At 73.3% G+C, this 56,218-nt stretch carries 52 protein-coding genes, 1 tRNA gene, 1 rRNA gene and 1 riboswitch (1 of these 55 cut by a window edge); of the genes, 17 read left to right on the top strand and 37 right to left on the bottom strand.

Annotated features, from left to right (window positions below; all coding sequences use genetic code 11):
* Positions 1-440 carry the 3' portion of a hypothetical protein gene (locus tag APR03_RS18635; RefSeq protein WP_253838019.1) on the top strand. 37 nt of this gene lie to the left of the window's left edge, so only the last 440 of its 477 coding nucleotides appear in the window; its start codon lies off the left edge, out of view; the stop codon is at positions 438-440.
* Between the two features lie 93 nt (positions 441-533).
* Here APR03_RS18635 and APR03_RS18630 read toward each other — a convergent pair.
* Positions 534-620: transfer RNA gene (locus APR03_RS18630), tRNA-Ser, on the bottom strand.
* 175 nt (positions 621-795) lie between these two features.
* On the opposite strand from APR03_RS18630, the gene APR03_RS18625 reads away from it, so the two are divergent.
* A complete protein-coding gene (locus APR03_RS18625) occupies positions 796-1,530 on the top strand; it encodes a GntR family transcriptional regulator (protein WP_253838017.1) in 735 nt (244 codons plus the stop codon).
* 36 nt (positions 1,531-1,566) lie between these two features.
* Here APR03_RS18625 and APR03_RS18620 read toward each other — a convergent pair whose 3' ends face one another.
* Together APR03_RS18620 and APR03_RS18615 are read right to left on the bottom strand one after the other, a co-directional pair.
* Positions 1,567-2,169, bottom strand: coding sequence for a hypothetical protein (locus APR03_RS18620; protein WP_253838015.1), 603 nt, complete (start codon positions 2,167-2,169; stop codon positions 1,567-1,569).
* Between the two features lie 2 nt (positions 2,170-2,171).
* Complete coding sequence (locus APR03_RS18615) at positions 2,172-2,375, bottom strand: hypothetical protein (protein ID WP_253838014.1); 204 nt, start codon at positions 2,373-2,375, stop codon at positions 2,172-2,174.
* Between the two features lie 170 nt (positions 2,376-2,545).
* On the opposite strand from APR03_RS18615, the gene APR03_RS18610 reads away from it, so the two are divergent.
* Entirely contained in the window at positions 2,546-3,502 is a 957-nt protein-coding gene (locus APR03_RS18610) for a transglutaminase-like domain-containing protein (RefSeq protein WP_253838012.1), read from the top strand.
* Here APR03_RS18610 and APR03_RS18605 read toward each other — a convergent pair.
* Positions 3,499-4,311: a Sir2 family NAD-dependent protein deacetylase gene (locus tag APR03_RS18605; RefSeq protein WP_253838380.1), complete on the bottom strand. Its 813-nt coding sequence runs from the start codon at positions 4,309-4,311 to the stop codon at positions 3,499-3,501. The two genes, APR03_RS18610 and APR03_RS18605, sit on opposite strands and share 4 nt — an antisense overlap.
* A 175-nt stretch (positions 4,312-4,486) precedes the next feature.
* Here APR03_RS18605 and APR03_RS18600 point away from each other — a divergent pair, with 175 nt between their 5' ends.
* Positions 4,487-5,623, top strand: coding sequence for an L-histidine N(alpha)-methyltransferase (locus tag APR03_RS18600; RefSeq protein WP_253838010.1), 1,137 nt, complete (start codon positions 4,487-4,489; stop codon positions 5,621-5,623).
* Positions 5,614-6,258 (top strand): hypothetical protein, encoded by a 645-nt coding sequence (locus APR03_RS18595; protein WP_253838008.1) that lies wholly within the window; start codon positions 5,614-5,616, stop codon positions 6,256-6,258. Before APR03_RS18600 ends, APR03_RS18595 begins: the two co-directional genes overlap by 10 nt.
* Here the strand turns inward: APR03_RS18595 and APR03_RS18590 are convergent.
* Positions 6,255-6,689, bottom strand: a complete 435-nt coding sequence (locus APR03_RS18590; protein ID WP_253838379.1) for a nucleoside deaminase — start codon at positions 6,687-6,689, stop codon at positions 6,255-6,257. The genes APR03_RS18595 and APR03_RS18590 overlap by 4 nt on opposite strands.
* Positions 6,690-6,857: 168 nt before the next feature.
* On the opposite strand from APR03_RS18590, the gene upp reads away from it, so the two are divergent.
* Positions 6,858-7,493 (top strand): uracil phosphoribosyltransferase, encoded by a 636-nt coding sequence (upp, locus tag APR03_RS18585; protein WP_253838007.1) that lies wholly within the window; start codon positions 6,858-6,860, stop codon positions 7,491-7,493.
* A gap of 37 nt (positions 7,494-7,530) precedes the next feature.
* Here the strand turns inward: upp and APR03_RS18580 are convergent, their stop codons facing one another.
* A complete protein-coding gene (locus APR03_RS18580; protein WP_253838005.1) occupies positions 7,531-10,971 on the bottom strand; it encodes a sigma-70 family RNA polymerase sigma factor in 3,441 nt (1,146 codons plus the stop codon).
* Positions 10,972-11,220: 249 nt separating this feature from the next.
* Between APR03_RS18580 and APR03_RS18575 the strand changes: the two genes are divergently transcribed.
* Positions 11,221-11,988 (top strand): nucleotidyl cyclase domain-containing protein, encoded by a 768-nt coding sequence (locus APR03_RS18575; protein WP_253838003.1) that lies wholly within the window; start codon positions 11,221-11,223, stop codon positions 11,986-11,988.
* A 119-nt stretch (positions 11,989-12,107) separates the two neighbouring features.
* Here APR03_RS18575 and APR03_RS18570 read toward each other — a convergent pair whose 3' ends face one another.
* From APR03_RS18570 to dnaK, 5 genes are all read right to left on the bottom strand, one after another.
* Complete coding sequence (locus APR03_RS18570; RefSeq protein WP_253837995.1) at positions 12,108-12,416, bottom strand: DUF1540 domain-containing protein; 309 nt, start codon at positions 12,414-12,416, stop codon at positions 12,108-12,110.
* A 152-nt stretch (positions 12,417-12,568) separates the two neighbouring features.
* Positions 12,569-13,021: a heat shock protein transcriptional repressor HspR gene (locus tag APR03_RS18565; protein WP_308216519.1), complete on the bottom strand. Its 453-nt coding sequence runs from the start codon at positions 13,019-13,021 to the stop codon at positions 12,569-12,571.
* Positions 13,022-13,121: 100 nt separating this feature from the next.
* Entirely contained in the window at positions 13,122-14,120 is a 999-nt protein-coding gene (locus tag APR03_RS18560; RefSeq protein WP_253837993.1) for a DnaJ C-terminal domain-containing protein, read from the bottom strand.
* A 76-nt stretch (positions 14,121-14,196) separates the two neighbouring features.
* Positions 14,197-14,856: a nucleotide exchange factor GrpE gene (gene grpE, locus APR03_RS18555; RefSeq protein WP_253837991.1), complete on the bottom strand. Its 660-nt coding sequence runs from the start codon at positions 14,854-14,856 to the stop codon at positions 14,197-14,199.
* Positions 14,853-16,709 (bottom strand): molecular chaperone DnaK, encoded by a 1,857-nt coding sequence (gene dnaK, locus APR03_RS18550; protein ID WP_253837989.1) that lies wholly within the window; start codon positions 16,707-16,709, stop codon positions 14,853-14,855. Before dnaK ends, grpE begins: the two co-directional genes overlap by 4 nt.
* 171 nt (positions 16,710-16,880) lie before the next feature.
* Between dnaK and APR03_RS18545 the strand changes: the two genes are divergently transcribed.
* Both APR03_RS18545 and APR03_RS18540 read left to right on the top strand, forming a co-directional pair.
* The gene (locus APR03_RS18545) at positions 16,881-17,426 is read left to right on the top strand and encodes a GNAT family N-acetyltransferase (protein WP_253837988.1); all 546 of its coding nucleotides are present in this window, start codon (positions 16,881-16,883) and stop codon (positions 17,424-17,426) included.
* Positions 17,427-17,601: 175 nt separating this feature from the next.
* Positions 17,602-17,874: a hypothetical protein gene (locus APR03_RS18540; protein ID WP_253837987.1), complete on the top strand. Its 273-nt coding sequence runs from the start codon at positions 17,602-17,604 to the stop codon at positions 17,872-17,874.
* Positions 17,875-17,889: 15 nt separating this feature from the next.
* On the opposite strand, the gene APR03_RS18535 is transcribed toward APR03_RS18540, so the two are convergent.
* From APR03_RS18535 to APR03_RS18500, 8 genes are all read right to left on the bottom strand, one after another.
* The gene (locus APR03_RS18535; RefSeq protein ID WP_253837986.1) at positions 17,890-18,942 is read right to left on the bottom strand and encodes a dipeptidase; all 1,053 of its coding nucleotides are present in this window, start codon (positions 18,940-18,942) and stop codon (positions 17,890-17,892) included.
* Positions 18,943-19,021: 79 nt separating this feature from the next.
* Entirely contained in the window at positions 19,022-22,081 is a 3,060-nt protein-coding gene (locus tag APR03_RS18530) for a S8 family serine peptidase (protein WP_253837985.1), read from the bottom strand.
* Positions 22,082-22,211: 130 nt separating this feature from the next.
* Positions 22,212-22,574: an RNA-binding S4 domain-containing protein gene (locus APR03_RS18525; RefSeq protein ID WP_253837979.1), complete on the bottom strand. Its 363-nt coding sequence runs from the start codon at positions 22,572-22,574 to the stop codon at positions 22,212-22,214.
* A gap of 26 nt (positions 22,575-22,600) precedes the next feature.
* Complete coding sequence (locus tag APR03_RS18520) at positions 22,601-24,163, bottom strand: glycoside hydrolase family 43 protein (protein ID WP_253837977.1); 1,563 nt, start codon at positions 24,161-24,163, stop codon at positions 22,601-22,603.
* Positions 24,160-26,586 carry a beta-xylosidase/alpha-l-arabinosidase gene (locus tag APR03_RS18515; protein ID WP_253837975.1) on the bottom strand — a complete coding sequence of 809 codons (2,427 nt, stop codon included), beginning with the start codon at positions 26,584-26,586 and terminating at the stop codon, positions 24,160-24,162. Before APR03_RS18515 ends, APR03_RS18520 begins: the two co-directional genes overlap by 4 nt.
* A gap of 89 nt (positions 26,587-26,675) precedes the next feature.
* Positions 26,676-27,551: a carbohydrate ABC transporter permease gene (locus APR03_RS18510; protein ID WP_253837974.1), complete on the bottom strand. Its 876-nt coding sequence runs from the start codon at positions 27,549-27,551 to the stop codon at positions 26,676-26,678.
* Entirely contained in the window at positions 27,551-28,573 is a 1,023-nt protein-coding gene (locus APR03_RS18505) for a carbohydrate ABC transporter permease (protein ID WP_253837971.1), read from the bottom strand. The genes APR03_RS18510 and APR03_RS18505 overlap by 1 nt, the downstream gene beginning before the upstream one ends.
* Before the next feature lie 8 nt (positions 28,574-28,581).
* Positions 28,582-29,868, bottom strand: a complete 1,287-nt coding sequence (locus tag APR03_RS18500; protein WP_253837969.1) for an extracellular solute-binding protein — start codon at positions 29,866-29,868, stop codon at positions 28,582-28,584.
* A 180-nt stretch (positions 29,869-30,048) separates the two neighbouring features.
* On the opposite strand from APR03_RS18500, the gene APR03_RS18495 reads away from it, so the two are divergent.
* Positions 30,049-31,158: a LacI family DNA-binding transcriptional regulator gene (locus tag APR03_RS18495; RefSeq protein WP_253837967.1), complete on the top strand. Its 1,110-nt coding sequence runs from the start codon at positions 30,049-30,051 to the stop codon at positions 31,156-31,158.
* A 41-nt stretch (positions 31,159-31,199) separates the two neighbouring features.
* Complete coding sequence (locus APR03_RS18490) at positions 31,200-32,339, top strand: GNAT family N-acetyltransferase (protein WP_253837965.1); 1,140 nt, start codon at positions 31,200-31,202, stop codon at positions 32,337-32,339.
* On the opposite strand, the gene APR03_RS18485 is transcribed toward APR03_RS18490, so the two are convergent.
* The gene (locus APR03_RS18485; protein WP_253837963.1) at positions 32,275-34,644 is read right to left on the bottom strand and encodes a glycoside hydrolase family 3 C-terminal domain-containing protein; all 2,370 of its coding nucleotides are present in this window, start codon (positions 34,642-34,644) and stop codon (positions 32,275-32,277) included. The genes APR03_RS18490 and APR03_RS18485 overlap by 65 nt on opposite strands.
* Before the next feature lie 70 nt (positions 34,645-34,714).
* Between APR03_RS18485 and APR03_RS18480 the strand changes: the two genes are divergently transcribed.
* Complete coding sequence (locus APR03_RS18480) at positions 34,715-35,839, top strand: GNAT family N-acetyltransferase (protein ID WP_253837961.1); 1,125 nt, start codon at positions 34,715-34,717, stop codon at positions 35,837-35,839.
* Here the strand turns inward: APR03_RS18480 and APR03_RS18475 are convergent, their stop codons facing one another.
* From APR03_RS18475 to APR03_RS18455, 5 genes are all read right to left on the bottom strand, one after another.
* Entirely contained in the window at positions 35,840-37,321 is a 1,482-nt protein-coding gene (locus APR03_RS18475) for a M81 family metallopeptidase (protein ID WP_308216518.1), read from the bottom strand.
* A gap of 99 nt (positions 37,322-37,420) precedes the next feature.
* Positions 37,421-37,870: a hypothetical protein gene (locus APR03_RS18470; protein WP_253837959.1), complete on the bottom strand. Its 450-nt coding sequence runs from the start codon at positions 37,868-37,870 to the stop codon at positions 37,421-37,423.
* Between the two features lie 105 nt (positions 37,871-37,975).
* Positions 37,976-38,641 (bottom strand): response regulator transcription factor, encoded by a 666-nt coding sequence (locus APR03_RS18465; protein ID WP_253837957.1) that lies wholly within the window; start codon positions 38,639-38,641, stop codon positions 37,976-37,978.
* Positions 38,638-40,059 carry a sensor histidine kinase gene (locus tag APR03_RS18460; protein ID WP_253837955.1) on the bottom strand — a complete coding sequence of 474 codons (1,422 nt, stop codon included), beginning with the start codon at positions 40,057-40,059 and terminating at the stop codon, positions 38,638-38,640. Before APR03_RS18460 ends, APR03_RS18465 begins: the two co-directional genes overlap by 4 nt.
* Before the next feature lie 13 nt (positions 40,060-40,072).
* On the bottom strand, positions 40,073-41,323 hold the full coding sequence (locus APR03_RS18455) for a phosphotransferase (protein ID WP_253837953.1): 1,251 nt from the start codon (positions 41,321-41,323) through the stop codon (positions 40,073-40,075).
* 116 nt (positions 41,324-41,439) lie between these two features.
* Here APR03_RS18455 and APR03_RS18450 point away from each other — a divergent pair, with 116 nt between their 5' ends.
* Entirely contained in the window at positions 41,440-42,552 is a 1,113-nt protein-coding gene (locus APR03_RS18450) for a M20 family metallopeptidase (protein ID WP_253837945.1), read from the top strand.
* 55 nt (positions 42,553-42,607) lie between these two features.
* Here the strand turns inward: APR03_RS18450 and pgi are convergent, their stop codons facing one another.
* Positions 42,608-44,323 (bottom strand): glucose-6-phosphate isomerase, encoded by a 1,716-nt coding sequence (gene pgi / locus APR03_RS18445; RefSeq protein WP_253837943.1) that lies wholly within the window; start codon positions 44,321-44,323, stop codon positions 42,608-42,610.
* Positions 44,320-45,084 carry a copper homeostasis protein CutC gene (locus tag APR03_RS18440; RefSeq protein ID WP_253837941.1) on the bottom strand — a complete coding sequence of 255 codons (765 nt, stop codon included), beginning with the start codon at positions 45,082-45,084 and terminating at the stop codon, positions 44,320-44,322. The genes pgi and APR03_RS18440 overlap by 4 nt, the downstream gene beginning before the upstream one ends.
* 69 nt (positions 45,085-45,153) lie before the next feature.
* On the opposite strand from APR03_RS18440, the gene APR03_RS18435 reads away from it, so the two are divergent.
* Positions 45,154-46,335, top strand: coding sequence for a PrsW family intramembrane metalloprotease (locus tag APR03_RS18435; protein WP_253837939.1), 1,182 nt, complete (start codon positions 45,154-45,156; stop codon positions 46,333-46,335).
* A gap of 9 nt (positions 46,336-46,344) precedes the next feature.
* On the opposite strand, the gene APR03_RS18430 is transcribed toward APR03_RS18435, so the two are convergent.
* From APR03_RS18430 to APR03_RS18415, 4 genes are all read right to left on the bottom strand, one after another.
* Positions 46,345-46,770, bottom strand: a complete 426-nt coding sequence (locus APR03_RS18430; protein ID WP_253837937.1) for a DUF6069 family protein — start codon at positions 46,768-46,770, stop codon at positions 46,345-46,347.
* A gap of 126 nt (positions 46,771-46,896) precedes the next feature.
* A complete protein-coding gene (locus tag APR03_RS18425) occupies positions 46,897-47,613 on the bottom strand; it encodes an ABC transporter ATP-binding protein (RefSeq protein ID WP_253837934.1) in 717 nt (238 codons plus the stop codon).
* Positions 47,613-49,307: an ABC transporter permease gene (locus APR03_RS18420; protein ID WP_253837932.1), complete on the bottom strand. Its 1,695-nt coding sequence runs from the start codon at positions 49,305-49,307 to the stop codon at positions 47,613-47,615. The genes APR03_RS18425 and APR03_RS18420 overlap by 1 nt, the downstream gene beginning before the upstream one ends.
* A complete protein-coding gene (locus APR03_RS18415; protein WP_253837930.1) occupies positions 49,283-50,374 on the bottom strand; it encodes a thiamine ABC transporter substrate-binding protein in 1,092 nt (363 codons plus the stop codon). The genes APR03_RS18420 and APR03_RS18415 overlap by 25 nt, the downstream gene beginning before the upstream one ends.
* A riboswitch (TPP riboswitch) is annotated at positions 50,369-50,474 on the bottom strand. (Overlaps the previous gene by 6 nt.)
* A gap of 38 nt (positions 50,475-50,512) precedes the next feature.
* Here APR03_RS18415 and APR03_RS18410 point away from each other — a divergent pair.
* Positions 50,513-50,794: a DUF4235 domain-containing protein gene (locus tag APR03_RS18410; protein ID WP_253837928.1), complete on the top strand. Its 282-nt coding sequence runs from the start codon at positions 50,513-50,515 to the stop codon at positions 50,792-50,794.
* Between the two features lie 5 nt (positions 50,795-50,799).
* On the opposite strand, the gene APR03_RS18405 is transcribed toward APR03_RS18410, so the two are convergent.
* Positions 50,800-51,576, bottom strand: a complete 777-nt coding sequence (locus APR03_RS18405; RefSeq protein ID WP_253837926.1) for a PAS and ANTAR domain-containing protein — start codon at positions 51,574-51,576, stop codon at positions 50,800-50,802.
* 115 nt (positions 51,577-51,691) lie between these two features.
* Between APR03_RS18405 and moaC the strand changes: the two genes are divergently transcribed.
* Both moaC and APR03_RS18395 read left to right on the top strand, forming a co-directional pair.
* Positions 51,692-52,162 carry a cyclic pyranopterin monophosphate synthase MoaC gene (gene moaC / locus APR03_RS18400; protein WP_253837923.1) on the top strand — a complete coding sequence of 157 codons (471 nt, stop codon included), beginning with the start codon at positions 51,692-51,694 and terminating at the stop codon, positions 52,160-52,162.
* Positions 52,159-52,398 carry a MoaD/ThiS family protein gene (locus APR03_RS18395; RefSeq protein ID WP_253837921.1) on the top strand — a complete coding sequence of 80 codons (240 nt, stop codon included), beginning with the start codon at positions 52,159-52,161 and terminating at the stop codon, positions 52,396-52,398. The genes moaC and APR03_RS18395 overlap by 4 nt, the downstream gene beginning before the upstream one ends.
* Positions 52,399-52,412: 14 nt before the next feature.
* On the opposite strand, the gene APR03_RS18390 is transcribed toward APR03_RS18395, so the two are convergent.
* From APR03_RS18390 to rrf, 5 genes are all read right to left on the bottom strand, one after another.
* Positions 52,413-52,910 (bottom strand): MogA/MoaB family molybdenum cofactor biosynthesis protein, encoded by a 498-nt coding sequence (locus APR03_RS18390; RefSeq protein ID WP_253837919.1) that lies wholly within the window; start codon positions 52,908-52,910, stop codon positions 52,413-52,415.
* Complete coding sequence (locus APR03_RS18385; protein ID WP_253837918.1) at positions 52,907-53,821, bottom strand: sulfite exporter TauE/SafE family protein; 915 nt, start codon at positions 53,819-53,821, stop codon at positions 52,907-52,909. Before APR03_RS18385 ends, APR03_RS18390 begins: the two co-directional genes overlap by 4 nt.
* Positions 53,822-54,050: 229 nt before the next feature.
* Positions 54,051-54,509, bottom strand: a complete 459-nt coding sequence (locus tag APR03_RS18380) for an RrF2 family transcriptional regulator (protein ID WP_253837916.1) — start codon at positions 54,507-54,509, stop codon at positions 54,051-54,053.
* Between the two features lie 82 nt (positions 54,510-54,591).
* Positions 54,592-55,851: an AGE family epimerase/isomerase gene (locus tag APR03_RS18375; protein WP_253837914.1), complete on the bottom strand. Its 1,260-nt coding sequence runs from the start codon at positions 55,849-55,851 to the stop codon at positions 54,592-54,594.
* Positions 55,852-55,977: 126 nt separating this feature from the next.
* A 5S ribosomal RNA gene (gene rrf, locus APR03_RS18370) occupies positions 55,978-56,094 on the bottom strand.
* Positions 56,095-56,218: the final 124 nt, after the last annotated feature.

Genomic DNA, 56,218 nt, shown 5'->3' with positions numbered 1-56,218 from the left:
TCCCCGCGGTGCTGGTCGGGCTGCAGACAGCGCTGGGGTCCTTCTTCGACTTCACGCCCGGCCGCGAGCGACGGCTGCGTCGCCTCCTGCACCTTCACTCGACCATGCCCGACGGACGCGGCCGAGCGGCCCTGGAAGAGGCTGCCAACGGCCTGGCCGTGAAGGTCGCCCGGCGGGCGAACCCGGAGGTCGGCGCGCCGCGACGGCGCCGCAAGGTCGACCCCGGCAACCTCATCGCGATGGTCTTCGTCTCCGCGGTGGGCGGCGGCATCACCTGGGGCGTGTGGCAGCTCGGCGTCATCGCACCGTGGGCGTGGCTCCAGTGGACGCTGTGGGTCATCGCCGGTCTCGTGCTCTTGTTCGTGACGCTGCTGGTGACCGTCGGTGGACTTGCCGATGTCTTCGTCGACGAGGAGAAGGCGAAGACCTCGGAGGAGTGACGCTTGCGACTGCGGGCCAGGGTGAGGCTGCGTATCCGGCATGACGAAGGCCCCCAGATCCGCAGGGTGACGCGGTTGGGGGCCTTCAGGGTGCGGTAGCGGTGGGATTTGAACCCACGGTGGACTTTCACCCACACACGCTTTCGAGGCGTGCTCCTTAGGCCGCTCGGACACGCTACCTTCGCCCACCGCAGCAGCAGCGGGCCGTAGCAGGATACCCGGTCGGAGGCCCGTTCCACGAATCGGTTGCCGGGACGTGGCGCAGGTCTCCTCCGGAGCGGGTTCGTCCCACGACACGAGAGGCCATGTCCCGCGTACCGCACCGGACCGTAGAGCACGACCGTAGAGTGGGCCCATGGCGACGACCGCTGACGCAGAACCCCTCCGCCAGGCGGGGGAGGACGGGCACGAGGACGGCGACGCGGCCACCGAAGGCAGGGCCGGCGACCTCGTCGAGCGCACCGCCGCCACGATCCGCTCGTGGATCATCACCGGCACCACCCGGCCCGGCGAGCGGCTCTCGGAGAAGTCCGTCGCGGAGGCCCTCGACGTCTCCCGGAACACGCTGCGCGAGGCGTTCCGGGTGCTCACGCACGAGAACCTGCTGGTGCGGCGTCCGCACGCGGGTGTCATGGTCGCCGTCCCGACGCTCGCGTCCATCCTTGACATCTACCGCGTGCGCCGCATGGTCGAGGGACAGGCCCTGCGCGGCGCGCTGCCCGGGCATCCCGCGACGGACATCATGCGCGACGCCGTGGCCACCGCCGAGCGGGCCCGCGACGCGCAGGACTGGCGCGCGGCCGGCACGGCGAACATGGAGTTCCACCGCGGCATCGTCGCCCTCTGCGACAGCGAGCACCTGGACCGCCTCTACGCCACGGTCTCGGCCGAGCTGCGCCTCGCGTTCGGGCTGCTCGCCAACCCTGAGTACCTGCACGCGCCGTACGTGGCCCGCAACGCGCGGATCCTGGAGCTGACGCTCGGCGGGGACAGCGCGGCCGCCGCCGCCGAGCTGGACGACTACCTCGTGCAGTCGGAGCGGACCGTCGCGGCCGCCTACTCCCGGCGGACGGCGCCCGAGGCCACCTGAGCCTGCAGCGGCAGCCGGCAGCGGACAGGAGCCCGGTCACCGCACGGGCAGCGCCCGCAGCAGGTCCTCGAGCTGCTCGCGCGTCGTGGCCACGTACCCGCCCCGCAGCCGCATCGCCGCGTCCCAGACCTCACGCTCCCGCGCGGACTGCCGTTCCAGCACGGTCATGTTCTCGGTCAGATCGAGACGCCGGTTGAACCCCTGGACGGTGTCGCGCCAGCGGTGCAGCCCGGTCACGAGCGCGGTGTCCCGCCGCCGGTCGAGCACGCCCGAGACGAGTGCGGCGTCGACCGCTGACACGGCGAGCCGTGCGAACACGGCCCGCGGCCGGCCGTGCGCGGTGCGGGCGAACTCGTTGTCCGCGAGCACCGCACGGTTCCGTTCCAGCTCCCGGCGGACGGCGGCGAGCACCTGCGCGTGCCGCTCCGCCTCGCTGCTCAGCCGCTCGACGACGAGCCCGGTCACCCCCGCGACCAGGGTCAGTGAGTTGACCGCGGGTTCCCACCGCGGCTCCCCCGGCAGCGCGAACCACAGCACGCCGAGCACGAGGGCCACGGCCAGCAGCCCGTAGGTCACCGTGGCGACGGCGGCCCGTGCCGCGGTCGCGTGGCGCTCGACGAGCGGGCCCAGGCCGGGCACGGTCAGGCCCAGATGGTGAACGGCCGGTCGTCCGGCCGGGGCTCCCCGATGGCGGCCGGGTCCACGAGGTAGACCCGGTCGTCGGCCCGCAGGGCGCCGAGCACCCGCTCCAGCGCGGCCGCGGCGTCGTCCGCGTCGCCGACCGCGAGGTCGAGGCGCAGGGAGAGCCGGCGTCGCACGGGCTGCTGCGCTGTCGTTTCGGCCATGTCGGTACCTCCGGCGCGGGCGGGCAGGCATTCGCTGCACAACCAGAGTACCGACGCCCAACAGAACTATCTAGATTGTTCAACATTTTGGTCATCGTCAGGCCGAGAACGGGCTGTCATTTCACGGTCCCGGCGAGGTACTGTTCCGACACCGCCGAGGGAGGACATCGATGCCCGCACCCACGCTCTTCGACTACTCGGACCACAGCCCGTACTCGAACCCCGGCAACCACGCCGGCTTCTTCACCGAGCTGAGCACCGACCCGACCGACCTGCACCGCTTCGTCTGCTCCACCGTCGTGCACTACCGGGCGGGCGGCCGCGAGCTCACCGAGGCGCAGAAGGCCGACCCCGACCGCCGCTGGCTGACCTCGATCCTCGACGCCGCCGAGCTGCGCGCCCCGCTCGACGGACCGCGCACGTCGTCGCAGCAGGTGGCCGGCTGCTGCCGCGACCACACCCTGTTGGCGCTGGGCGTGCTGCGCTCCCACGGCGTCCCCGCACGGTCCCGCATCGGGTTCGCCACCTACTTCGACGAGGGCTGGCACGCGGACCACGTGGTGGGCGAGCGCTGGGACGGCTCCCGCTGGGTGCGCTTCGACGCCGAGCTGGACCAGGAGGACTTCGACTTCGACGTGCACGACATGCCGACGGGACCGGACTCCCCGTTCCCGACGGCCGCCGAGGCGTGGCTCGCTATCCGCTCCGGTGCCGCCGACCCGGCCACCTTCGGCGTCTCCAAGGACCACCCGGACCTGTACGGCCGGGAGTTCGTGCGCGACTACGTGCTCCTCGAGGTGGCGCACCGGCACCGCGACGAGCTGCTGCTCTGGGACCTGTGGGGCGCCCGGCTGGCGAACCCCGGCCTGCGCGACGTGCTGCCCGGCGGGCCCGGGCCCTGGATCGAGGAGGCGGGCCTGATCGGCACCGACGTGCCGGGCGCCGAGCTCGACGCCGTCGCCGACGAGCTGGCCTACCTGCTCGTCGCCGCCGACGCGGGTGACTCCGAGGCCGCCGACCAGCTCGCCGAGCTCTACCGCGAGGACGTGCGGCTGCACCCCGGCGAGCGCGTCGTCACCCTGTCGCCGACCGGCCACCACGCGGTGACGGACCTGGCCGAGCGCTAGCCCAGCCGGTCGGCGAGCTCCGCCAGCACGTCGGTCGTGCCGGCGTCGATCTTCACCGTCGCGTACCTGTCGCCCCGCGTGATGCCGCGGTTCACGATCACCACGGGCTTCCCGGCGTCGGACACGCGGCGCACGAACCGGAGGCCGCTCATCACGGTCAGCGACGAGCCGGCCACGAGCAGCGCGTCGGCGTCGTCGACCATGGCGTACGCGCGGTCGACGCGCTCGCGCGGCACGTTCTCGCCGAAGTAGACGATCTCCGGCTTGAGCACCCCGCCGCAGAACTCGCACGGCGCGGGCCGGAAGTGCGCGGTGGACTCGATCACGGCGTCGGCGTCGGGCGCGATCTCGATGTCGGCGACGTCGCCCACCGACTCCAGGAAGCCGGGGTTGAGCGCGTCGAGGCGCTCGGCGAGGTGGGTGCGCGAGATGACGCGTCCGCAGCTCAGGCAGATCACCCGGTCGTAGCGTCCGTGCAGGTCGATGACGTTGCGCGAGCCCGCGTCCTCGTGCAGGAGGTCGACGTTCTGCGTGATGATCCCCGTCAGCACGCCGCGCTCCTCGAGCCGGACGAGCGCGCGGTGACCGGCGTTGGGTACCGACCGGTTGACGTGCGTCCAGCCCACGTGGTTGCGGGCCCAGTAGTGCCGGCGGAACTCCTCGTCGCCCACGAACTGCTGGTACGTCATGGGGTTGCGGGGCGGGGAGTCGGGGCCGCGGTAGTCGGGGATCCCGGAGTCGGTCGAGACCCCGGCGCCCGTGAGCGCGGCGACGCGGAGGCCGGTCAGCACCTCCACGGCGTCGTCCACGGTGGTGCGGGCCACCTCGACGGCCTCGGGTTGCCAGGTGGTGGGTCGAGCGCGAGGGAACACCCTCCGAGGGTATGCCCCCCGCGGCCCGCGGGCGCCGCCGTGTGTTCCATTTCGCACCGGGCGGAGGGCCGCTAGCCTGGGGCACCGGTGCACAGCGGCATGAGGGGACGGCGTGGGCGACTCAGCGATCTCGAGGATCGACGGCACGTTGGCCGGGGACGACTTCGGGTGGTCGGTGACCCTCGTCGGTGAGGACCAGTCGGACAAGCTCGCCACCCTCGCGCAGCACCTCGACGACGGCCACTCCACGACCGGCGACGGCAAGCGGGTCCCCTCGGGCTACGCCTACTGGGGCATCGGGCCCACCATCGCGTGGTTCAACGCGTCGAACGACCCCACCTACATGGTCATCAAGGTGGGCACCGAGATGTTCCGCCGGCAGTGGCGCAGCCTCTCCCCGCTCGTCACCGACGAGTGCGTGCACCTGGTGAGCCTCGGCGTGGGCACCGGGGCCAAGGACGGCATGTTCCTGGAGACCATGCGCAGGGCCCACCCGACGATGCTCTACGTGCCCGTGGACATGAGCGCCGAGATGCTGCGCACCGGCTCCCGCACCGCGGTCCGGGACGCGCACTTCCCGCTGGACCGTTCGCTCGGCCTGCAGATCGACCTGTCCCTGGACGGCAACCTCGAGGAGCTCAAGCAGTTCCTCGACCGGCTGGTGGGCGACGAGGCGATCCTCTACTCGCTGGTCGGCAACACGGTGGCCAACTTCGACGACGACCAGGAGTTCCTCGCCGGCGTCGCGCGCGTGCTCCGCCCGCAGGACCGGATGCTCGTCGAGTTCGCCACCACGGAGAACCTGTCCGCGGCCGCGGTGCGCGCGGCGGAGGCCGAGTACCGGCAGACCCGCGGGTTCGTGGAGTTCGTGGCGAGCGCCGTGCGCTACAACACCGACCTGCGCATCGACCTGGACCAGATCCGGTTCGCGGGATCGGTCCAGGACGAGAGCATCCTGCTCAAGGTCTACTGGCAGAACGCCAGCGGCGACGACCTCCGGATGCAGATCCCGGGCAGCCGCCCGATCCACCTCCTGCCGGAGGACACCATCAGGCTGTACACCACCCGCAAGTACACGACCGACCGCATCGACCGGCTCGTCGCGGGTGCCGGCCTGCGCACGACGCACGTGCAGCGGGAACGCTTCCGGCACACGCAGCGGCCCAGCCCGTTCGGCCTGGAGCTGCGTCTCTTGGCCCACGACGACACCGTGCGGTCGCCGCTGCCGGCCTTCGACGTGTGGAAGTGACCCGCGAGCGGCTGCGCCTGCTCCGGCGCCGGGTCGCGGCCACGTGGTCGAGCCGCCGCTGGGCCCGCCGACGCCGGGTCACGGTCGCCGTCGTCACCTACGCCCTGCTCGGCGTCGCGTTCGTGCTGGGCATCCTGTGGATACTGGGCATCGGCCCGGAGTGGGAGCCGTGGGTCAACTCCCTGACGCTGCTGGCAGGCGTGACCGGGCTCGTCGTCGAGCGGCAGAACGCCGAGACGGAGCGCCGTTCGGAGGTGGTCGGGTCCGTCGGGTTCGAGCTGCAGCAGAACCGGGCCATCGTGGAGCGCCGGCTCGCCGGGCTGCGGACCGGCGGCGAGCAGGTCCTGTCGGTCAGCCCCCGCCTGGCGCTGTCCGCCGTCGACGCCGCGCTGGCCTCGGGCGTGCTGTCCCGGTCACCCGACCGGGCGCTCGTGGAGCGGCTGCACCGCTGGCGGGAGCGGGTGCAGGGGTACAACTGGCGGCGCGACCTCACCGAGTTCGAGCTCATGCTGATCAAGTACCAGGACGGCGACGACGTCGGCGCCAACCTGTCCAGCCTGGCCAACGAACGGCTCTACCTCCTGCGCCTGCGCACCCTGCTCGACCAGCTGCACGCCGCGCTGCCCCAGGTCTAGGTGCGGCGCTCCGCGAAGAACTCGCGGAGCAGCAGCCCGCACTCGTGCTCGCGGACGCCCCCGAGCACCTCGACCTCGTGCAGCGCGCGCTGGTCGCGCACCAGGTCCCAGACCGAGCCCGTCGCGCCCGCCTTGGGGTCCCACGCGCCGAGCACGAGGCGGCGCACCCGGGACTGCACGAGCGCCCCGGCGCACATCGGGCAGGGTTCCAGCGTCACCACCAGGGTGCAGCCGGTCAGGCGCCACTCGCCGCGCGCGGCGGCGGCCGCCCGCATCGCGAGCACCTCGGCGTGCGCGGTCGGGTCCCCGGTCGCCTCCCGCTCGTTGTGCCCGACGCCGATGGTGCGCCCCGCCTCGTCGAGCACCAGGGCGCCGACGGGCACGTCGCCGGTGTCGAGGGCGCGCCGGGCCTCGTCGAGGGCCACGCCCATCCACCGCTCCCAGTACGCCCGCCGCTCGGCGACGGTCAGGCTCCCTGTGTCAGACACACGGGTCACCCTAGTGACCTCAGCGCCTGACACCCGTTGGTGGGTGTGGAACTCGCTACGTTCCGGGGTTTCGGGCCGTCCTGGCGGCACGCCGCCGGTAGCGTTGGCCCCATGCGCCTCCACGTCGTCGATCATCCCCTGGTCGCCCACAAGCTGACCGTCCTGCGGGACGAGACCACGGCCTCGCCCACCTTCCGCCTGCTCGTGGACGAGCTCGTCACGCTGCTGGCCTACGAGGCCACGCGCGAGATCGCCACCGAGCCGCACGAGGTGAAGACGCCGATCACCACCATGACGGGCACCCGGCTCGCGTCGCCGCCCCCGCTGGTGGTGCCGATCCTGCGCGCCGGCCTGGGCATGCTCGACGGCATGAGCCGCCTGCTGCCGACCGCCGAGGTCGGATTCCTGGGCCTGGTCCGGGACGAGGAGACGTTCAAGGCGGTCACGTACGCCAACCGCCTGCCGGACGACCTGACGGGCCGTCACGTCTTCCTCATCGACCCGATGCTGGCCACGGGCGGCACCCTGGTGGCGGCGATCGACTACGTGCTGGAGCGCGGTGCCCGCGAGGTGACGGCCGTCTGCCTGCTCGCCGCGCCGGAGGGCATCCAGCTGCTGGAGGAGCACGTGGGCGACCGGGCCAACCTGACGGTGGTGGTCGCCGCCGTGGACGAGCGCCTCAACGAGAAGGCCTACATCGTGCCCGGCCTGGGCGACGCCGGCGACCGGCTCTACGGGATCGTCTGATCCTCACGAGCGGCTGCCCACGGGCGTCCGCCGCGGGTCAGTCGCAGTAACCGCCCCACGGCCAGCTGCGGCCGGAACGCATCGGGGACGGCGAGGCGCTGGGCGTCACGCCCTGGTCCGGCGGCGGGGTCGACGTGCACACGTCGCCCCCGTCGCTGCCGAGGCAGGCCGCGCCCTTGGCCCAGAAGGTCCGCTCCACGGTGCGCTTGTCGCCCTCGAGCTCGCGGGTGAGGCGCACGGTCACGTTGCCGCCGTTGCTCATCAGCACGTGACGGTCGATCACGAGCGGGGTGGTCTGCCCCGCGGCCACCTCGGCCTCGGCGCCCACGTCGCCGGTGCTCTCGCGCACCAGCACGCCGAGCCAGCCGCGGCCGGTGCGGTTCTCGACCAGGGCCGTGTGCCGCACCTGCTGGTCGACGCACTCCGTGGTGACGGTGACCCCGAGGTCGTCCGCGGGCCACGTGAGCTCGGCGCACGACTCGAACTCGACCGGCAGGGTGGCCAGCACCGTGCCGCCCGCCCTCAGGTCGACGGTCCCGGTGCCCCAGGCCACGGCGTACTCGATCTTCGCCGTCTCGCCGCCCTGCACCGTCCGGGACACGTCGCCGACGTGGAACTGCACGGGCAGCGTCGACTCCTTGTTGCTGACGATGACCGAGAACATCTGCACCGACCGGTCCTCGGCGGGGTCGAACTCGCACACCCCCGTGGTGGACGCGGTCTGGGACACCACCGCCGGAGCGATCCGCGCGGCGCCGAACGGCGCCGTGGGGTTGGCCCGGGGCACGACCCGCTCGGCCGGGGCGTCGCCGTCCGCGTCCAGACCCTCGCGCGAGAGCCGGAACGTCACGTTGCCCCCGGCGAGCTGGTCACGCTTGGTGTCCACCGTGAACGGCACGGTGCCACCTGCAGCCACGGGCAGACGCGGAGACTCCATCATGGTGTCCCCGACCGGGACCACCATGACGACGGACATCGTCTCGTCGGTGCGGTTCGTGACCGTGCCCTGCACCGCCACGGTGCCGCCCTGGTTGATGGTCCGCACCGACGTCTCCGTGTCCCACTTCGGCACGTAGCAGTCCTGCCGCTGGTGCTCGCCCGCCGGGACGCGGGTGCTGTAGCTGCTGCCCTCGACGTCGGTCGACAGCACGTAGGTGGCCTGGCCGGCGGGAACCCGCAGGCCGTCGGGCACCGTGAGCCGCGCGGTGGCGCCCGGGGCAAGCGCCTCCGGGTGCGTGGCCTTCTCGCCGGCCGCCTCCAGCGCCACCCACACGGCCCGCTTGGTCGTGTTCGTGTAGCTGCCGGTGACGACCGCCTTGGCGACGCCCGCGCCGCCCGTGGCCTCACAGGTCGCGGCGACCGGGCCGGCGCCCTTCGCGGCGTCCGCCCACGCGGACGTCGCCCCGAGCGTCGCCGATGCCGAGTGGGCGTTGCCGTTCAGCACCGGACGGATGTTGGCGACCCCGAGCTCCGTGTAGGCGGCGGTCGACGGCGTCACGGTCGCGATGTTCAGCGCGACGTCGGCGACGGCGCCGGGCGAGAGGTCGGCCGCCGCCGCGAGGGTGCCGGCGATCGGGATGCAGCGCCAGGCGTTCGGCAGCTCGCCCGCGGCACAGGTCAGCTCGGACTGCGCGGAGGCCGGCGTGACGCCGTTCGGCAGCGTGACATCGACCGCCCAGCCGCCGCCCACCACCGAACGGTCGCCCGTGCTGGTCAGGCGGACGGGCAACGCGGCGGTGCCCGGGCTCGCGAGCGACACGCTCTCGGTCGAGGCGGTCAGCTCCGGCCCGAAGGGCGAGACGGTGCGGCCGGGCAGGTCGACCGCGACCGGCTCCATACCGTCGGCCCAGACCTCGGCGCCCACGGGGTAGTCGCCGCCGGCAGCGGCGCGCACCGGCACGACGACCCGCAGCTCCTGCCCGGCCGGGATCTCACCGAGCGTGCAGTGCAGCACGCCGGTGAGCTCCGTCGGCAGGCACGCCGCCGGGGCGTCGGTGTCGACGAGGCCGATGGTGTCGGGCGTCGAGGGCGAGGAGTCGGGCATGGCCTGGGTCTCGCCCTCGGCGTCCGCCGAGTCGCCCGCCGCAGTACCGGAACCGGCGGCCGTGCCGGAACCGGCGGCCGTGGTGGCGCCCGGCGTGGGCGTCGCGGCGGGGTAGGCACCCTGCGCCGGCTCCTGCAGCGCGGCCTGGACCAGGCGCGCGCCAACGCCCGTGCCGAACGGTCCGTCGGGCCGCGCGACCGTGAGCCCCTGGGGCAGCGTGATCTCGAGCTGCGTGCCCGTGGCCGCGGCCTCGCCCGTGTTCTCGATGGTGAACGACAGCTCCTGCTGCTGGCGGGGCAGCAGCGGCGTCGCGGCGTCGGTGTAGCCCACGACCAGGTACGCGCGCGTGACCGTGTCGCCGGGCTCGACGTCGGTGGGCAGCACGGGGCTGCTGCCGCCGTCGACCGTCTCGGTCGCGGGCCCCTGCTGGTTCTCCGGCGTGGTGACCACCGTGTCGGCCACGGGTACGGGCCCGACCTCGGCGGGGGCCGCGATCTGCAGTGCCGCGACCACGCCGACCGCCGCGACGGCGATGGCCCCGGCCGCGACGCTGCCGCCGGTGGCGGCCGCCGCGGCGGAGGCGACCGCGCCGGCGGTCGCGGAGACCGCGGAGGAGACCCCGCCGGAGAACGTGCCGGCGGCGCTCACGCCCGCCGAGGCCGCAGGGGCCCCGCCCGCCGCCGCGCCCGCACCGGCCTTGGCCGCGACCGCGAACCCGCCGATCTGCGCGCCCGCGCCGACCAGGGCCAGGCCGCCGGCGCCGAGCACCAGCGGGGCGATGACGGTCTTCATGCCGTGCGCCACGTCGTGCAGCTCCAGCACGAGCGCGCTGCAGGTTCCGCACGTCGTGAGGTGCTCGGAGATCTTGGCGGTCTCGCGCTTGGACAGGCTCTCCCGCACGTAGCCGCCGAGCAGCGGGTTCACGCTGCGGCAGGTGTCGGACGGGGCGTGCGTGAGGTGCTGCTGCAGGTAGCCCGCGCGCAGCGCCTCCTTGGCACGGTAGAGCAGGGCGGAGACACCGTTGGGGCTGAGGCCGAGCAGCGGCGCCACCTGCGCCGGCTTGACCTCGTCCACCAGCACGTACCAGAGCACCTCGCGCCAGCGCTCGGGGAGGTCGGCGTACGCCCGGTAGATCACGCTGCGCTCGAACCCGGCGAGCGCCGGGTCCTCCTCGGAGGCGACGCGGCCGAGCACCGACTCGATCTCGTCGTCGGTGGACGGGCGGGTGCGGGCCGCGCCGCGTGACACGTCGAACGCCCGGTGCCGCACCACGGTGTAGAGGTAGGGACGGAACCCGGCGTCGGGTCCCGCGCCCCGGCGGAGCATCTCGAACAGCTTGCTGAAGGCGTCGGCCACGACGTCCTCGGCGTCGGTGGGCGAGACGTACTGCCGGGCGAGGGCCCGGGCGGCGGCGGCGTGGCGCTCGTAGAGCACGCCGAAAGCGTCGCGGTTACCCGACCTGACCTGCAGGATCAGTTCCGCGTCGCTCGGGGTCTCCCCTGTGCTGCTCTCCGCTTGCTTCACGTCTACCCAGACTCTCGGCCGTGTCCTGCCCATGACTATAGAGCCACAAGGCGAATCTCAGGGGCTGAAAAATACAAATCGCCCACTGCCTCCGGGTGAAGTGTGCTACTCCGACCTCGAAGGTGCGTCATGATGTATCCCCGTGAGGGTCCCTTCATCATGAGCGAGTCACAGCAGGAGGCGCGGGTGCGTGTACAAGACCTGCGTGAGCGGTGGCGCGCTACGAGTCTGGCCTCGGTCTGGATCAGACCGAACGACTGGGACCATCCCGCCGCCGAAGCGCTGGCAGAGGCCTTGGCCGAGGGCCGGGGCGTGATCGCGCCCGCGGAACGCCTCGGTGCGGCCCGGGCCGAGGTCGGCGCCGGTATCACCGAGGCCTTGGACGACGTGGCCTGCCTCTACGCCGCCTTCGGCCGGCCCACGGACGTGGGTGCGCTGCGCGCCGCGGCGATCGGCTGGGTCGGCGAGCGCGAGCGGGTGCCGTACCAGATCGCCACGCGCGACCCGTCGACAGGGCTGCCGACCGGGGAGTACCTGGGCGAGCGGCTGCGCGAGACCTACGGCACGGCGCAGCGGTCTGGCGCCTCCGCGGGGACCACGCACTGCCTGCTCGTGCTCGACGTCGGCCTGGACAGCCTGGACACGTGGCAGCGGCTCGCGCGCTCCGCCGCCATCGGCAGGACGTTGCACCAGGTCTTCGGCGAGGGGCATCCGATGGCCGCGGTCGGTGACGGCACCTTCGTGGTGCTGTGCGAGCGCGGCCCGTCCACCGCCGAGCTGGGTCAGTCGCTCCGCCGCGTCGTGGAGCGCAACGCCGAGGTGCTGGGCCTCACCACCGAGGTGCGGCGGCCCACCCGGGTGTGGGTCGAGCGCCTGCCCGGCACGCACGACGACGCCCTGCTCCTGCTCGACCACCTCGCTCGCTGAACCCCGCCGCGACCACGCCGCGCCCCTGACCACGCCGCGACCCGGACAGCCCGTCCGGACACGCGCAGAGCGCCTGCTCGACGTCGAGCAGGCGCTCTCTCGTCTCCCGGGTGGCCCGGTCAGCGCTCCTGGAAGGTGAGGCAGTCGGCGTGGCCCGGGTCGGCGGGGCCGGCACCCACGCGGATCGACGGGGCGTTGCACTCCAGGTTGTCGTTGTGCAGGCACTCGCCGCGCTGGCAGGCGCCCACGTGGGCGATGACCTTCTCGAGGCCGCCCTTGGTGCTCAGCGGGATGAACGTGGCGCACGACGCGTCCCCCACGTGGCCGGCGATGGTGACGGCGCCCGCGTGGCAGCCGTGGTCGTGGTTGTAGCCGCAGCCGTCGATCGAGCACTCGGCGACCTCGGGCATCTCCATCAGCGTGCTCATGAGCTCTCTCCTCGCAGACGGTTCCTGACCTCCGGAATACCTCGATCGTATTCCAGAATGGCAGATCCGGGAGAGCAAGGAATGCCTTACCTACACTTCGGCATGCGCTTTATCAATAAGGAAAGAATTGCGTCGCCGAAATGCGCGCGGCACTACTCTCCGCGGCGCGGCGTCGGCCGCCAGAGCACGACGGCACCTCCGCTCACGGCCCGGTGCTCCAGGTCGACCCGCATCGCCGCGCTGCGTACCCGCTGACCGCGCTGCACCACGACGACGTCGCCCGCGTCCGGGCCCGCGGCGAACACGCGCCCCTCCTCCTGCACGCGCATGATGAGGTCGCTCAGCCGCTCCTCCAGGACCGAGACGTGCGCCTCGAGGTCGAGGATGCGCTTGATCCCGGCGAGGTTGATTCCTTCCACCTGCGCGAGCCGCTGCACCTGCAGCAGCCGGGCCACGTCGCGGCGCGAGTAGCGCCGACCTCGGCCCCTGGTCCGGCGGGGCACCACCAGGCCGAGACGGTCGTACTGGCGCAGCGTCTGCGGGTGCATCCCGGCGAGCTCCGCGGCCTTGGACACGGTGAGCACCGGTGCGTCGTCGTCGATCACGTGCCCTCCCGTCCGTGTGCCGAACCTGCGGGCGCTCCCGCAGGTCCGGGCAGATTAACCGAGTCGGGCGCGGCAGGGCACCCGCCCCACCGCGCCGTCGTCATTCCGCCGCGCGCTGGGCCAGCCCGGCGCGCACGTCCTCGCCGTCGCTCTCGGCGGCGAAGGTCTCCAGGGCCTGCCTGGCCTTCTTGCTGAGCTTCTGCGGCACGGCCACCTGCACGGTCACGAGCAGGTCGCCGGACCCGCCCGAGGCCTGGACCCCACGGCCCTTGAGCCGGAGCACCCGGCCCGACGGCGTGCCCGACGGCACCTTGAGGCGCACGGTCGACCCGTCGAGGATCGGCACCTCCAGGGTCGTGCCGAGCGCGGCCTCCACGAACGTGACCGGCACGGTCATGCGCAGGTCGCGCCCGTCCAGGGCGAACACGGGGTGCGGGGCCACGCGCACCGTGACCACGAGGTCACCGGCCGCACCGCCCCCGCTGCCGGGCCGCCCCTTGCCCCGCAGACGGATCTTCTTGCCGTCGTTGATGCCCGCCGGGATCCGGGCGTGGATGGTGCGCCCGTCGACCTCCAGGTCGGCGGTCGTGCCCTCCACCGCCGCTCGGAACGGCAGCGTCACCTGCGCGGTGACGTCGGCTCCCGGGCTCGGGGCCGTGAACCCGGTGGGCCCGTAGCCCGTCCGGCCCGCGCCACCGCCGAACATCGAGCCGAGGATGTCCTCGAAGCCCGCGCCGCCCGGAGCGCCCTGCGAGTAGCGGACCCGGGGTCCGCCCCGGCCACCGCCACCGAACATGGCGCCCATGATGTCCTCGAAGCCGCCGGCCCCGGCACCGCCCGGCCCCGCCGAGAAGCGCGCGCCCCCGGCCATGGCGCGCACGGCGTCGTACTGCCGGCGCTGCTCCGGGTCGGACAGGACCGCGTAGGCCTCGCCGATCTCCTTGAACCGTGACTCGGCCGCCGCGTTCCCCTGGTTCTGGTCGGGGTGGTGCTGGCGAGCGAGCTTGCGGTAGGCCTTCTTGATGGTCGCGTCGTCGGCGTCCTTGGGGACGCCCAGCACGGCGTAGAAGTCCTTCTCCATCCAGTCCTGACCGGTCATGGCACCTCCTTCCGCACTGTGCTCCCGGTGGCCGGGGCCGCCCCGCGGGACGGCCCCGGCCACCGGGAGAAGGGGACTACTCCGGCCCGACGACGCCCACGCGCGCCGCCCGGACCACCTTGTCGCCGATCCGGTAGCCCGGTTCGACCACGAGGTTCACCGTGGCGGTCGTCGCGTCCGCGTCCGTCGAGTGCATGAGCGCCTCGTGCACCGTGGGGTCGAACTCCTCGCCCACCGTGCCGAACCGCTCGACGCCGAACTTCTGCAGGCTCTGGTCGATCTTCTCCGCGATCGCGGCCATCGGACCGTCGAGCTCGCCGTGCTGCTTGGCCCGCTCGATGTCGTCGAGCACCGGCAGCAGCGCGCTCAGCACGTCCTGCACGCCCCGGTCCCGCGCGGCCTCCTGGTCGCGCAGCGCACGGTTGCGGTAGTTCGTGAAGCTCGCCCGCTCCCGCTGGAGGGCGTCCAGGTGCTGGGCGGCCTCCGCCTTGGCCTTGAGCACCTCGGCGTCCTCCGCCGCGTCGCCGGTGGGCTCGAAGTCGAGCCCGGCCAGCGGGTCGGCCGACGCGTCCTGCTCGGCCGCACCCTCGTCCGGCGTGCTCTCGCTCGCCGGTGCGGGCTCGGTGGGCCGCGCCTGCTCCCCGGAGCTGTTCACCTTGCGCTTGTCCGTGAACTGGAAGGGGTGCTCCCCCGAGCCCTCGGGCTCGGGGGTCCCCTGCGGGTTCTCCTCGGTCACTTGCGCTCGTCCTCGTCGTCGACGATCTCGGCGTCCACGACGTCCTCCTCGGGCGCGGACTGCGCGTTCGCCGTCTGCGGGCCGCCCTGCGCCCCGGCCTGCTCGGCCGAGTACAGCGCCTCGCCGATCTTCTGCGAGGACGCGCCGAGCTTCTCGTAGGAGGTCTTCACGGCATCGGCGTCCTCGCCCTCGAGCGCGGACTTCACGGCGGCGATGTCGGCCTCGACCTCGGTGACGACCTCGGCCGGGAGCTTGTCGCGGTTGTCCGAGATCTGCTTCTCCATGGAGTACGCGAAGGCCTCGGCCTGGTTGCGGGTGTCCGCCTCCTCGCGCCGCTTCTTGTCCTCCTCGGCGTGCGCCTCGGCGTCCTTGACCATGCGGTCGATGTCCTCCTTGGGGAGGGCCGAGCCGCCGGTGATCTTCATCGACTGCTCCATGCCCGTGCCGCGGTCCTTGGCGGACACGTGCACGATGCCGTTCGCGTCGATGTCGAAGGTGACCTCGATCTGCGGCACGCCGCGCGGGGCCGGCGCGATGCCGGTGAGCTCGAACACGCCCAGCGGCTTGTTGTCCCGGGTGAACTCGCGCTCGCCCTGGAACACCTGGATCGCCACGGACGGCTGGTTGTCGTCGGCCGTCGAGAAGACCTCGCTGCGCTTGGTCGGGATGGCCGTGTTGCGCTCGATGAGCTTGGTCATCACGCCACCCTTGGTCTCGATGCCGAGGGACAGCGGGGTGACGTCGATCAGGAGGACGTCCTTGCGGTCACCGGAGATGACGCCGGCCTGCAGCGCGGCACCCACGGCCACGACCTCGTCCGGGTTCACGCCCTTGTTGGGCTCGCGGCCGCCGGTGAGCTCCTTGACGACGTCGGTCACGGCCGGCATGCGGGTGGAACCACCCACGAGCACGACGTGGTCGATGTCGGACACCGAGATGCCGGCGTCGCGGATGACCGCGTGGAACGGCGCCTTGGTGCGGTCGATGAGGTCCTGCGTCATCTGCTGGAACTGGGCCCGGGTGAGCTTCTCGTCCAGGTGGATGGGGCCGTTCTCGCTCATCGAGAGGTACTGCATCGAGATGTTGGTGCTCGTCGCGGACGAGAGCTCCTTCTTGGCCTGCTCGGCCGCCTCACGGAGGCGCTGCAGCGCGATCTTGTCCTTCGACAGGTCCACGCCCGCGGAGTTCTTCACCTGCTTGATCAGGTGGTCCACGATCCGCGCGTCCCAGTCGTCACCACCGAGGCGGTTGTCACCGGAGGTGGCACGCACCTGGATGGTCGAGAAGTCGTCCTCGTCCTTGCCCACCTCGAGCAGGGAGACGTCGAACGTACCGCCACCGAGGTCGAAGACGAGGATGAGCTCGTCCTCCTTGCCCTTGTCCAGGCCGTACGCGAGCGCGGCGGCCGTGGGCTCGTTGACGATGCGCTGCACGTTGAGGCCGGCGATCTGGCCGGCGTCCTTCGTGGCCTGGCGCTCGGCGTCGTTGAAGTACGCCGGCACCGTGATGACGGCGTCGGTGACGGGCTCGCCCAGGTACTCCTCGGCGTCGCGCTTGAGCTTGCCCAGGATGCGGGCCGAGATCTCCTGCGGCGTGTAGTCCTTGCCGTCGATGTCCACGGTCCAGTCGGTGCCCATGTGGCGCTTGACCGACGAGATGGTGCGGTCCACGTTGGTGACCGCCTGACGCTTGGCGACCTCGCCCACCAGGACCTCGCCGGTCTTGGAGAACGCGACCACCGACGGGGTGGTCCGCGAGCCCTCCGCGTTGGCGATGACGGTGGGCTCGCCACCCTCGAGCACCGACACCACGGAGTTCGTGGTGCCGAGGTCGATACCTACTGCGCGTGCCATGTTGCCTGCTTTCCTCGACAGTTCCATCGACAGATTGAGCCTTCTGCACTCAACTTTAGGTCGGGGTCCGACGCGAAGCAAGCTCGCGGGCGCCAAGTTGAGTCCATCTCACTCAACTCCGGGACGGGCCGAGAAGTTCCCGGTGCCGGACGCCGTCACTATCGTGGCGGCATGCCCTTCGAGACCCCCCTCGCCGGCGGCGTCGTGCTGCGCGAGCTGACCAAGGACGACGCCGTCGCGGTCGCCCACGCCTACATCCGCAACCGGGAGCACCTCGCGCCGTGGGACCCGGCCCGCCCCGACGAGTTCTGGACGGAGCAGTGGCACAAGGACCGCCTCTGGGTCCAGGTGCTGGCCAACACGAACGGCTCGGCGCTGCACACGGTGCTCGAGGCGCCGGACGGCGAGATCGTGGGCCGTCTCAACCTCACCGACATCGTGCGCGGCGCCTTCGAGAACGGGCACGTCGGCTACTGGATCGACGCGCGGTACACCGGCCGCGGCCTGATGTCCGCGGCGCTGGAGGCCCTGGTGGCGCACGCCCGGGACGAGCTCGGCCTGCACCGCCTGCAGGCCGCGACGCTGCCGCACAACGCGGCGTCGCAGGCGGTGCTCCGGCGGGTCGGCTTCGAGAAGATCGGCTACGCCCCGAGCTACCTGAAGATCGCCGGCGAGTGGCAGGACCACATCGTCTTCCAGCGCATCCTGCACGGCTGAGCGGACTCCGCACCGCGGAATCTCACCCCCGCCAACAGGCGCGACACCCCGACCTGCGGTACACAAGGGTGCACGACCGGGGCCGCGGGGGTGGGGCGTCGGAGGAGTACCCCGCGGGCCTGCCCGCGGGTGGCTGAAGCCCGGGGAGCCGGGCCCCGACCGGGGGGAGACCACCATGGCAAGCATCCACGGAAGCTCGTTGTCGATCGCGCTCCTGACCGCTCTGCTCGATCCCGAGGAGGACGGGCTGCGCTCACCGCACGTGCAGGACCTGCTGCAGGAGGCCCTCGAGACCCGCGAGGACGCCCGCGACGTGATCGTCGCACTGCTCGCCTCGTCCGGGTCGATGCTCCGGCAGATCAGCCACCACAACGACCAGGACCCGCTGGAGTCCCTGCAGCGGGTCGCGCTGGGCTTCCAGCGCAAGGTGGTGCAGCTCCCGGGCTGAGCCGGGAGGCCGCGCTCAGGCGGCCGCCACCGCCTCGGCGTCGCGCAGCACCCGCAGGATGTTGCCGCTGGTCAGCTTGCCGAGGTCGGCGTCGGACCAGCCGTTGTCCGCGAGCGCCGCGAGCAGCCGGGGGTAGCCCGTCACGTCCTCGAGGCCCTCGGGCAGGGTGGGCGTGCCGTCGTAGTCACCGCCGAGGCCCACGTGGTCGACGCCGGCGACCTCGCGGACGTGCTCGACGTGCGCGACGACCTCCGCGAGGGTGCTGCGCGGCTGCGGCCCGTCCTCGCCCGCGTCGCGCCAGGCCGCGACGGCGGGCGAGACGAACTGCGGCACGAAGGTGACCATGCAGACGCCGCCGTTGGTGGCGAGGGTGCCCAGCACGTCGTCCGGCACGTTGCGGGGCACGTCGCAGACGGCGCGGGCGCTGGAGTGGCTGAAGATCGCCGGGGCGGCGGTGACGCGCAGCGCGTGCCGCATGGTGCCGGGCGAGGTGTGCGAGAGGTCGACGAGCATGCCGATCCGGTTCATCTCCCGTACGACGTCCTCGCCGAACGGGGAGAGCCCGCCGAGCACCTCGTCGTCGGTGGCGGAGTCGGCCCAGGGCGTGTTGTCGTTGTGCGTGAGCGTCATGTAGCGCACGCCGAGCGCGTGGAGCATGCGCAGCGCGGGGAGGGAGCCGTCGATGGAGTGGCCGCCCTCGGCGCCCATGAGGGAGGCGATGCGTCCCTCGCTCCAGGCTTGTTCGACGTCGGCGGCGGTGCGGGCGAGGCGCAGCGTGTCCGGGTAGCGCTCGACGAGGCGGTGCACGCAGTCGATCTGCTCGAGCGTGGCGGTGACGGCGGCCCCGCCCTGGAGGGTGGAGGGCACGTAGACGGACCAGAACTGGGCGCCCACGCCGCCGTCGCGCAGGCGGGGCAGGTCGGTGTGGGTGGTGGTGAGCCGCTGGGCGACGTCGAGCTTCTCGAGGTCGTAGGCGACCTGCTCGCGCAGCTCCCACGGGAGGTCGTTGTGCCCGTCCCAGACGGGGTGCTTCTCGAGGAGTGCGGCGATGCGGTCGGCGGTCGTCATGCGGCTGACGCTACCGCCCGCACCACGTGTCGGACGTGCAGGTCCCTCGGGGGACCTGTACGTCCGACACGTCAGGGGGTCAGCTGACGCGGTACCAGCGGCAGCCGCCGGTCTCGAAGCCCTTGGCGGTCGAGGGCATCGTGATCGTGGTGGGCTCGTCCACCATGCGCTGGCTCACCAGGTGGGCACGGCTCTCCAGGCCCGTGAACTCCTTGATGAAGGCGTAGTAGCACATCTCGCCCGCCGCCACCGGACCGGAGGTCACGTAGGTGCCGCGCTCGAGCTGGTCGCCCAGGATGTACACCCCGTCGGCCGGCACGGTCGTGCGCGGGGTGACCATGCCCGGGTAGTGCCGCACCCAGGTGCCGCAGTCCACCGACCGGAACGAGTCGTCGGTCGACTTCGCGGTGGCGATGCGCTGACCGGAGCCGATGTCACCGCCCAGCACGTTCTCCGCCGCGCTCACGCGCTCCCAGATGCAGTCGTTGCTCCCGGCCTGCGCCACGTACGTGGCCGCGGGCACGCTGTCGGCACCCACGTACCACCAGCCGGCGGGCATGGTGTCGTACGGCCGGTACACGGTGACGGCGTCGCTGCTGGTGTCGGTGGTCGCGCGGCCGGAGGCGCGGCCGGTCACCACCACGGTGATCTTCTTGCCGAGGTGCGCGCCCGCGATCTTGTAGGTGGTGCCGGTGGCGCCCGCGATCGGCCGCCCGTTCGAGTACCACTGGTAGGTGCGGTACGCGCCGGGCCGCCACGTGCCGGGGTTGACCCGCAGCGTCGAGCCCACGCGGGTGATCCCGGTGATCTTCGGCTTCGGGATCGAGGTGAACCGGGCGCCGATGGTGCGGCCGGTCGAGGCCACCGTCTTGGTGGTGTACCCGGTGCCCTTGCGGGTCACGGACACCGAGATCGCCCGGCCCTTCCACGAGGACGGGATCCGGTAGGAGCTCTTCGTGGCACCCGAGATCGCCCTGCCGTCGACCATCCACCGGTACGTAGTGGTCGCGGCCGAGGGCAGCGACGGCGGTGCGACGATCTTCACCGTCGCGCCCGGCGCGGGCGACCCGACGACGCGGGGCCGGCCCTGCGTGTACACGCCGTAGCCGACAGTCTTGGCGGCGCTCGTGCGGGTCGCGCCGTCGTACCCGCGGCGGGTACCGGTGACGGTCACCGTGAGCTTCTTGCCGCGGTCGGACGGCCGGGGCGTGAAGGTGAACGCCGTGGCCCCCGAGATCGCGGCGCCGTTGACCTTCCACTGGTAGGTGAACCGGGTGCCCGAGGTCCACGAGTTCGACAGCGCGCGCAGCGAGCTGCCCACGCGCACGGTGCCGCTGATGCTCGGGTTGGTCGCCTTGATCGCGGTCTTCTGGACGACGGCGGTCGGCGCGCTGGTCACGGGCGCGGGCAGGTAGCCGTCGGCGGTGCCGGTCACGGTGACGGTCAGCACGGTGCCCGCGTCCCGGCCGGTCGGGGTGTAGGTGCTCCCCGTCGCGCCGGAGATCATGGTGCCGGGCACGCCGTCGGCGGGGTTGCTGTCGCGGCGCCACTGGTAGGCGAACGTCGCGGCGGGGGTCCAGGCCGGCACCGTGGCGGTGAGCGCGGTGCCCACCTTGGCGGTGCCGGAGATCGCCGGGGCAGGCGTCTCGGTGAACGACTGCGACTGCGCGAGCTGGTACGCGGCGAGCACGTCGAGCTTGCCCTCGCCCCACACGTTGTTGTCGTCGGCCGTGCCGCCGCACGCCGTGTTGTTCACGTCGTGCGCCGCGCCGTCGAGGATCGCGCGGGTGCGCTGCACATCACCGAGGAGGGACGGCACCGCGTCCCACAGCAGCGCGACCGCGCCCGACACGTGCGGCGCGGCCATCGACGTGCCGGACCACTGCTCGTACCCACCGCCCGGGACGGCCGACAGGACGTTGACGCCCGGCGCGGAGATGTCCGGCTTCACGACGCCCTTCTGCCCGGGCCCGCGCGACGAGAAGGCGGCGATGCTGCCGGCCGACGAGTAGGCACCGACCGAGTAGGACGCCTGGCGCGCGCCCGGGCTGCCGGACGACTCGCAGCCGAACTCGCCGTCGTTCCCGTTGGACCACGTGCTGAAGATGCCCGCCGCCTCCCAGGCGGCGATGACGTCCTCCATGAACGGGTCGTCGGTCCGCGACATGCCCCACGAGTTGTTGACGACGTGCGGGCGACGGGCCGGGTCCGCCCCGGTCCCGTCCGTGCGGGTCGGCGCGAGGAGCCACTGGCCGGACGCCACGAGCCACGAGTCCCGGCAGGCGTCGGCGCAGCCGTTGGCGGCGATCCACTGCGCACCCGGGGCGACGCCGATGTTCGTCGATCCGTTGTCGGTGCCGACCATGGTGCCCATGGTGTGGGTGCCGTGGCCGTGGTCGTCGCGCGGGGTGGACGAGCCGGCGCGCGCGGCGTCGAACCAGTTGTAGCTGTTGCTGCCCGTCGCGGTGCCGCGGTACTGCGCGGACAGGGCCGGGTGGCTGCGGCTCACGCCGGTGTCCAGGCCGGCGACGACGATGCCCTCGCCGGTGAACCCGAGGTCCCACATGTCGTCCGCGTTGATGGACCGGATGCCGTAGGTCGACGTCTCGGCGGCCGACGGGGCCACGGCCGACGTGCTCTCGGGCTCCTCGACGGAGTGCTGCGTCGTCGGCAGCACCTCGGCGACCTGGACGTCGGCAGCGAGCTCGGTCGCCTGCTCGAGCGTGCCGTCCTCAACCAGGATCGCGTTGGTGGCCCAGTACGACGTGTACTCGGTGCCCGACTCCTCGAGCGCAGCGATCGCGCGCGCCTGGGACGACTCGGCCGCCTCGGTGAGCGTGTCGACCACGTACCGGCCGCGCTCGGACCAGACGGTGATGCTGTCGGCCGCGGACAGGTCGGGCTCCTCGGCGAACCGCAGCCAGTAGTCGGTGGTGCCGCGCGCGTCGAAGACCTTCGCGGCGGCCGAGGAGATCTTGTCCGCCGGGTCGGCGGAGCCGGTCCCGGCCGCGTTGCCGGGGTGTGCCTCGGGGGTGGGGACGGGCTCCGGGGCGGCGACGGCCGTGGCCGGTACCGCGAGGAGCGCCAGGACGGTGGCCGAGGCCAGGGTTCTGGGGAGACGTCGGGTGCGTGGGTGCATGAGTACTCCAGGCTGGGGCGCCCGGGGTGCCGGGCGCGCTGGACCTGCGCTGCGCAGGGGATATGCGGTGAACGTAGCGCCCCGAGTCAGGCAAACTGCCGAAAGTGCCGAGAAATCACCCGGTGTTTTCTCAGCCGTCCCGCCGGCCGCGCAGGCGGTCGATCTCGCGCCGCTCCCGCTTGGTCGGCCGCCCGGTCCCCCGGTCGCGCAGGCCGACCGCCTCCCGCTCCACGCGCGTGGGCAGCGCGGGGCTGTGGTCGAGGTAGGCCGTGGCCGCGATCGGCGCACCCACGCGCTTGGGCAGCAGCTCGACCACCTCGATCACGCGGTCCCGCAGCGGGTCGCGCCAGGTCACCCGGTCACCCACCGCCACGGACGACGACGGCTTGGCCACCTTGTCGTTGATCCGCACCCGGCCGCCGCGGCACAGCTCGGCGGCGACGGACCTGCTCTTGGTCAGCCGCACGGCCCACAACCAGACGTCGATCCGCACGACGCCATCCTGCCATCACGCCGCCGTCAGACGGAGGGCTCGTACACGAGCCGGTCCACCGTGGCGACCGACCCGGTCGGTACGCCGTTGCTCGTGGCGAGCACGCCGATCCACAGGCCCAGGAAACCGCCCGCCGAGACGCTGTCCAGCGTGCGCCCGTCGACGACGGCGACGAGCTCCGGCGGGTCGTCACCGGTGGCCACCAGCAGGCCGTACTCCTGCCCGCGGGCCCGCACCGCCAGGGTCACCGGGCCGGTCCCCCGCGGGAGCGGTCGCTCACCGAGCACGCTGTCGGCCCCGGACCTGCGGTGCACGGCACGGACCCGGCGCCCGCCGGGCTCGTCGGCACCCGCCACGACCAGGAGCACGTGGTCCTTCTCGGACTGGCGCACCGCCAGGCCCGCCTGCTCGTGCGGGCCGGCCGGGTCGAACCGCAGCGTGGCACGCACCGTGACGTCCTGGTGCTGCTGGCGGACGCCCAGGAACGCGGGCGTCGCGGCGTCCGTGAGGTTCTCCGGGCGCAGGCGCAGCAGCCAGCCGTCACCGTGCGGCTCGGCGAAGTCGGCGGGGCCGCGCAGGCCGGTCCAGCGCAGGTCGCCGGGGAGCACGGGCCCCGCCGGCGGCCAGGTCGTCCCGGCCTCGCGCTCCGGCAGACCGTCCGGCACCTCCACCACCGCCGGCACGCGGCCCTGCCCGGGCGCGAAGACGGGCCACCCGTCCTCCCACGTCACCGGCACCAGGAACGTCTCCCGGCCCAGGTTGTAGTGGTAACCGCCGTAGGGCCGCATGGCCAGCAGCACGGCCCACCAGGCGCCGTCCGCGGTCTGCACCAGGTCGGCGTGACCCACGCCGACGACGTCCACGTCCCGCCCCAGGTGCCGGTGGGTCAGCACAGGGTTGCCCTTGCTGCCCACGTACGGGCCGGTCACCGTGTCGGCGCGGGCCACGGAGACCGCGTGGTGGAAGTCGGTGCCGCCCTCCGCAGCGAGCAGGTAGTACCGGCCGTCCACGCGGTACAGGTGCGGTCCCTCGGCCCACACCGCGCCCAGCACGGCGCCCCGCCAGATCACGTGCTCGGGTCCGGTCAGCCGCATGGTCGCCGGGTCGAGCTCGCGCAGCCAGACCTCGGTCTGGTCGTGCCACTCGGGTTCGCGGGCGAGCCGGGTGCCGTGCAGCCAGACGCGGCCGTCGTCGTCGAAGAACAGCGACGGGTCGATGCCGTCCTCGTCGAGCCAGACCGGGTCGGACCACGGGCCTGCCGGGTCGGTCGCGGTGATCACGAAGTTGCCGCCGCGCGAGCTGTCCTGCTGGTCCACCAGCGTGCAGACCAGCCAGAACACCCCGTCGTGATGCCGCAGCGTCGGCGCGTACAGTCCGCCTGACGACGCGATGCCCCGCATGTCGAGCTGCCCCGGCCGGTCGAGCGCGTGCCCGATCTGCTCCCAGTGGGCCAGGTCCCGGCTGTGGAACACCGGCAGGCCCGGGAAGTACTCGAACGTCGACGTGACGAGGTAGTGGTCCGCCCCGACCCGACAGATCGTCGGGTCGGGGTAGCACCCCGGCAGGATCGGGTTGTGGACCAGCGTCACCGCGCGACCGTCACGCCGACCCACCGCGCGTCCGCCGTCGTGACCTCGTGCGTCGCGCCCGTGATGGCGACGAGCTGCCGGGCCGTGGGCTCCAGGGCGGCGGCCTCGGGCGAGTCGTTGGGCTCGTCCAGGTCGGCGATTCCTTCCGCCACCACTCTGACAACGCTGTCTGCCGCGTGCGCACCGACCCACACCTCGACGTCGCCCGGTTCGACGACGCGCGTCATGCTCCGGTCGGTGAACGCGAACCGCGTCGTCGGGACCTCGAACGTGAGGGTCGCCGACTCCCCGGGCTCCAGCGCCACGCGGTGGTACCCGAGCAGCTGCGCCACGGGACGCGCCACCGAGCCCACGACGTCGTGCCCGTAGAGCTGCACGACGTCGGAACCCGCGACCGCGCCCGTGTTCGTCACGGTGACCACGGCACGGAACGTGCCGCCCGCCTCGACCGAGGGGTCCACCGAGGCGAGCTCGTGCGCGAACGTCGTGTACGACAGACCGAACCCGAAGGGACGCACCGGCGTCGAGTCGGTCGCCGTCACCTCGGACGCCCCGCCGAGGACCGGGTGCAGGTACGAGTACGGCTGCGCCCCCGCCGACCGCGGCAGCGACACCGGCAGACGACCGGACGGGTTCACCCGGCCGGAGATCACCCCGGCCACGGCGGAGCCACCCTCCTCACCGGGGAAGAACGACTGGAGCACGGCTCCGGGCCGGGCGACGCCCGGTGCGCCGTCGAGCGCCCAGTCGATCGCGTAGGGGCGGCCGGTGAGGAGCACCATGACGACGGGCCGACCGGTGGCGAGCACGGCCTCCACCAGCTGGCGCTGTACACCCGGCAGGTCGAGCGACTCGCTGTCGTTGCCCTCGCCCACGGTGCCGCGGCCGAACAGGCCCGCCTGGTCGCCCACGACGACGATCGCGACGTCGGCCGCCTCGGTGGCGGCGACGGCCTCGGCGAACCCGGACGTGTCGTCACCCTCGACGTCGCAGCCGCGCGCGAACGTCAGCTCGGGTGCCGGCAGGCCGGCCCGCTCGAACTCGACGCCCAGGGCCTCGGCCACGGACGGGATCTCGAAGCCCGCAGGCACGCCCGGGTGGTGGGCGAGCACGTGGTTGGCGAACGAGTAGCACCCCATCAGGGCCTCGGACCGGTCGGCGTTGGGCCCGATCACAGCGACCCGGGCCGGCTTGTCGTGCCAGGCGCCCAGCGGCAGCACGCCGTCGTTCGTGAGCAGCACCACCGACTCCTCGGCCAGGCGGCGGGCGACGTCGCGGTGGGCGGGCGAGTCCAGGTCCACCACGGCGGGCGGCTCGTCCTCGTACACCTCCGGGTCGAGCAGACCCAGCTCCTCCTTCTGCCGCAGCGCGCGGAGCACGGCGCGGTCGACCACCTCGATCGGTACCACGCCGTCCTTGACGAGCACCGCGAGCGGTTCGAGGTAGGCGTCCCCGGACGGGAGCTCGATGTCCACCCCGGCCTCCAGGGCGGCGGCAGCGGCCGCGCCCCGGTCGGCGGCGATCGAGTGCATGACGTCGAGGAAGGCGACGCCGAAGTAGTCGGCGACCACCACGCCCTCGAAGCCCCACTGCTCGCGGAGCACGCCGGTGAGGTACTCGGCCGACGAGTGCATCGGCACGCCGTCGACGTCGTTGTAGGAGGCCATGACGGAGCGCACCCCGCCGTCGACGACCGCCATCTCGAACGGCGGCAGGTAGACGTCGGCGATCTCGCGCGGGCCCGCGCTGACCGGGGCGTGGTTGCGCCCCGCCTTGGACCCGGAGTAGGCCACGAAGTGCTTGAGCGTGGCGTGCACGCCGGCGCTCTGCATGCCGCGCACGTACGACGTGCCGACGGTGCCGACCAGGTAGGGGTCCTCACCGATGCACTCGTCGACCCGGCCCCAGCGCGGGTCGCGGACGACGTCGAGCACCGGGGCCAGCCCCTGGTGCACGCCCAGCTCACGCATCGAGTCGCCGATGAGCCGGCCCATCTCCTCGACCAGCCCGGGGTCGAACGACGCTCCCCAGGCGAGCGGCGTCGGGAAGGTGGCCGCCTTCCAGGCCGCCAGACCGGTCAGGACCTCCTCGTGGACCAACGCCGGGATGCCGAGGCGGGTCTCCCGCTTGATCCGGCGTTGCTCGGCCCAGAGCCACGCGGCGCGCTCGGCCGGGTCCACGGGCCGCGTGCCGTACACGCGGGTGTAGTGGCCCAGGCCGTTCCTCGTGATCTCCGGGAGGGTCGTCGAACCCTGGTCAGCGGCCATCTCGCCCTGCATCGGCGCCACGACGTTGCCGCCCTGGTCCAGCCAGTACCCGACGAGTTGTGCGAGCTTCTCCTCGAGGGTCATCTGGGCGTGCAGCTCACGCACGCGCTCCGACACCTCGGGCGTGGCCCGAAGCGCCACCGGCAGCTCCGTCATCGATTTCCTTCCTACCTGCTTCTCCGGCGCGGCGCGCCGGTACGGCCATGTGTGAGTCGTGGCCCGGGCCGGGCCGGGCCACGACGGGATCAGCCCTTGACGGCCCCGGTCAGGCCACCGACGATCCGGCGCTCGAACAACGAGAAGAAGATGAGCGCGGGGATCATCGACAACGAAGTGAAGGCCAGCACCCGCGCGGTGTCGACCGAGTACTGCGAGGCGAACGCCTGCACACCCAGCGGCAGGGTGTACGACATCTCGTCGTTGAGGATGAACAGCGGCAGCATGTACGAGTTCCACGAGGCGACGAACGCCAGGATGCCGACCGTGATGACACCGGGGAGCGACAGCGGCACGACCATCCGGAAGAAGAACCCGATGCGGCTCGCGCCGTCGATGGATGCCGCTTCCTCGATCTCCTTGGGGATGGCACGCAGGAACGGCACCAGGATGATGATCGTGGTCGGCAGCGCGAACGCGATCTGCGGCAGGACGATGCCTCCGATCGTGTTCATCAGACCCAGGTCGCGGATCAGGATGTACAGCGGGGTGATCGCCACCGTCATGGGGAACATGAGGCCCGCCGCGAACAGCGAGTACATGGCCCCGTTGAGCTTGAAGTCGTAGCGCGCCAGCACGAAGCTCACCATGAGCCCGAGGGCCACCACGCCGACGGTGGTCAGGACCCCGGCGACCGCCGAGTTGGCGACCTGACGCCAGAACACGTCGCTCACGAGCACGCTGACGTAGTTGTCGATCACCCACGGGCTGGGCAGGCCCGACGGGCTGTTGGTGATCTGCGCGTTGGTACGGAACCCGCCGAGGATGATGTAGAGCACGGGGGCGATGCAGATGCCGACGAACAGGAACGCGACGACGTAGGTCATCGGGCTCCCCCAGGCGACCTTCGGCGCCCGGCGCAGCGTCTGCGGGGACTTCGTGGGAGCTTCGAGGAGCGTCGCCATCACTTCTTCCTTTCCGTGAGCGCGCCCTCGGTGTCCCGGCGCAGCACGTACCGCTGGTAGACCAGCGCGATGACGAGCGAGATGACGAAGAGCACGACGGCGACGGCGTTGCCGTACCCGAAGTTCCCGGCGAGGCGCCCGTTCAGGACCATGTAGGTCGCCATCGTCGACGTGCCCGCGGTCGCCGAGATGTACTGACCCCAGATGATGTAGACCAGGTCGAACAGCTGGAGCGAGCCGATGATCGACAGGAACGCCCAGATGCGGAGCGTCGGGCCGAGCAGCGGCAGCGTGATGGTCCGCTGGATCTGCCAGTAGGACGCACCGTCGATCGCGGCCGCCTCGGACAGCTCCTCGGGGATGCTCTGCAGGCCCGCGAGGAACAGGATCACGGCGAAGCCGATGTACTTCCAGCTGATGATGATCATCAGCGACCAGAGCGCGATCTTGGGATCGGACAGCCAGTCGACGGCCAGGAACCCGAGGCCGATCCGCTCCAGCAGGTCGTTCACCGCGCCGGCGCTCTGCAGCATCAGGCTCCAGCCGGTACCGACGATGACCTCGGAGATCACGTACGGCACGAAGATCAGGACGCGGATGATCGAGCGCCCGCGGATCTTCTGGTTCAGCAGGAGCGCGAGCGCCACGGCGGCCGGCCCCTGCAGGATCAGGGACAGCACGACGATGTAGCCGTTGTGCAGGAGCGCCTCGTGGAAGGCGGTGTCCTGGAAGATGGTCAGGTAGTTGTCGATCCCGACGAACTCCGTCGGCGGCCCGTAGCCCTTCCACTTGAAGAACCCGTAGTAGGCCGCCATGAAGACGGGAAAGATGACGAACGCGAGGAACACGACGATGGCGGGCGTCGAGAGCACGGTGATCTCGAACGTCTTGCGCCAGTCGGTTCGCTTGCCTCGCCGCGGCCTGGCGGCCGGGGACGACGTCTGCACGCCGCCCCCGGCCACCGTGGGACCCTCAGGCGAGGCCGTCCGGGTTGCTGAGTTCTCGCCCAGGGACTGAGTCATCTGGCTCGTTACTCCATTGCGGCCGCGGCGTTCACGGCGTCGACGATGGTCTGCGGGGTACCGTCGCCGGCCAGCATCTCCACGACGCCGGCGTTGAGCGCGTTGCCCACGTTCTGGCCGTAGAGGGTGTCCAGCCAGACGGACACGTACGGGGCCTCGTTGTAGGCCTCGAGGATGGACTTCAGCGCGGGCTCGGTCACGACGCCCTGCGCCTCCTTGCTGGCGGGCAGCGTCACGAAGGCCTCGGCATAGGCCTCCTGGTGCTCCTTCTGCATGAAGAAGTTCAGGAACTCGGCGCACTCCGGCGGGGCCTCGACGAAGCAGGAGTAGCCGTCGACGCCGCCCATGAACGCGGCCGGGTCGCCCTGGCCGTCACCGGTGTCCGGGAACGGGAACCAGTTGAGGTCCTCGAGCGGCTTCTCGTCGGGGGTCAGACCGGCGATGACGCCCGGGTTCCACGCACCCATGAGCTCCATGGCGGCCTTGTGGTTCGCGATGAGACCGGCCGAGGAGCCGGCGCCCTGCTGGGCCGTCGCGGTGAGGTAGCCCTTCTGGAACGGCTCGGTCTCGGCGAGGGCCTGCAGCTTCTCACCGGCGGCCAGCCAGCACGGGTCGTCGAAGCTGCGGGAGGCGGCAGCCGACTCCAGCGTCTCCTGCGAGCACTCGCGCAGCGCGAAGAAGTAGTACCAGTGCGCGGCGGGCCACGCGTCCTTGCCGCCCAGGGCGATCGGCGAGATGTCCGCCGCCTTGAGGTCCGCCACGGCGTCGTCGAGCTCGTCGATGGTGGTGGGCGTCTCGGTGATGCCGGCCTCGTCGAAGAGGTCCTGGCTGTAGAAGATGCCGCCCGGGAGCACCGCGGTCGGCATGCCGTAGATCTTGCCGTCGACCGTGAAGGCGTCGAAGCCCGCGCCGACGTTCTCCTTGGTGGCCTCGTCGACGGTGTCGGTGAGGTCCATGATCTGCCCGGCCTCGACGACGTCGGCCAGCTTGCCGCCGCCGCGCGCCATGAAGATGTCCGGTGCGTCGCCCGAGTTCAGGGCGGTCTGCAGCTTGCCGTCCATGTCCTCGTTCTGGATGGACTGCACCTCGATCGTCACACCGGGGTTGGCCTCCTCGAAGGCGGCGACCGTGTCCTCCCAGTACGCCTTGCCCGGCCCGGTGGTGGAGTTGTGCCAGAAGGTCATGGTGACGTCGCCGCCATCCCCTCCTTCGCTGCCGCCGGAACAGCCCGCGGCCAGCAGGGCAACGGTGGCACCCAGGGCGATCGCGCCCGCGGCCCGCGTCTTCCTCATCATTGTGGAACCCCTTGTAGGTCGTCATCGACGGTCGGCAGGAGCCTGCCGGGTGACGGACCAGGAGTCCGTCACATCAGGAGAGTGACAGGATGGTCATGGTCAAGTCAAACGGTTTCGATATCGATTTCGAAACAGATCGGCTGACGGCCGTCCCGGTTGCCCGGATGTACTGTCTCTTCCGTGCACAGTGGTACGAGCTCACCCGGGTCCACCGCCGGACCGGGTGACGGCGTGACGGGCGGCCCCGAGATCCCGGAGGCGCCCACCGCGCAGGCGGGCGCGACCGGCCGCGCCACCATCACCGACGTCGCGCGCGTCGCGGGCGTGTCCGTGGCCACGGTGTCCAAGGTGGTCAACGGCCGGTACGGCGTCGCGGCCGCCACCGCCGAGCGCGTGCTCGGCGTCGTCGCCGAGCTCGGCTACGAGTCGTCGCTCGTGGCGCGCAGCCTGCGCCGCCGGCAGACCAACGTGATCGGCGTGCTGGTGGCCGAGTTCGAGCCGTTCAGCACCGAGCTGCTCAAGGGCATCTCGGCGGCGATCAACGGCACCGGCTACGAGCTGCTCGCCTACTGCGGCGACGCGGGGCGCACCGACCACGTGGGCTGGGAGCGCCGCTCGCTGTCCCGGCTGGCGGGCACCCTGATCGACGGCGTCGTCATCGTCACCCCCACGCTCGCCCTCCCGGAGCACGACGGCGTGCCCGTCGTCGCCATCGACCCGCACACCGGGCCCACCGGCCCCGCCACCGTCGACTCCGACAACCTCGGCGGCGCCCGGATGGCCACGGAGCACCTCATCGGCCTGGGCCACACGCGCATCGGCTACCTGGGCGGGCGCGCCGACCTGGAGTCGGCCCGCCTGCGCGAGCTCGGCTTCCGGGAGGCGATGGAGGCCGCGGGCCTCACGCCCGACCCGAGCCTCGTGCTGGAGGGCGGGTACCGGCCGGACCGGTCCGACCGTCCGACCCACGACCTGCTGGAACGCCCCGACCGGCCCACCGCCGTCTTCGCCGCGAACGACCTGTCGGCGATCCACGTGATCCAGGTGGCCCAGGAGCTCGGCCTGCGCGTCCCGGAGGACCTCTCGGTCATCGGCTTCGACGACGTCCCGGAGGCCGCCGCCTCCACGCCGCCGCTGACCACCATCGCGCAGTCGCTGCACGAGATGGGCGCCGAGGCGCTGCGCATGGTCCTGTCCATGCTGGAGTCCGACGAGCGGGCCGGCCGGCACACCCGCCTGCCCACCCGGCTCGTCGAGCGCGCGAGCACGGCCCCGCCGGCCGCGCCGTAATTCTCTCGCCGCCCGACGGCGGACGGGGGCACCCTGGTCGCATGACCTCCCCGACCGGCTACGCGCCAGGGCCGACGACGTGGCGCATCCTCGAGGTGGAGGCGGTCCCCGCCGTCGACCATCCCGACGCCTGGGCGTACCACGGCATGGCGGCCGTCGACAGCGCCGTCGAGACCGCGAACCTCGGGTACGACGACCTCGCCCGCCCCGTGGCACAGCTCGTCAGCGGCATGCTGCACCAGGAGTACGCGGACAAGCGGCGGTTCGTCGCGGTCCGCGACCGGGCGGACGGCGCCGCGCCGGCCGCCGACGACGTGATCGGCTACGCCTTCCTCGCGATGCCGCGCGACCACAACACCCACACCGCCGACGTCTACGTGGGCGTGCACCCGGACCACCGGCGGCACGGCGTCGGCACCGCGCTGGCGGAGCGGGCGGAGCAGGCGGCCACCGCCGCCGGCCGCACCACGCTCTTCGGCTGGTCGCTCTCGCCCCGCGAGGCCGCCGACGACGAGGACGCGCTCGTGCCCGCCACCGGAGCGGGCCGGCTCCCGGCGGACGCCGGCGGGGCCCGGTTCGCCCTCGGCCGCGGGTACACGCTCGAGCAGGTGGAGCGCATGTCGCGCCTCGACCTGCCGGTGGCCCCGGAGGCCCTCGCCGCGTTCGAGGCGGACGCCCGGGCTGCGGCCGGCGCCGACTACGTGACCCACACGTGGGAGGAGCTGCCGGAGGCGTGGCACGCGGGGTACGCCCGCCTCATGACCCGGATGTCCACCGACGTGCCGCAGGGCGCGCTCGACTTCGGCGAGGAGACGTGGGACGCCGAGCGCGTGCGCGTCTACCTCCGGGACCGGGCCGACAGCGGCCAGCGCCTGCTGACCACCCTGGTGGAGCACGTGCCGTCCGGCGAGGTCGTGGGCGGCACCTCGTTCCTGCTGCAGGACGGCCGGCCGGCGTTCGTGTTCCAGGAGGAGACCATCGTGCTCAGCACGCACCGCGGTCACCGGCTGGGCATGCTGGTCAAGGCGGTCAACCTGCGCGAGCTCGCCACCCGGCATCCGCGGACCGAGCGCGTGCACACGTTCAACGCGGAGGAGAACGCCCACATGCTGTCCATCAACGTGGCGCTGGGCTTCCGCCCCTCGGGCGCCGAGGCCGCCCTCCAGAAGCGAGCCGGCTGAGCGGGCCGTTCGCCAGGGCCAGCAGCCGGCGGAGCCGGCGCTGGGTCACCCCCGAGCCCGGCTGGTAGGGCAGGCGTTCCAGCGGCATCGCCGTGAGCATGACCAGGACGTCCGGGGAGAGCCGGGCCGCGCGCAGCAGCGCCCTGACCGTGCCGCCCACGACCGGGTGCGCCATCGCCTCCCCCACCGACGACCCCGGGGTGAGCGGGAGCACGACGGCGTCCCCGCGCACTTCGGTCTCGGCCGCCACGCGCAGGTCGCGGCTCGACGCCCCGACCTCGACGCGGTAGGTGCCGCCCTCCACGAGCCACCGGCCGGCGCGTACGTCCCAGTACGCGAGGTCGGCCCGGTCCACCGTCAGCGCGACCTCCCGCGACTCCCCCGGCGCCAGGTCGACCACGGCGAACGCCGCCAGCGCGCGCGGCGCCCGTGGGACCGCGGAACCCGGCAGCGACACGTAGCACTGCACCACCTCGCGCCCGGCCACACCGCCGGTGTTGGTGACCGTGACGCGCACGTCGAGCGCCTCGCCGTCCGCCGGGCGGCCGACCGCCAGGCCCGCGTAGGCGAACGTCGTGTACGACAGCCCGTGGCCGAAGGGGTACTGCACGGTCAGGTCCCGTGCGTCGTACCAGCGGTAGCCCACGAAGATCCCCTCGCCGTAGGTGACGTGCAGGCCGGCCCCGGGAGAGCTCGTCCAGGCGGGGGTGTCCTCGAGCCGCAGCGGGACGGTCTCGGCCAGCCGCCCGGAGGGGTTGACGCGGCCGAACAGCACGTCGACCGTCGCCGCACCACCGGCCTGCCCGAGCAGCCAGCCCTCGACGATCGCGGGCACCCGGTCGGCGAACCCGGACAGTCGCACCACCGAACCGTTCGACAGCACCACGACGACGCGCGGGTTGACCGCCAGCACCCGGTCGAGCAGGTCGAGCTGGTCCACCGGGAGCTCGATGTGCTCGCGGTCGCGCCCCTCGGCCTCGGCGGCCCGGGGCAGGCCCGCGAAGAAGAGCACGACGCCCGCGTCCCGCGCTGCGGCGACGGCCTCGTCGGCGAGCGCCGCCGCGCCCTTCCGGCCGCCCCGCCGGCCTGCGCCGCGCCGCGCGTCGCGGGGCTCCGCCGTGTACCCGGGGGCGAACACGACGTCGGCCGCCGAGTCGCGGATCGCGGTGAGCGCGTCCTCGACCAGGGTCGGCACCACCTGGGACGAGCCCGCACCCTGGTAGCGGGGCGTGCGGGCGAGCTCGCCGATCACGGCGAGGCGCGTGCGCGGGGACAGGGGCAGCAGCCCGCCGTCGTTCTTGAGCAGCACGATCGCGCGGCTCGCGGCCTCGCGGGCCAGCGCGTGGTGCGCGTCGTCGTGCCAGGTTCCGGGCGCGCCGTCCGTCGGCCGGTCCCCGCCGTCCCGGTCGCGGGCGGCCTGCGCCGCGAGCGCCAGGGTGACCACGCGGGTGGCCGAGCGGTCGACGTCGGCGGGGTCGAGGGCGCCCGACCGGACGGCCGCGACGATCTCCCGGACGCGGGCCTCGCCCGCGCCCGGCATCTCCAGGTCGAGGCCCGCCCGCAGGCCCGCGAGCCGGTCGTGCACGGCGCCCCAGTCGGACACGACGAGCCCGTCGAAGCCCCACTCGTCGCGGAGCACCTCGGTGGTGAGGCGGCGGTCCTCGCCGGGGTGGGTGCCGTTGACGCGGTTGTAGGAGGTCATGAGGGTGGCGGGCCGTGCCGTCGTCACCACGCGCTGGAAGGCGCGCAGGTAGGTCTCGCGCAGGGTGCGTTCGTCGACGTCGGCGGAGACGCGCATGCGCTCGGTCTCCTGGTTGTTCGCGGCGAAGTGCTTGACGCACGCGCCGACGCCGGTGCGCTGGATCCCCCGGACGAGGGCGGCACCGATCTCGCCGGCGAGCAGCGGGTCCTCGGCGACGTACTCGAAGTTGCGCCCGCACAGGGGGGTGCGCTTGATGTTGACACCGGGGCCGAGCACGACGTCGACGGCGCGCCGGCGGGCCTCCGCCCCGACCGCCTGTCCGACGCGGGCGACGAGGTCGACGTCGAAGGTGCTGCCCAGCGCCACGGCGGGCGGGAAGCAGGTGGCGGGCAGGGCGCCGTCGACGCCGCCGACGTCGGGTGCGAGGCGGCGCACGCCGTGCGGCCCGTCGGCGAGGTAGACGGGCGGCACGCCGGGGGCCTCGGCGGTGGACCAGAACGAGGCCCCGGACACGAGCCGGGCCTTCTGGTCGAGCGTGAGCCGGGCGACGACCGCCGCCGGGTCGGTGGCCCGGGCGGTCGCGGCGCGTGACCTCTTCGTCATGCGGTCACGGTAGCGGCAGCGGGCGGGATAAAACCGTGCACCGGCGGGCCGCCGGGAGCACCCTGGACCCATGAGCACATCCTCGGCAGTACCCGCCCCGGCGACGTCGGCGTGGCGGCTCGTCACCCCGCCGCACCCGGCGTCGCTCGACGACGCCGACGCCTGGGCGTACCGGGGCATCGCCGACCTGCACGTCGCGGCCCAGACGGCCGACCTGGGCAACGCGGACGCCGCCCCGACGGCGATCGGCATCCTGGTGGGCGCGAACAACCAGGAGTACGTGCGCAAGGTGCGGCAGGTCGCCGTGGTGGACGGGCCCGACGGCCCGCGCGTGATCGGTGAGGGCGTGCTGTTCCTGCAGGTCCGGGCCAACCGGGAGCTCGCGTTCGGGTCCGTCACGGTGCACCCGGAGCACCGGCGGCAGGGCATCGGCGCGGCCCTGGCCCGGTGGGCGCTCGACACCGCGCGGGCGGAGGGCCGGACGTCGTTCATGGGGTACCTCGACTTCGGGCCGGGCCGTCCGGCGGGCGAGACGCTGACCCCGGCGTCGGGCAGCGGTGTCGTCGCGGCGGACCTGCCGGGCGTCGTACTGGCGCAGAAGCTGGGCCTGACGCTCCAGCTCGTCGAGCGCCGCTCGCGGCTCGACCTGCCGGTGGCGCCCGAGGTGGTGTCGCGGTTCGAGGCGGAGTCACGGGCCGTCGCGGGTGACGCGTACCGCGTGCACACGTGGACGGCGCCCACCCCGGAGGCGTGGATCGAGCAGTACGCCGCCCTCGAGCAGGCGCTGTCCGACGACGAGCCGCGCGGCGGTCTCGACATGGAGTCGGACGTGTGGGACGCCGACCGGATCCGGCTCGAGGAGGCGGCCGTCGCGGCCAAGGGCGACCAGTACGTGGTGACGGCCGCCGAGCACGTGGCCACCGGCGAGCTCGTGGCGCTGAGCATGCTGCGGTGGAACGACCTCAAGCCCGACCACACCGACCAGCAGGCCACGGTGGTGCTCCGGGCACACCGCGGGCACCGGCTCGGCATGCTGGTCAAGGCCGTGAACCTGCGCGAGCACGCGCGGCTGCGGCCCGGCGCCCGGCGCATCTACACGTGGAACAACGAGGAGAACCCGCACATGCTCGCGATCAACGTGGCGCTGGGATTCGTGCCGGCCGGCGGCTGCGCGAACTTCCAGGGCGCGATCTGATCACAGCAGCTCGGGCTCCGGGTCGTAGGACCCGGGGGACGAGAAGGGGTGGACCGGCCCGCCCAGCCGGTGGTGGCCCAGGCGCGACAGGTCCTGGTCCACGCCGCCCGGCGTGAGCATGAGCATCCAGTCCTCGGCCATGTCGTGCAGCTCGGTCTCGAGGGTGCCGATCTTGACGACGACGACGTCCGTGCCGCGCGGGTCCAGCCCGAGCGCCGTGAAGTCGGACTCCAGGTGGTAGGGCCGGCGGCGCTCGGTCAGCACGACCCGGAGCCCGCCGACCGCCACGACGCACACGATGCCGGCCACGGGGTCGTCCGTCCGCACGTGCTCCACCACGCCCCGGAGCGTCACCGGGCCGTGGTGCGCGGCGTCGACCCGGGCCCCGGCCCCGACCTCGACGCGGGCGCCCACCCCGGCGTCCGCGACCGTCCGCGCGGCCTCGGCGTCGGGCAGGGACGCGTAGATCCCCGTGCGTCCGCCGGCCTCGGGCGGTAGGGCGAAGACGGGTTCGTCGAGCAGGCGCGCGAGGGTCCAGGTGACGTCGCCGGCGCCGCCCGCCATGGGGTTGTCGCCCGAGTCCGACAGCACGAACGGCCGCGCGTCGCCCGCCAGCACCGCCGCCAGGCACTCCTCGTAGGTCCCGGCGGGTGCGACCGGCCCGAGCTCGTCGCGCGCGTCCCAGTACCGCCGCGCCAGGCGCCCGGCCTCGCGCACCAGCACGTCGGGCTCGTCGCCGGTGACGACGACGGCGGCCCGGCACCGCGGCTCGTCCGCCCACGCGTACCCGACCCACAGCGACGCGTCGAGCACGCCGTCGAGCTCCGCGACCCGCGCGACGTCCGCGTAGATCCCGCGCGCCGGCTCCCGGCGGGTGCTGACGCGCTCCCCCGGCAGCAGCACGGGCACCTGTACCCAGGCCTTGTGCGGCCGGCCTCCGTGGTCGACGCGGCGCAGCAGGGTGGTGGCGGCGCGCTCGCGCGCCTCGTCGTCGTCCTCGTGCGCGGCCGTGCGGTGGCACGAGACGAGGTCGACCGCCCGGGCCAGCTCGCGGGAGACGTTGCCGTGCACGTCCATCGTGGCGGCGACCAGGCAGTCCGGCCCGACGGCGTCCCGCACCGCCCGCGCGAGGTCCGCCTCGGCGTCGGTGTACCCGAGCACGGACATCGCACCGTGGACGTCGAGCAGCACCCCGTCGAACGGCCCCTGCGCCTCCAGGGCCAGGCCGATCTCGGCCCGGACCGACTCGTAGACGTCGGTCAGGACGGGGCCGCCCGGGAAGGCCGACGCCCGCAGCACCCCCACCCACTCGGCCTCGCGGCGCAGGGGTGCGCCGTCCCGGAGGAACGGGTACCGCCGGACGAGCTCGTTGCCACGCAGCAGGGTGAACGCCTCCCAGCCCGAGCGGTGCGGGGAGAACGTGCTGGACTCGATGGCCATGCCGCAGATCGCGATCCGCGGACGATGGGGGGTACGGGTCACGCGCGCAGTGTAGGCGCGCCAGGTTGCTCCTGGGTATGCCCCCGGACGTGTCAGACCCCCAGGTCACCGGGGTGGCCTGGGGGTCTGACAGGTGGTCGGTCAGTCGTCGTCGCGGTCGTCGTCGCGGTCGTCCGGGGTGTTGTCCGCCGGGGTGTTGCCGTCGTCGTCCTGGTCGTCGACGTAGTTCGCGTCGTCCGGCGAGTCGGCCGACTGCGCGGAGCCGGCCGTGTCGGTCGCCGACTCGTTGGGCGAGTCCGCCGACTCCGGCGACGGGTCGTAGTTCGCGTCACCCGGCGAGTCCGCCGACTGCGCCGAGCCCGCGGTGTCGCGCGCCGACTCGTTGGGCGAGTCCGCCGACTCCGGCGACGGGTCGGCCGTCGAGGCGGGCGTGGGACCGTCGGACGGCCCGGCGTCGAGCGCCACGGCCGCCGAGGCCTCCGTGCGCGGGGCCGGGTCGTTCAGCGCCGCCGCGGTGCTCGCGCCGGCGACGCCGATCACGGCAGCCGCTCCGACGATGGCCCAGCGCTTCTTGATGGTCGACGGGTTCATGTCGTCACCTCCGGTCTCGCGGCACCCGGGCTGGATGCCTTCTGACTCCAGTCTGGGATCCCCGCATGAGGCGACGAGGAGACGCAGATGAGACGGCTCTCATGTTCAGCCCCGGAACCGGTAGCCGGCGCCGCGCACCGTCTCGATCCGGTCCGCGCCGAGCTTCTTGCGCAGGTAGCGCACGTACACGTCCACCACGTTCGACCCGGGGTCGAAGTCGTACCCCCACACCCGTGACAGGAGCTGCTCGCGGGACAGCACCTGCCCGGGATGCTGGAGGAAGACCTCCGCGAGCGCGAACTCCCGCGCCGACAGCTCCACCTCGCGGCCGGCCGCGGTCGCGGTGCGGGTGCGCAGGTCGAGGCTGACGCCGCCGTGCTCCAGCCGGTCCGGCGCGGCGCCCTCGGCCGTGGCCCGCCGCAGCCGCAGCCGGATCCGCGCGAGCAGCTCGTCGAAGCCGAACGGCTTGGACATGTAGTCGTCCGCGCCGCCCTCGAGCCCGGCCACCCGGTCGGACAGCGAGTCGCGCGCGGTGAGGATCACCACGGGCAGCGTCGAGCCGACGTCGCGCAGCCGCTGCAGCACGGTGAACCCGTCCAGCACGGGCAGCCCGATGTCCAGCACCATCAGGTCGTAGCCACCGGACATGGCGTGCGCGAGCGCCGAGGCGCCGTCGGCCACCACGGTGGGCTGGAAGCCGTGCGCCTTGAGCCCCTTGCGCACGAACTGCGCGATGCGCTCCTCGTCCTCCGCGATCAGGATCTGGTTCACGGTGCCTCCCCGGTCGCCGGCCACGTCATCACGAACCGCGCGCCGCCGCCGGCCGGCCGCTCCACCGCCACGTCGCCGCCGTGCCCCTGGGCGATGGCGCGCACGATCGCGAGGCCGAGGCCCGAGCCGGGCACGCCACCGGTGTCGCCGCCCCGCGCGAACCGGTCGAAGATGCGCTCCGCCTCGTCCGGCGGCACGCCCGGACCCGTGTCCCGCACCCAGAGCCGCACCCGGCGCCCGACCACCTCCGTGCCGATGCCCACCTCGTCGTCGGGGCCGGTGAACTTCACGGCGTTGTCCGCGAGCTGCAGCACCGCCTGGGTGAGGCGGTGCGCGTCGGCGACCACCTCGACGTCGGCCCGCGCGTCCACGACCCAGCGGCGTGCGCCGAGGGCGCGCGCCTTGTCGTGCACGTCGTCGGTGAGCCGGCCCAGGTCCACGGGGGCCGGGGTCACGAAGTCGGACCGCTCGGACCGGGCGAGCAGCACGAGCTCCTCGACGATCTGGCCCATCCGGGCGGTCTCGTCGAGCAGCAGGTCGCGGGTCTCGCGCACGTCCGCGGGGTCGTCGGGGTCGAGCACCTCGAGGTGGCCGCGCAGCACGGTCAGCGGCGTGCGCAGCTCGTGCCCGGCGTCGTCGAGGAAGCGACGCTGCGTCTCGATGGCGGTGGAGAGCCGGTCGAGCATGGTGTTGAACGCGCCCGCGAGGTCGCCGAGGTCGTCCTCGGTGGCGACGGGCACGCGCTGGGCGAGGTCGGTCTCGGTGACCCGCGTGGCGGTGGCGCTGAGCTGGCGCAGCGGCCGCAGCAGGCGGCTGATCACGATCCACGCGGACAGGCCGAGCAGCACCAGCGCCACCGAGCACACGATCGCGTACGTGCGCATGACCGAGTACTCGGCGTCGAGCGCCCGGTCCAGGGCGGACGCCAGGACGTAGGCGCCCACCTCCTGGCGGTCGGGCACCGTCACGGGCACGACGACGAACCACACGCGGCCGATCTCGGTGTCGATCTCGCGCTGCACGGTGCGCCCGGACTGTGGTGTCAGGCCGTCCACGACGTCCTGGACGACGTCGCTCTCCGCCACGACGCGCGACGACGTGGGCGGGTTGGACTGCTGGAGCTCGCCGTCGAGATAGCTGACGAACATCTCGTCGCTGCCCGGCACGTTGCGCTCCATGGCCACGCTCATCAGGCGGCCGGCGCCCCGGAACGGCTCGCCCGTGTCGGGGTCCACGCCGTCGGAGGCGAGCCGCTGCAGCTCGCGGATCTCCTGGTCGAAGTCCTCGGAGATGTCGTCCATGATCTGCTGGGTCTGGATGGCGTGGGTGAGCAGACCCGCCCCGAACAGGCCCACGGCGGTCACCGCCACGACCACCGCCACGACCTTGGCCCGCACCGTGGGCCGGCGCAGGCTCATGCGCCGCCCGCTCTCACGCGCTGCCCACGCCCGCGGCGAGCCGCGACCCGTCGAGCCAGGCCGCCACCGCGTCCAGGCGACGCGACGTCGCGGCCTGCCAGTCCCGTTCCTGCACCCGGTGCGGACCGGTGGCCAGCGACAGCAGCACCCCGGCGACACGCGCCGAGAGATCGCCCCGGTCGGCTCCGCGGCCCGCCGGCGCGGCCACGAACGCGGCCGCGTAGTCGGCAGCGAGACGGCGCATCCGGGCGGCGTACGTGGCCTGCGCGGCGTCGGACGGCCGCACGAGGGACAGCACGTCGAGGTGCGCCACGAGGCACGCCAGGTCGTCCGCCCGGTGCCCGGGACCCGCCGAGTCGACGTCGAGCAGCCCCGTGATGCGGCCGTCCGTGAGCATGATCTGCGCCTCGTAGAGGTCGCCATGCGTCGGGTCGGTGCCCGGCCCGCGCTCCGCGAGGCGTTCCCCGACGGCGCCCGCGAGGTCGGCCGCACGTCCGGCCTCCGCCGGCAGCGCCGCCCCGATGACGCCCGCGTAGTGCCCGGCCGACTCGCTCCACGCCGGGCGCCGCGGCAGGTCGCGGACCTCGGCGGGCAGCCGGTCGAGCAGGTCCAGCACGTCGTCCGGCGACGGGATCCGGGCCCCGTCGCGGACGGCCGCCCGCATCTCCGTGCCGCGCAGCGGGGACAGCACGAGCAGGCCGTCGTCGGACCAGCCCAGCGGCCGCGGCACGGGCAGGCCCGCACGCGACAGCAGCTCGTGCCGCCGGTGCAGGTCGGCGACCTTGCGGGGGCGCAGCACCTTGAGGAAGACGCGGGCCGCGGCGGCCCGGGCCTCGAGCACCGCGCGCCGGGTGGGCCGGTAGGCGCGCACCTTCAGCTCCGGGTGCGCACGCGCCTGGTGCCCGACGCCGAGCCCCGCCAGCAGCTCCTCGACGGCCGCCGGGTCGAACGCGCCGGGCAGGGCAGGCAGCGCCGGGTCGTCCGGGAAGCGCCACACCGCGACGGTGGCATCGCCGTCCGACAGCGTGACCACGCCCGGTTTGCTGCCGTCCCGGGACCGGCCCACGCTCGCACCGAGCGTCTCGGAGCGCGTCACGCCGTCCCACCGCACCGTCGCCCGGTAGGCCACCGTGGTGGTCGAGCCCGGCCGGTGGTCCACCTGCCGCACGCGCCAGTCCACGAGCTCGCCGCCCGCGGTCGCCACGGCGGCGTCGAGAAGCCCCGCGGCGGACTCGCCGGTCAGCAGGTCGAGGTGCGTGTTCACCTCGTCATCCTCGCAGCCCGGCGCCGCGGTAGCCCGCTCATCCGGATGAGAATCCTCTCACCCGCGTCGTCCGGTCGCCCGACACCCGGCTGGCGCCGGCCCGATAGCGTGCTGGCATGGCGATCGACGAGAACCCGGACCTGCCCGACACCGACGCGCTGATCGAGGACCTGCGGACGCTCGTCCAGTGCGAGTCGCCGTCGTCGGACCCGGACGCCCTGGCGCGGTCCGCCGACCTGGTGGCCCGGCTCGGCACGGAGCTGCTGGGCACAGAGCCCGAACGCCTCGGCATCCACCTGCGGTGGCGGCTCGGCGGCCCGACGCGCGTGCTGGTGCTGGCGCACCACGACACCGTGTGGCCGGTCGGCTCGCTGCGCACGCACCCGTTCGGGATCACGGACGGCGTGCTGCGCGGGCCGGGCAGCTTCGACATGAAGACGGGCCTGGCCATGGCGCTGCACGTGCTCGCGTCGCTCGACGACCGCACCGGTGTCACGCTGCTGGTCACGGGCGACGAGGAGCTCGGCTCGCCGTCGTCCCGGACCCTCATCGAGGACGAGGCGCGCGGGGCGCGCGCCGCCCTGGTGCTGGAGGCCTCGGCCGACGGCGGCGCGCTCAAGCTGGAGCGCAAGGGCACCTCGATCTACGAGGTGGTGGTCAAGGGCCGCGCCGCGCACGCCGGCCTGGAGCCCGAGAAGGGCGTGAACGCGTCGGTGGAGCTGGCGCACCAGGTGCTCGCGGTCGCCGCCCTGGGCGACCCGGGGCTCGGCACCACCGTGGTGCCGACCGTCGCCGCGGCGGGCACCACGGGCAACACCGTGCCCGCCGCCGCGTCGTTCGCCGTGGACGTGCGGGCCCGTACCGTCGCCGAGCAGGTGCGGGTCGACACCGCACTGCGGGCGCTGCGGCCGGTGCTGCCCGGGGCCGCGCTCGAGATCGAGGGCGGCATCAACCGCCCGCCGCTGGAGCAGGCGCTGTCCGCGGACCTGTTCGCCCGGGCTCAGCGGCTCTCCGCGGGCGCCGGCCTGCCGCCCCTCACCGGCGTGGCCGTGGGCGGGGCCTCCGACGGGAACTTCACGGCCGGCGTCGGCACGCCCACGCTCGACGGCCTGGGCGCCGTGGGCGGCGGGGCGCACGCCGACGACGAGCACGTGCTCGTCGACCGGGTCGCCGACCGCACCGCGCTGCTCCGCGCGCTGGTCACGGACCTGGTGCGCACCACCCCCTGACCCGTGTCAGACGTACAGGTCGCCGGAGCGGCCTGTATGTCTGACACCGGCGCGGTCAGGCGCGCAGCTCGCGGTAGCGCGCGATGAGCGCGGCCGTCGACGGGTCCTGCGCCGCGAGGGCCGCCTCGTCGCCCGCGACCGCCGGGGCGATCTCCAGCGCGAGCTTCTTGCCGAGCTCGACGCCCCACTGGTCGAACGAGTCGATGCCCCACACCACGCCCTGCACGAACGTGATGTGCTCGTACAGCGCCACGAGCTGCCCCAGCACCGACGGCGTCAGCGCGGGCGCGAGGATCGACGTGGTGGGCCGGTTGCCGCTGAACACCTTGGCCGAGACCAGCTCCTCGGCCACGCCCTCCGCGCGTACCTCGTCCGCCGTCTTGCCGAATGCGAGCGCCTTGGTCTGCGCGAAGAAGTTCGCGAGGAACAGGCCGTGCACGTCGGCGCCGGCCTCCACCGCGCCGCCGTCGCCCACGGCGTCCGCCAGCGGGTAGGCAGGGTTGGCCACGGCGATGAAGTCCGCGGGGATGAGCCGCGTGCCCTGGTGGATGAGCTGGTAGAACGCGTGCTGCCCGTTGGTGCCCGGCTCACCCCAGAAGACCTCGCCGGTGCCGGTGGTGACGGGCGTGCCGTCCCAGCGCACCGACTTGCCGTTGGACTCCATGGTGAGCTGCTGCAGGTACGCCGGGAAGCGGTGCAGCTGCTGCGCGTACGGCAGCACGGCGTGCGTGTGCGCGTCGCGGAAGTTGGTGTACCAGACGTTGAGCAGCCCCATCAGCACGGGCACGTTCTCGTCGAGCGGCGCGGTGCGGAAGTGCTCGTCCATGGCGTGGAACCCGGCGAGGAAGTCGGCGAACGCGTCGGGCCCGATGGCCACGGCGAGCGACGTGCCGATCGCCGAGTCCACGGAGTACCGGCCGCCCACCCAGTCCCAGAAGCCGAACGCGTTGGCGGGGTCGATGCCGAACGCCGCGACCTTGTCCAGCGCCGTCGAGACCGCGACGAAGTGCTTCGCGACGGCGTCGGAGCGGCCCTCCTCGGAGTCCTCGATCGCACCGGCGGCCACCAGCGAGCGCCACAGCCAGTCGCGCGCGAGCCGCGCGTTGGTGAGGGTCTCCAGCGTGCCGAACGTCTTGGAGGCCACGATGAACAGCGTGGTGGTCGGGTCCAGGTCGGCCGTCTTCTGCGCCACGTCGGTGGGGTCGATGTTGGAGACGAACCGCACCTCCAGGCCGTCCTGGACGTAGGGCTCCAGGGCCTCGTACGCCATGACCGGCCCGAGGTCCGAGCCGCCGATGCCGATGTTCACGATGGTCCGCACGGGCTCGCCCGTGACACCGGTCCACTCGCCGGAGCGCACCTTCTCGGCGAAGGCGTACACCTTGGCGAGCTCGTCGGCGACGTCGGCCGACACGTCCTGGTCGTCCACCGTCAGGGGCTGGTCGGACGGGCGGCGCAGCGCGGTGTGCAGCACGGCGCGGTCCTCGGTGACGTTGATGTGCTCGCCCGCGAACATCGCGTCGCGGCGCGCGACGAGGCCCACCTCGTCGGCGAGCGCGAGCAGGGCCGCGAGCACCTCGTCCGTCACCAGGTTCTTCGACAGGTCGACGTGCAGGTCGGCGGCCTGGTGCGTGAAGCGGCCGGCACGGTCCGGGTCCGCGGCGAACCAGCCGCGCAGGTCGGGCACGAGGTTCGCGGAGAGCTCGGTGAGCGAACCCCAGGCGGGGGTTGTGGTGGCGTCGACAGGCACACGGGCCGGCTCGGAGGTCATAGGTCAACCGTAGTGCGGAGGGCGCTCGCCGCAGCCTCGGCCAGTGTCTGATCCGTCACCTCGTAGCCGGTGTCGCCCCCGCCGCCCGGGCCTCCGGCGTCGGACACGGTGCGCCGGGCCGAGAGGTGCACGGCGTCGACGCCCGCGGCGACCAGGGCGGGGATGTCCGCGGCCGTGACGCCGCCACCCGCCATGATCTCGATGCCCACCCCCGCGCTGCGCTCCACGAGCGCGGCCAGCCGCTCCAGCGCCTCGCCCGCGCGGGCCGCGCCGCCCGAGGTGAGCACGCGGGCGACCCCCGCCCCGGCGAGCACGTCGAGGGCGGCGACCGGGTCCGGGACCACGTCGATCGCGCGATGGAACGTCACCTCGGCGCCCTCGGCGGCGTCGACCAGGTCGCGCAGCCGCGGCACGTCCACGGCACCGGACGGCGTGAGCGCACCGACGACGACGCCGTCCGCCCCCGCGTCGACGGCGAGCGTGACGTCCCGCAGCATGAGGTCGGTCTCGGCGGCCGAGTACACGAACCCGCCGGGCCGCGGCCGCACCAGCACGTGCACCTCGAGGAGCGGCGCGGCGTCGGACGCCGGGACCACCGCGGCGGCGGCGACCACCGCCTCGACGAGCGCCGCGCTCGGCGTGATGCCGCCGGTGGCGCCGAGCGCGGTGCAGAGCTCGACGCGCCGGGCGCCGACGTCTGCCGCGATCACCGCCCCGGCCGGGTCCTGGACTGCGAGCTCGAGAGCGACACGTGGGGGCACGGCGTCAGCGTAGCCGGGCCCGCGCGTTCGCCCGCCGTCGCGGGGGCCGAGTCGGTAGGGTTCCTGGGCATGGCCATCGATCCCAGTGCGATCCTCCAGGGGCGTGCGCCCGGACGTGCCCCGGTCGGGGTGATCGTCGGGATCGTCTTCGCCTCGTTGTGCCTGCTGGTGATCCTCGCGTTCGACGCGGTCACGGGCGGCGGGTCGTTCGTCGTCGGCCTGCTGCTGGCGCTGCTGCCGGTGGCCGTGTGGCTGCCGCTCGTGCTCGCGCTGGACCGGCTCGAGCCGGAGCCCCCGAACGCCCTGGTGTTCGCGTTCCTGTGGGGTGCGGGCGTCGCGGCCCTGTTCGCGAGCATCCTCAACACGCTCGGCCTGTCGCTGCTCACGGAGACCGAGATGACCGGCGAGGAGGCGGGCTGGTACCTCGTCGCGACGTTCGGCGCCCCCGTGGTCGAGGAGCTGCTCAAGGGTCTGGTGCTGTTCGGCATGCTGTGGTGGCGCCGGCAGGAGCTGAACGGCCCCACCGACGGCGTCATCTACGCCGCGATGGTGGGCCTCGGGTTCGCCGCGACGGAGAACATCCAGTACTTCGTGGACGCGCTGGAGGTGGACCAGCTCGGCTACGTCTTCGTGCTGCGCGCCGTGGTGTCGCCGCTGCTGCACCCCCTGTGCACGGCGATGACGGGGATCGGCGTGGCGGTGGCCGCGCTGGCCGGGCCCGGCCGCCTGCGCCGTCGGGCGCCCCTGTACGGCCTGCTCGGCGCGATCGTCCTGCACAGCCTGTGGAACGGCTCCACCAAGTTCGGGGTGCTCGGCCTCGCGGGCGCCTACCTGGTCGGGTTCGCGGTGCTCGTCGCACTCGTCGTGATCCTGGCCCGCGACCGCCGCCGGATCGTCCAGCTCATCGGGCACTACCTGCCCCTGTACGGGCCCATCGGGATCGTCACGCAGGACGACCTGCGGATGCTGTCCAGCCTGCCCGGCCGCCGGGCGGCGCGAAGCTGGGCGCGGGCCGCGGGCGGGCGCCCGGCGGAGCGCGCCATGACCGACTACCAGCAGGCCGCCACCGAGCTGGCGCTGCTGCACCAGCGGGCCGGGGCGCAGGGCGACCTGGACCCGCACGGCCTGGAGCAGCAGCGCCAGTACCTGGTGTGGCTCATGCAGCAGGCGCGGGTGACGTTCCTGGCACGCCGCCCGCACCCGCCCCGGTCACCGTGGGGCGCGACGGGTTTCGGCGCCCAGCCCCGCTGACGCCTGCCGCTACGCGTTCGCGCCCCGCGCGCGGACGGCGGCCGGCACCGCACGCCGCAGCCCGACCGCCACGACCACGGCGACGGTCAGGTGCAGCACGACGAGCAGCGCCACCGCACCCGGCGTCGTCCCGCCCGCCGCCCCCACGAGGGACCCGAGGAACACGACGGCGCACAGCACGAACCAGACCGTCTCCCCGCCGCCCTTCACGAACCGCGCCACGAGCGCCCGCGCGCCCCATCCCGCGAAGCCCGCCGCGAGCGCGGTGGCCAGGACCGCGGGCACGGTGACGGCCTGGATGCTCCCGCCGGCCCGTGCCTCGGGCTCGACGCCGAGCGCGACGCCGATCAGCCAGACCGCCAGCGCCGCCACGGCCGCCGCGAGCGGCACCGTCCACGCGGGCCACGGGCTCCGGACAGCTGCGTTCTCAGCCATGTCGTTCCCCTCCTTGTCGGCACGTCCGTCGTGCCTGGAGGAAGCCTGGCGGGAGGCCGGGCGGCCGTCATCGGCCTGCGGTACCGCCCCGCCTCGTCCTGGGGTCCACGGCGTGCGGGGACGGCGTCAGCCCCGCAGGCCCAGGAACTCCGCCACGCGGTCGGACGCCGGGGCGCTGCGCAGCTCGTCCGGCGCGGCGACCTGCAGCAGCCGGCCCCGGTCCATGACGGCGACCCGGTCGGCCACGACGGCCGCCTCGGCGTGGTCGTGCGTCACGAACACCGCGGTCGTGCCCGTCTCGACCAGGGCGGCCCGCACCTCGTTCGCGAGCCGCTCACGGAGCTGCCGGTCGAGCGCGGAGAGCGGCTCGTCCAGCAGCAGGAGCCGTGGCCGCGGTGCCAGCGCCCGCGCGAGGGCCACGCGCTGCTGCTCCCCACCCGACAGCGTCGGCACGGCCCGGCGCTCGTAGCCGGCGAGACCCACCAGGGTGAGCAGCTCGGTCACGCGGGCGTCCCGCTCCGCGCGACTCAGGGGCTGGGTCTCCAGCCCGTAGGCGACGTTCCGCCCCACGTCCCGGTGCGGGAAGAGCTGGCCGTCCTGGAACATGAGACCGAACCGGCGCCGGTGCACGGGCACGCCGGCGAGGTCCGCGCCCTCGTACGCGACGGTGCCCCGCGCGAGCGGCTCCAGCCCGGCCACCGCGCGCAGCAGCGACGACTTGCCGCAGCCGCTCGGCCCCAGCAGGGCCACCACCTCGCCGGGCGCGACGGCCAGCGAGACGCCGTCCACCGCCGTCGTGCCGCCGTAGCGGACCACGACGTCCCGGACCTCCAGGCCCGCCATCAGAACTCCCCTCCGGCGCGCTCGTCGCGCAGCTGCTCGGCCAGCATCATCACGGTCGCGGTCAGCACCGCGAGCACCACGGACGCCGCGAGCGCCATCCCGTAGTTCTCGGCCCCGGGCCGCCCCACGAGGCGGTAGATCACCACGGGCAGCGTGGCGCCGTCGGGCCGCGCGAGGAACGACGTGGCGCCGAACTCGCCGAGCGAGACCGCGAAGGCGAACCCGGTGGCCAGCCCGAGCGACCGCAGCGCGATCGGCAGGTCCACGGTACGCAGCACGCGGCCGGGGTCGGAGCCGAGCACCGCGGCGACCTCGCGCAGCCGGGGGTCCACGGCGCGGAGCACGGGCAGCACGGTGCGCACGACGAGCGGCACGGCGACGACCGCCTGCGCGACCGGCACGAGCAGCCCGGAGGTCCGCAGGTCGACGCCGAGCACGGGCTGGTCGAGCGTGATGAGGAACCCGAACCCGACCGTCACGGCGGAGACCCCGAGCGGCAGCATGAACAGCCCGTCGAGCACCCCGACGGCGCGGCGCGCCCCTGCCGCCCGCGGCCGGCGGGACACGACGAGCGCGACCAGTCCGCCCACCACCAGGGAGAGCACCGTGGCAGCGAGCGCGGTCCGCAGCGACGTCGCGGTCGCCTCCCAGACCGTCACGACCAGCGCGTTGCGCTCGCCGGTGGTGCCGAGCGCGACGTAGTTGCCGAGGCCCCACGACCCGTCGGGCTCGCGGAACGACCGTGCGACCAGCCCGGCGAGCGGCAGCACGAGCAGTCCGCCGACGATGACGACCCCGCCGAGGGCAGCGGCCATGTCCCCGGCCCGCCGCCAGGACAGCGGCCGGGCGGTCCGGCGTGCCGAGACGAGGCGGAGCGCCGCCTCGCGCCGGCTGCGCGCCCGGGCGGACGCCGCGAGCGCCGCCGTGATGACCACGAGCTGCAGCACCGACAGCACCGAGGCCGACCGCAGGTCGAGGAACTGGGTGGTGCGGGTCCAGATCTCGGTCTCGACGGTCCCGTACCGCACGCCGCCCAGCACGAGCACCACCCCGAACGCGGTGGCGCAGAACAGGAACACCACGGACGCCGCGGACGCGACGGCCGGCGCGAGGGCGGGCAGCGTCACGGTGCGCAGCACGCGGGCCGGGGAGGCGCCCAGCGAGGCCGCCGCCTGCTCGGTGCGGGGGTCGAGCCGCTCCCACAGCCCGCCCACGGTGCGCACCACCACGGACACGTTGAAGAACACGAGCGCCACGACGATGCCCGCGAGCGACTCCTCCAGGCCGAGGAAGCCCAGGGTGCCGCCGGGCGCGAACAGGGTGCGGAACGCGACACCGACCACGACGGCGGGCAGCACGAACGGCACGGTGACGAGACCGCGCGCCAGGGTGCGCCCGGGGAACGAGCGGCGGTACAGCAGGTAGGCCAGCGGCAGGCCGAGCAGCACGGAGAAGGCCGTGCCGAGCGCCGCCTGCGTCAGGGTGAGCCCCACGAGCCGCCACGTGCGGGGCCGGGACAGCACCTCGGTGAACCCGCTGAGGTCGAGCGTGCCCTCGGGCGCGAACCCGCGGGCCACGAGGGCGACGACCGGCCAGGCGAAGAAGACCGCCAGGAACCCGAGGGGGACGGCGACGGCCGCCGCCCACAGGAGGTGCGCGGGCCGGAGCCTCAGCCCACGACGGTCTCGGTCCACCGTTCGATCCACTCGTCGCGGTGCTCGCTCACGTCGGCCGGGTCCACCTCGAACGGCGCCTCGGCCTGCGGTGCGAACCGCTGCCAGTCCTCCGGCAGGCCGACGGCGGGGTCGGCCGGGTACATGTACATCGACTCCGGGAGGCCGGCCTGGACGTCCGCGGTCAGCAGGAAGTCGACGAGCTCGCGCGCGCCCTCGGGGTTGTCGCTGCCCGCCAGCACGCCCGCGTACTCGACCTGCCGGAAGCAGGTCTCCAGGAGCGCGCTGGTGGTCGACTCCGTACCGTCCTCGGTCACCGTGAACGCGGGCGACGTCGCGTACGACAGCGCCAGCGGACGCTGTCCGCCCTCGCCCGCCCCGGAGAAGTCCACGTAGTACGCGTCCTCCCACGAGTCGGCGACCTTGACGCCGTTGTCCACGAGCGAGGCCCAGTAGTCCTCGTACCCGTCCTCGCCGAAAGCCCCGATCGTGGCGAGCAGGAAGGCGAGGCCCGGCGACGAGGTGGCCGGGTTGGTCACCACGAGCAGGTCGCGGTACCGGGGGTCGGCCAGGTCCTCGAGCGTCGCCGGGACCTCGAGGCCCTCCTTCTCGAACCACGCCTCGTCGGCGTTGACGCACACGTCGCCCTGGTCGACGGCGGTGAGCGCGCCACCCGCCTGCTCCACGCCCTCCGGCAGGTCCGCCGGCGTGTACTCCTCGAGCACCCCGGCGTCGAGCGCGCGCGAGGCGAACGTGTTGTCGATGCCGAACACGGCGTCGCCGAGCGGGGCGTCCTTGGTGAGCACGAGCTGGTTGACCAGGGTGCCCGCGTCGCCGGCGGCGCTGACCTCGACGGTCAGGCCGGACTCCTCCTCGAACCGGTCGACGAGCTTCTCGTCGATCGCCCAGGAGTCGTGGGTCACCAGGGTCACGGTGCCGGACGACGCCGAGCCGCCCGCCCCGCCGTCGTCCGCCCCGGTGCCGCCGGCGCAGCCGGCGACCAGGAGCGTCACGGCCACGGTGCCGACCGTGCCGAGCTGGACTCGTCGCTGGGTGGTGCCCCCGTGGGCACCGGAAAGACGCAACATCGTGCCTCGACTTCCTCCGCCGGTGTGAACCGGATCAGGTTCAAGGGTCTGCGGTTCTCCGCACTCTCAGCGCCGTCGGGGCGCTCCCCTGTCGTTTCCTGTTCAGCCTAGTGGGCCGTACCGGGCTACGGTGTAGAGGTGGCGCAGATTGAGACGGAACAGACACTCGTGGAGAAGGTCGGGACGCTCGCCCTCACGCTCGCGGCCGGTTGGGTCGCGCAGAAGGCGGTGAGCATGATCTGGAAGGGCGTCACCGGCAACGACGCCCCGAGCAAGGCGGACGACCCGGAGCTCGACCTCGTGCAGGCGACCGTCTTCGCTGCCGTCGCGGCGGGGACCGCGGTGTTCGCGAAGCGTATGGCCGCCAGAGGAGCGCACTCGGCCGCTCTCCGGATCGCCGCCCGTCGCGCGGCGCTCTGACCGCTTCAGCTCTTCGTACGCCGCGGCTTGCGGGTCAGCAGCGCGTCGTGCCGGCGCGGCCGCCCCACGGACTGGACGGCGTCCAGCGCGTGCGTCAGTGCGGCCGGGGTGATGCCGGTCTTCTCGGTGTCGGCGCGCAGCGCGGCCATCACCTGGTCGGCCGCGAGGCGCACCGGCACGTCGGCCGCGCTCGCCCGCTCGCGCAGGACGGTGTCTGCGGTCGCCTCGTCCACCCCGCGCACCACCATGATCACGCCCTTGACCTGCTCGATGGCGGCCTGGCTCACGAAGGCGCGGTTGACCGCGCCGGTGGCACGGCGGTTCAGCGCCTCCTTCTGCACGGGCGTCACGTCGAGCACGTAGCCGGCCACGACGGGACCTTCGCCCGCTGCTCCCCGCTGCGCCTGGCCGATGACGACCACCGACCGGGAGCGCCCGTTCTTGTCGACGATGCGGTGCGCACAGGCGAAGGGACGCCCGAGCCGCAGCGACTCGCCGGCGGCCCGCACCACGCGCGCACGGTCGTCCGGGTGCTTGCGGGAGCGCAGGGCGTCGAGCCCGGGCTCCACCTCGTGCCGTCGCCAGCCGTGCATGGTGTAGACCTCGTCGGACCACCACCAGTCGCCTGTCGCCAGGCCGACGCGGTACCGGCCGATCAGAAGGTTGGTCCCGATGCCGAGGGCCTCTGCCAGATCAGCCGCCGAGACCTTCGGCAGCTCGGGCAGGGTGTCGCTTCCAGCCCCGTCCACCAGGGTCAGGGCGTGCGTCGTTTCGGCGGACATGTGAACCTCCCAGATCCAGTAGGACCTGGAGCCGCTTCATGACTCCGAGAACGCTTACCTTAGAACAGTTCGGATAGTTCGGACAGTCGAACGGGCGGCATGGCACCCTGGTGGCGTGACCTTCACCCATCTCGACGACCGCGGCCAGGCCCGCATGGTCGACGTCACCGCCAAGCAGCCGACCATCCGCTCCGCGACGGCCTCGGGCCGGGTGCGCTGCGCGCCCGAGGTGGTCCGCGCGCTGCGCGACGGCGCGGTACCCAAGGGCGACGTCCTGGCGGTCGCCCGGATCGCGGGCATCGCGGCCGCCAAGCGCACGCCCGAGCTGCTCCCCCTGGCGCACGTCATCGGCGTGCACGGTGCCGCGGTCGACCTGGAGGTGACCGACGAGGGCGTCACGATCTTTGCGACGGTGCGCACGGCCGACCGCACCGGGGTCGAGATGGAGGCGCTCACGGCGGTGGCGGTCGCGGGCCTCGCCGTCGTCGACATGGTGAAGGGCCTGGACAAGTCCGTCTCGCTCGCCGACGTGCGGCTCGAGCGCAAGACCGGCGGCAAGTCCGGCGACTGGGTGCGCGAGCGATGATCACCGTGCGCTACTTCGCCGGGGCCCGCGAGGCCGCGGGGGTCACCACGGAACAGCTCGGCGGCCCGACGACGGTGGCCGCCCTGCGTGACTCCCTCGCCGGGGCGCACCCGCGCCTCACCGACGTGCTGCCGCGCTGCGCGCTCCTGGTCGCGGGCGCCCGCGCGACGGACGACGCCGCGGAGATCTCCGACGGCGTCACCGTGGACGTGCTGCCCCCGTTCGCCGGAGGCTGACCGCCCAGGACCGGCTAGTGGTCCGCGCCCTCGAGCTGCCCTCGCACGTGCGGCCAGAGCGTCAGGAGCACCTGGAGCCCGTCGCGCACGCCGCCGGAGGATCCCGGCAGGTTCACGACGAGCGCGCGCGTGCCGTCGGCCGCACGGGCCACGCCGGCGAGCCCGCGGGAGAGCACCGCGGCGGGCACCCCGGCGGCCACGCCCTGCTGCCGCACCGCCTCGGCGATCCCGGGGATCTCCTGGTCGAGCACGTCCCGCGTGCCCTCGGGCGTGAGGTCGCGCGGCGTGATCCCCGTGCCGCCGGTGGTGACCACGAGACGCGCGCCGGCGTCGAGCGCGGTCCGCAGCACGTCGCGGACCGGCTCGACGCCGTCGGGCACCAGGTAGGTGCGGATCTCGGTGAGACCGGCGGCCCGCAGCAGCGACACTGCCGTGGGGCCGGACCGGTCCTCCGCCTCGCCGCGTGCGCAGCGGTCGGAGATGGTGATCACCGCGGCCGTGTCGAGCGTCATGCCGACACGCTATCGGCCTCCGGCTCCTGCTTCGCGGTCTCCTCCTCGGCCTTGGCCTGGCGGTGCGCCCGGAACGACCAGAAGACGGCGGCCGCCCAGCCCAGCCAGATCACCACGTAGATCGGGATCTTCACGGGGTCGGACGCATCGATCCAGTCGCTCCGCAGCAGCGTGCGGGTGTTGGTGAGGACGATGACGCCGCCCACCAGGGAACCCAGGACGCGCGGCGGCACGTGCCGCACGAGCCAGGCGGCGATCGGCGCGGCGATCAGGCCACCGACGAGCAGGGCGAGCACCCAGGTGAAGTCGATGCCCTCGCCCGCCAGGCCGAAGAAGAAGCCGACGCTGGCCGCGACGGCCACGAGGAACTCGCTGGTGTCGATCGAGCCGATCACCTTGCGGGGCTCCATCCGGCCGCTGGCCAGGATCGCAGGCGTGCCGACGGGTCCCCAGCCGCCGCCACCGGTGGCGTCGAAGAAGCCGGCGACGAGGCCGAGCGGGGCCAGGAACCGCTTGCGCAGCGGCTTGTCCGAGCGCACGGGCAGGCCGCGCACCGTGAAGCGCACGAGCACGTAGAGGCCGAGCAGCAGCAGGATCACCGACATGACCGGGCCGGCCACCTCCGTCGACAGCGACGAGAGGAACGTGGCACCCGCGAACGCGCCGATCGCGCCGGGGATACCGATCTTGGCGACGACCTTCCAGTCGACGTTGCCGAAGCGCCAGTGGGAGGCGCCGGAGGCGAGCGTGGTGCCGATCTCGGCCAGGTGCACCGTGGCCGACGCCGCGGCGGGGTTGGTGCCGATCGCGAGCAGCAGGGTCGTCGAGGTGACGCCGTAGGCCATGCCCAGACTGCCGTCCACCAGCTGCGCGCCGAGGCCGACGAGCGCCAGCAGGATCAGGGTTCTCATGGTCGTTGCCTTCCAAGTCCGGGGGATGCGGCAAGGGCCGCGAACGCGCGGCCCCGTCCAAGTATCCATCCAACCCGGTCGGAAACAACAAGGATCTCATGCATCGGATAAGTGCGCATGAGGAGCCGGTGCTCGTCAGTGCCTCGGATCGTGCGATTCCGTATCGGATCTCGTTCGGCGAGATCTCAGGATGTGGACTCCGGCGCGTGGGGACTCCGGCGCGATCGGCTCAGGAGTTCGACCAGGCGGACTCGCCCTCGGTCAGCGCCCGGACGTCGTCGGGCAGGCTCCCGGAGACCAGGTCGGCGAGCGACACCGCCTCGAGGACGGCCCGCACGTTGGCGCGCAGCGCCACCCAGACGTGCAGCAGCGGCGCTGCCGGGCCCTGGAACTCCAGGTCGGACGGGCGGTTGCCGCGGACGAACACCAGGGGCCCGTCCACGGCCCGCACGACGTCCGCGATGGTGATGCTGTCGGCCGAACGCGCCAGCCGGTACCCGCCGCCGGCGCCGCGGTGGCTCGTCACGAGGCCGTCGCGGCGCAGGTCGCTGAGGATCCCCTCGAGGAAGCGGTGCGGGATGTCCTGCGCGCGAGCCAGGGTCTCGGCGCGCACAGGTCCGTCCTGGTCTACGGCCGCCAGCTCTGCGGCGGCACGGACGGCGTAGTCGGCTCGTGCGGAGATCCTCATGGGCCCCATTCTCTCCCGGAGCGCACCGGGAGCGCGCACCGCGGTCGGCGGGCGGGGCTGCGCCCTCGCCCGCCGGCACGAGTCACGCCAGGATCTGGCCCGCCTGCTGCGCCGAGGCCGCGAAGGATCCCGTCAACGGCAGCTCGGAGAGGATCGCGGCCTGGGCCGCGTGGTAGACGTCGGGCTTGCCCACCCAGGTGCGCCCCGACGGCCGGTTCTCCGTGTCGAGCTCGTGGTGCCACGACCCGCGCTCGGTGTCGACCAGGTGCTCCCGGATCCAGCCCCACCAGTCGCGCTCGAGCTCGGTGTAACGCTCCTCGCCGGTGACCCGTGCGAGCACGTTCGCCGTGGCGACCGCCTCTGCGGCGACCCAGTGGAAGCGGCGCGGCTCCACCGGCGTGCCCGCCCAGTCCGTCGTGTACACGAACCCGCCGCCGTGCTCGCCGTCCCAGCCGTCCTGGACCGCACGGTCGAACAGCGCCGCGGCCGCAGCGGTGCGCTTCCCCGGGGTGCCGGCCTCGGCGTCGACCTGCAGCAGCAGGCGGGCCCACTCCAGCCCGTGCCCGGGCGTCGCGCCGTAGGGCTTGAACGGGTCGTGTGGGCGGTCGGCGTTGTACTCGAGCTGGGGGCTCCACGAGGAGTCGAAGTGCTCCGGGATACGCCACTCGTTGGCCTCGGCCCACGCGATCACGCGGTCGCCGATCGCTGCGGCCCGGTCCAGCCAGAGCCGGTCCCCCGTGGCGGCGTGCGCCGCGAGCAGCGCCTCGACGGAGTGCATGTTGGCGTTCACCCCGCGGTAGTCGGACGTCGACGACCAGTCGCGCGAACGCTCGTCGAGGTGCAGCTCGTGCTCGGGCTCCCAGAAGCGCGCGTCGAGCACCGCGAGAGCCTGCGTGAGCAGCTCCGGGGCGCCGGGCACGCCGGCGACCTTGCCGGTCGAGGCGGCCAGCACCACGAACGCGTGGGCGTAGGCCTCCTTGGTACCGACGAGCTCGTCCCCCTCGCCGCGAGAGGCGAGCCAGCCTCCGTGCTCGCCGTCGGCGAGCACCTCCTGCAGGCCGGCCACCGCACGGGCCGCGTACTGGTCCGCACCGCTCACCCCGAGCAGGTGCCCGACGGCGAAGATGTGGGCCATCCGCGACGTGATCCAGGTCTCGACCGGGTGGGAGGTGTCGGGCCGGCCGTCGTCGTCGAGCCAACAGGCCGCGCCGTCCTCGCGGATCGAACCCTCGGCGAACCGCAGCAGCGAGACGAAGTGCTCCCTGCGCCACGCGGAGTCGGTGGTGTCTGCGGCCTGGTTGCTGGTGGAGCCCGCGCCGGTGCGGGTCAGATCTGCGTTCACACCGCCACGATAGCCGCGGGGGCCGCCGGCGCGGCAAGTTGCCCGCGTCAACACACGGAAATGCGTCAGGGGATGGACCCTGTGCACCCTTGTGGGTGCGTGGGTCCATCCCCTGACGGAATGGTTGTCCGGCGGCGTCCTACTCTCCCACCCCGTCTCCAGGGCAGTACCATCGGCGCTATGAGGCTAAGCTTCCGGGTTCGGAATGGGACCGGGCGTTTCCCCCATGCTATGACCACCGAAACACTATCGAGAACCAGGCAACCCCCAAACTCCGTCGAACAACGACGGTGGGGTGGTGCCCGTGACTCGGGAACCGCACAGTGGACGCGAACACGCAGAAACACAAAACAATCGTTTGTTGTGA

Origin of the sequence: Promicromonospora thailandica, from assembly GCF_024171955.1 — a bacterium.
GTDB classification, from domain to species: domain Bacteria; phylum Actinomycetota; class Actinomycetes; order Actinomycetales; family Cellulomonadaceae; genus Promicromonospora; species Promicromonospora thailandica.
This window is presented reverse-complemented; position numbering and strand designations above follow the sequence as displayed.

Bases quoted from the DNA above. Each gene is read 5' to 3' on its own strand.
- APR03_RS18430 (WP_253837937.1), bottom strand. From the start codon at position 46,770: ATGGCTGAGAACGCAGCTGTCCGGAGCCCGTGGCCCGCGTGGACGGTG.
- APR03_RS18560 (WP_253837993.1), bottom strand. From the start codon at position 14,120: ATGACCGGTCAGGACTGGATGGAGAAGGACTTCTACGCCGTGCTGGGC.
- APR03_RS18380 (WP_253837916.1), bottom strand. From the start codon at position 54,509: ATGAGGATCTCCGCACGAGCCGACTACGCCGTCCGTGCCGCCGCAGAG.
- APR03_RS18485 (WP_253837963.1), bottom strand. From the start codon at position 34,644: ATGACGAAGAGGTCACGCGCCGCGACCGCCCGGGCCACCGACCCGGCG.
- APR03_RS18570 (WP_253837995.1), bottom strand. From the start codon at position 12,416: ATGAGCACGCTGATGGAGATGCCCGAGGTCGCCGAGTGCTCGATCGAC.
- APR03_RS18470 (WP_253837959.1), bottom strand. From the start codon at position 37,870: ATGAACCCGTCGACCATCAAGAAGCGCTGGGCCATCGTCGGAGCGGCT.
- APR03_RS18625 (WP_253838017.1), top strand. From the start codon at position 796: ATGGCGACGACCGCTGACGCAGAACCCCTCCGCCAGGCGGGGGAGGAC.
- APR03_RS18530 (WP_253837985.1), bottom strand. From the start codon at position 22,081: ATGCACCCACGCACCCGACGTCTCCCCAGAACCCTGGCCTCGGCCACC.
- APR03_RS18425 (WP_253837934.1), bottom strand. From the start codon at position 47,613: ATGGCGGGCCTGGAGGTCCGGGACGTCGTGGTCCGCTACGGCGGCACG.
- APR03_RS18385 (WP_253837918.1), bottom strand. From the start codon at position 53,821: ATGAGAACCCTGATCCTGCTGGCGCTCGTCGGCCTCGGCGCGCAGCTG.
- APR03_RS18450 (WP_253837945.1), top strand. From the start codon at position 41,440: ATGGCGATCGACGAGAACCCGGACCTGCCCGACACCGACGCGCTGATC.
- pgi (WP_253837943.1), bottom strand. From the start codon at position 44,323: ATGACCTCCGAGCCGGCCCGTGTGCCTGTCGACGCCACCACAACCCCC.
- upp (WP_253838007.1), top strand. From the start codon at position 6,858: ATGCGCCTCCACGTCGTCGATCATCCCCTGGTCGCCCACAAGCTGACC.
- APR03_RS18535 (WP_253837986.1), bottom strand. From the start codon at position 18,942: ATGACGACCGCCGACCGCATCGCCGCACTCCTCGAGAAGCACCCCGTC.
- APR03_RS18415 (WP_253837930.1), bottom strand. From the start codon at position 50,374: ATGTTGCGTCTTTCCGGTGCCCACGGGGGCACCACCCAGCGACGAGTC.
- APR03_RS18575 (WP_253838003.1), top strand. From the start codon at position 11,221: ATGAGCGAGTCACAGCAGGAGGCGCGGGTGCGTGTACAAGACCTGCGT.
- APR03_RS18390 (WP_253837919.1), bottom strand. From the start codon at position 52,910: ATGACGCTCGACACGGCCGCGGTGATCACCATCTCCGACCGCTGCGCA.
- APR03_RS18500 (WP_253837969.1), bottom strand. From the start codon at position 29,868: ATGATGAGGAAGACGCGGGCCGCGGGCGCGATCGCCCTGGGTGCCACC.
- APR03_RS18515 (WP_253837975.1), bottom strand. From the start codon at position 26,586: ATGACGGAGCTGCCGGTGGCGCTTCGGGCCACGCCCGAGGTGTCGGAG.
- APR03_RS18545 (WP_253837988.1), top strand. From the start codon at position 16,881: ATGCCCTTCGAGACCCCCCTCGCCGGCGGCGTCGTGCTGCGCGAGCTG.
- dnaK (WP_253837989.1), bottom strand. From the start codon at position 16,709: ATGGCACGCGCAGTAGGTATCGACCTCGGCACCACGAACTCCGTGGTG.
- APR03_RS18615 (WP_253838014.1), bottom strand. From the start codon at position 2,375: ATGGCCGAAACGACAGCGCAGCAGCCCGTGCGACGCCGGCTCTCCCTG.
- APR03_RS18480 (WP_253837961.1), top strand. From the start codon at position 34,715: ATGAGCACATCCTCGGCAGTACCCGCCCCGGCGACGTCGGCGTGGCGG.
- APR03_RS18610 (WP_253838012.1), top strand. From the start codon at position 2,546: ATGCCCGCACCCACGCTCTTCGACTACTCGGACCACAGCCCGTACTCG.
- APR03_RS18590 (WP_253838379.1), bottom strand. From the start codon at position 6,689: ATGGGCGTGGCCCTCGACGAGGCCCGGCGCGCCCTCGACACCGGCGAC.
- APR03_RS18460 (WP_253837955.1), bottom strand. From the start codon at position 40,059: ATGAGCCTGCGCCGGCCCACGGTGCGGGCCAAGGTCGTGGCGGTGGTC.
- APR03_RS18405 (WP_253837926.1), bottom strand. From the start codon at position 51,576: ATGTCCGCCGAAACGACGCACGCCCTGACCCTGGTGGACGGGGCTGGA.
- APR03_RS18540 (WP_253837987.1), top strand. From the start codon at position 17,602: ATGGCAAGCATCCACGGAAGCTCGTTGTCGATCGCGCTCCTGACCGCT.
- APR03_RS18510 (WP_253837974.1), bottom strand. From the start codon at position 27,551: ATGGCGACGCTCCTCGAAGCTCCCACGAAGTCCCCGCAGACGCTGCGC.
- APR03_RS18395 (WP_253837921.1), top strand. From the start codon at position 52,159: ATGATCACCGTGCGCTACTTCGCCGGGGCCCGCGAGGCCGCGGGGGTC.
- APR03_RS18490 (WP_253837965.1), top strand. From the start codon at position 31,200: ATGACCTCCCCGACCGGCTACGCGCCAGGGCCGACGACGTGGCGCATC.
- APR03_RS18435 (WP_253837939.1), top strand. From the start codon at position 45,154: ATGGCCATCGATCCCAGTGCGATCCTCCAGGGGCGTGCGCCCGGACGT.
- APR03_RS18505 (WP_253837971.1), bottom strand. From the start codon at position 28,573: ATGACTCAGTCCCTGGGCGAGAACTCAGCAACCCGGACGGCCTCGCCT.